At 53.7% G+C, this 56,857-nt stretch carries 57 protein-coding genes and 1 tRNA gene (2 of these 58 running past the window's edge); 37 read left to right on the top strand and 21 right to left on the bottom strand.

Features of this window, described 5'->3' with window-relative positions:
* A protein-coding gene (locus WN53_RS26340; RefSeq protein ID WP_024486108.1) for a DUF1479 domain-containing protein crosses the window boundary here: on the bottom strand, window positions 1-1,162 show its 5' portion. 83 nt of this gene lie to the left of the window's left edge; the window shows 1,162 of its 1,245 coding nt (coding positions 1-1,162); the start codon lies at window positions 1,160-1,162; its stop codon lies beyond the left edge, outside the window.
* A gap of 169 nt (window positions 1,163-1,331) precedes the next feature.
* On the opposite strand from WN53_RS26340, the gene WN53_RS26335 reads away from it, so the two are divergent.
* Window positions 1,332-1,874, top strand: a complete 543-nt coding sequence (locus WN53_RS26335) for a GNAT family N-acetyltransferase (protein ID WP_024486109.1) — start codon at window positions 1,332-1,334, stop codon at window positions 1,872-1,874.
* Between the two features lie 119 nt (window positions 1,875-1,993).
* Window positions 1,994-3,208 carry an alanine transaminase gene (alaC, locus tag WN53_RS26330; protein WP_024486110.1) on the top strand — a complete coding sequence of 405 codons (1,215 nt, stop codon included), beginning with the start codon at window positions 1,994-1,996 and terminating at the stop codon, window positions 3,206-3,208.
* Window positions 3,209-3,496: 288 nt separating this feature from the next.
* Here alaC and WN53_RS26325 read toward each other — a convergent pair whose 3' ends face one another.
* Complete coding sequence (locus WN53_RS26325) at window positions 3,497-4,639, bottom strand: IS481 family transposase (RefSeq protein WP_046808082.1); 1,143 nt, start codon at window positions 4,637-4,639, stop codon at window positions 3,497-3,499.
* A gap of 203 nt (window positions 4,640-4,842) precedes the next feature.
* Here WN53_RS26325 and WN53_RS26320 point away from each other — a divergent pair, with 203 nt between their 5' ends.
* Window positions 4,843-5,367, top strand: a complete 525-nt coding sequence (locus tag WN53_RS26320) for a cytochrome b (RefSeq protein ID WP_024485115.1) — start codon at window positions 4,843-4,845, stop codon at window positions 5,365-5,367.
* Window positions 5,368-5,435: 68 nt separating this feature from the next.
* On the opposite strand, the gene ypdK is transcribed toward WN53_RS26320, so the two are convergent.
* Window positions 5,436-5,510, bottom strand: coding sequence for a membrane protein YpdK (gene ypdK / locus WN53_RS28310; protein WP_099782600.1), 75 nt, complete (start codon window positions 5,508-5,510; stop codon window positions 5,436-5,438).
* Between the two features lie 525 nt (window positions 5,511-6,035).
* Window positions 6,036-6,482 (bottom strand): type II toxin-antitoxin system HicB family antitoxin, encoded by a 447-nt coding sequence (locus tag WN53_RS26315; protein ID WP_024485114.1) that lies wholly within the window; start codon window positions 6,480-6,482, stop codon window positions 6,036-6,038.
* Window positions 6,483-6,695: 213 nt separating this feature from the next.
* Here WN53_RS26315 and WN53_RS26310 point away from each other — a divergent pair, with 213 nt between their 5' ends.
* The 7 genes from WN53_RS26310 (at window position 6,696) to WN53_RS26280 (ending at window position 14,247) form a co-directional block, all read left to right on the top strand.
* Complete coding sequence (locus tag WN53_RS26310) at window positions 6,696-7,598, top strand: transcriptional regulator (RefSeq protein WP_024485113.1); 903 nt, start codon at window positions 6,696-6,698, stop codon at window positions 7,596-7,598.
* Between the two features lie 463 nt (window positions 7,599-8,061).
* Window positions 8,062-8,607, top strand: a complete 546-nt coding sequence (locus tag WN53_RS26305; protein ID WP_024485112.1) for a fimbrial protein — start codon at window positions 8,062-8,064, stop codon at window positions 8,605-8,607.
* A gap of 51 nt (window positions 8,608-8,658) precedes the next feature.
* Complete coding sequence (locus WN53_RS26300; RefSeq protein WP_024485111.1) at window positions 8,659-9,429, top strand: fimbrial biogenesis chaperone; 771 nt, start codon at window positions 8,659-8,661, stop codon at window positions 9,427-9,429.
* Window positions 9,395-11,947 (top strand): fimbria/pilus outer membrane usher protein, encoded by a 2,553-nt coding sequence (locus WN53_RS26295; protein WP_024485110.1) that lies wholly within the window; start codon window positions 9,395-9,397, stop codon window positions 11,945-11,947. The genes WN53_RS26300 and WN53_RS26295 overlap by 35 nt, the downstream gene beginning before the upstream one ends.
* Window positions 11,944-13,071: a fimbrial protein gene (locus WN53_RS26290; protein WP_037412436.1), complete on the top strand. Its 1,128-nt coding sequence runs from the start codon at window positions 11,944-11,946 to the stop codon at window positions 13,069-13,071. The genes WN53_RS26295 and WN53_RS26290 overlap by 4 nt, the downstream gene beginning before the upstream one ends.
* 7 nt (window positions 13,072-13,078) lie before the next feature.
* Entirely contained in the window at window positions 13,079-13,879 is an 801-nt protein-coding gene (locus WN53_RS26285) for a fimbrial biogenesis chaperone (protein ID WP_051346314.1), read from the top strand.
* Between the two features lie 158 nt (window positions 13,880-14,037).
* Window positions 14,038-14,247, top strand: a complete 210-nt coding sequence (locus WN53_RS26280; protein WP_024485107.1) for a hypothetical protein — start codon at window positions 14,038-14,040, stop codon at window positions 14,245-14,247.
* Window positions 14,248-14,418: 171 nt separating this feature from the next.
* Here the strand turns inward: WN53_RS26280 and WN53_RS26275 are convergent, their stop codons facing one another.
* The 11 genes from WN53_RS26275 to WN53_RS26225 form a co-directional block, all read right to left on the bottom strand.
* A complete protein-coding gene (locus WN53_RS26275; protein WP_024485106.1) occupies window positions 14,419-14,958 on the bottom strand; it encodes a DUF2058 domain-containing protein in 540 nt (179 codons plus the stop codon).
* A gap of 313 nt (window positions 14,959-15,271) precedes the next feature.
* Window positions 15,272-15,550: a hypothetical protein gene (locus tag WN53_RS26270; RefSeq protein ID WP_024485105.1), complete on the bottom strand. Its 279-nt coding sequence runs from the start codon at window positions 15,548-15,550 to the stop codon at window positions 15,272-15,274.
* 59 nt (window positions 15,551-15,609) lie between these two features.
* Window positions 15,610-15,861 (bottom strand): hypothetical protein, encoded by a 252-nt coding sequence (locus WN53_RS26265; RefSeq protein WP_024485104.1) that lies wholly within the window; start codon window positions 15,859-15,861, stop codon window positions 15,610-15,612.
* Between the two features lie 88 nt (window positions 15,862-15,949).
* Window positions 15,950-16,024: transfer RNA gene (locus tag WN53_RS26260), tRNA-Arg, on the bottom strand.
* Between the two features lie 237 nt (window positions 16,025-16,261).
* Window positions 16,262-17,314 carry a tyrosine-protein phosphatase gene (locus WN53_RS26255; protein WP_046808390.1) on the bottom strand — a complete coding sequence of 351 codons (1,053 nt, stop codon included), beginning with the start codon at window positions 17,312-17,314 and terminating at the stop codon, window positions 16,262-16,264.
* 11 nt (window positions 17,315-17,325) lie between these two features.
* Window positions 17,326-18,177: a PTS system mannose/fructose/sorbose family transporter subunit IID gene (locus WN53_RS26250; RefSeq protein ID WP_024485102.1), complete on the bottom strand. Its 852-nt coding sequence runs from the start codon at window positions 18,175-18,177 to the stop codon at window positions 17,326-17,328.
* Window positions 18,174-18,962, bottom strand: coding sequence for a PTS mannose/fructose/sorbose/N-acetylgalactosamine transporter subunit IIC (locus tag WN53_RS26245; protein ID WP_024485101.1), 789 nt, complete (start codon window positions 18,960-18,962; stop codon window positions 18,174-18,176). Before WN53_RS26245 ends, WN53_RS26250 begins: the two co-directional genes overlap by 4 nt.
* Before the next feature lie 38 nt (window positions 18,963-19,000).
* Window positions 19,001-19,474 carry a PTS sugar transporter subunit IIB gene (locus tag WN53_RS26240; protein WP_024485100.1) on the bottom strand — a complete coding sequence of 158 codons (474 nt, stop codon included), beginning with the start codon at window positions 19,472-19,474 and terminating at the stop codon, window positions 19,001-19,003.
* A gap of 11 nt (window positions 19,475-19,485) precedes the next feature.
* Window positions 19,486-19,917 (bottom strand): PTS sugar transporter subunit IIA, encoded by a 432-nt coding sequence (locus WN53_RS26235; protein ID WP_024485099.1) that lies wholly within the window; start codon window positions 19,915-19,917, stop codon window positions 19,486-19,488.
* Between the two features lie 297 nt (window positions 19,918-20,214).
* The gene (locus WN53_RS26230; RefSeq protein ID WP_024485098.1) at window positions 20,215-21,066 is read right to left on the bottom strand and encodes a MurR/RpiR family transcriptional regulator; all 852 of its coding nucleotides are present in this window, start codon (window positions 21,064-21,066) and stop codon (window positions 20,215-20,217) included.
* Between the two features lie 95 nt (window positions 21,067-21,161).
* A complete protein-coding gene (locus WN53_RS26225; RefSeq protein WP_024485097.1) occupies window positions 21,162-22,100 on the bottom strand; it encodes a formate/nitrite transporter family protein in 939 nt (312 codons plus the stop codon).
* Window positions 22,101-22,336: 236 nt separating this feature from the next.
* On the opposite strand from WN53_RS26225, the gene ccmA reads away from it, so the two are divergent.
* The 12 genes from ccmA to WN53_RS26165 all read left to right on the top strand — a co-directional run bounded on the left by ccmA (window position 22,337) and on the right by WN53_RS26165 (window position 33,000).
* Window positions 22,337-22,969, top strand: a complete 633-nt coding sequence (ccmA, locus tag WN53_RS26220; protein ID WP_024485096.1) for a cytochrome c biogenesis heme-transporting ATPase CcmA — start codon at window positions 22,337-22,339, stop codon at window positions 22,967-22,969.
* Window positions 22,969-23,628 carry a heme exporter protein CcmB gene (ccmB, locus tag WN53_RS26215; protein ID WP_021806074.1) on the top strand — a complete coding sequence of 220 codons (660 nt, stop codon included), beginning with the start codon at window positions 22,969-22,971 and terminating at the stop codon, window positions 23,626-23,628. The genes ccmA and ccmB overlap by 1 nt, the downstream gene beginning before the upstream one ends.
* Window positions 23,629-23,744: 116 nt before the next feature.
* The gene (locus WN53_RS26210) at window positions 23,745-24,482 is read left to right on the top strand and encodes a heme ABC transporter permease (protein WP_024485095.1); all 738 of its coding nucleotides are present in this window, start codon (window positions 23,745-23,747) and stop codon (window positions 24,480-24,482) included.
* Window positions 24,479-24,730, top strand: a complete 252-nt coding sequence (gene ccmD, locus WN53_RS26205; protein WP_024485094.1) for a heme exporter protein CcmD — start codon at window positions 24,479-24,481, stop codon at window positions 24,728-24,730. Before WN53_RS26210 ends, ccmD begins: the two co-directional genes overlap by 4 nt.
* Window positions 24,727-25,221, top strand: coding sequence for a cytochrome c maturation protein CcmE (gene ccmE, locus WN53_RS26200; RefSeq protein ID WP_024485093.1), 495 nt, complete (start codon window positions 24,727-24,729; stop codon window positions 25,219-25,221). Before ccmD ends, ccmE begins: the two co-directional genes overlap by 4 nt.
* Entirely contained in the window at window positions 25,218-27,188 is a 1,971-nt protein-coding gene (locus WN53_RS26195) for a heme lyase CcmF/NrfE family subunit (protein ID WP_024485092.1), read from the top strand. Before ccmE ends, WN53_RS26195 begins: the two co-directional genes overlap by 4 nt.
* Complete coding sequence (locus tag WN53_RS26190; protein ID WP_021178627.1) at window positions 27,185-27,736, top strand: DsbE family thiol:disulfide interchange protein; 552 nt, start codon at window positions 27,185-27,187, stop codon at window positions 27,734-27,736. Before WN53_RS26195 ends, WN53_RS26190 begins: the two co-directional genes overlap by 4 nt.
* On the top strand, window positions 27,733-28,200 hold the full coding sequence (locus WN53_RS26185) for a cytochrome c-type biogenesis protein (protein ID WP_024485091.1): 468 nt from the start codon (window positions 27,733-27,735) through the stop codon (window positions 28,198-28,200). The genes WN53_RS26190 and WN53_RS26185 overlap by 4 nt, the downstream gene beginning before the upstream one ends.
* Window positions 28,200-29,414 carry a c-type cytochrome biogenesis protein CcmI gene (gene ccmI, locus WN53_RS26180; protein WP_024485090.1) on the top strand — a complete coding sequence of 405 codons (1,215 nt, stop codon included), beginning with the start codon at window positions 28,200-28,202 and terminating at the stop codon, window positions 29,412-29,414. The genes WN53_RS26185 and ccmI overlap by 1 nt, the downstream gene beginning before the upstream one ends.
* 34 nt (window positions 29,415-29,448) lie before the next feature.
* Window positions 29,449-30,210 (top strand): phospholipid-binding lipoprotein MlaA, encoded by a 762-nt coding sequence (gene mlaA, locus WN53_RS26175; protein WP_024485089.1) that lies wholly within the window; start codon window positions 29,449-29,451, stop codon window positions 30,208-30,210.
* A 324-nt stretch (window positions 30,211-30,534) separates the two neighbouring features.
* A complete protein-coding gene (locus tag WN53_RS26170) occupies window positions 30,535-31,161 on the top strand; it encodes an OB-fold-containig protein (RefSeq protein WP_024485088.1) in 627 nt (208 codons plus the stop codon).
* 51 nt (window positions 31,162-31,212) lie between these two features.
* Window positions 31,213-33,000 (top strand): flotillin family protein, encoded by a 1,788-nt coding sequence (locus WN53_RS26165; protein WP_024485087.1) that lies wholly within the window; start codon window positions 31,213-31,215, stop codon window positions 32,998-33,000.
* Between the two features lie 122 nt (window positions 33,001-33,122).
* On the opposite strand, the gene fadL is transcribed toward WN53_RS26165, so the two are convergent.
* The gene (gene fadL, locus WN53_RS26160) at window positions 33,123-34,445 is read right to left on the bottom strand and encodes a long-chain fatty acid transporter FadL (protein ID WP_037412428.1); all 1,323 of its coding nucleotides are present in this window, start codon (window positions 34,443-34,445) and stop codon (window positions 33,123-33,125) included.
* A 407-nt stretch (window positions 34,446-34,852) separates the two neighbouring features.
* On the opposite strand from fadL, the gene WN53_RS26155 reads away from it, so the two are divergent.
* From WN53_RS26155 to sixA, 4 genes are all read left to right on the top strand, one after another.
* Entirely contained in the window at window positions 34,853-35,149 is a 297-nt protein-coding gene (locus WN53_RS26155) for a YfcZ/YiiS family protein (RefSeq protein ID WP_021806065.1), read from the top strand.
* 198 nt (window positions 35,150-35,347) lie between these two features.
* Window positions 35,348-36,661, top strand: coding sequence for an acetyl-CoA C-acyltransferase FadI (gene fadI / locus WN53_RS26150; protein ID WP_024485084.1), 1,314 nt, complete (start codon window positions 35,348-35,350; stop codon window positions 36,659-36,661).
* On the top strand, window positions 36,658-38,826 hold the full coding sequence (fadJ, locus tag WN53_RS26145; protein ID WP_024485083.1) for a fatty acid oxidation complex subunit alpha FadJ: 2,169 nt from the start codon (window positions 36,658-36,660) through the stop codon (window positions 38,824-38,826). Before fadI ends, fadJ begins: the two co-directional genes overlap by 4 nt.
* A 406-nt stretch (window positions 38,827-39,232) precedes the next feature.
* Window positions 39,233-39,715 carry a phosphohistidine phosphatase SixA gene (sixA, locus tag WN53_RS26140; RefSeq protein WP_024485082.1) on the top strand — a complete coding sequence of 161 codons (483 nt, stop codon included), beginning with the start codon at window positions 39,233-39,235 and terminating at the stop codon, window positions 39,713-39,715.
* Window positions 39,716-39,771: 56 nt separating this feature from the next.
* Here sixA and WN53_RS26135 read toward each other — a convergent pair whose 3' ends face one another.
* The 3 genes from WN53_RS26135 to smrB form a co-directional block, all read right to left on the bottom strand.
* Window positions 39,772-41,433, bottom strand: a complete 1,662-nt coding sequence (locus WN53_RS26135) for a ShlB/FhaC/HecB family hemolysin secretion/activation protein (protein ID WP_037412424.1) — start codon at window positions 41,431-41,433, stop codon at window positions 39,772-39,774.
* 162 nt (window positions 41,434-41,595) lie between these two features.
* The gene (locus tag WN53_RS26130) at window positions 41,596-43,611 is read right to left on the bottom strand and encodes a filamentous hemagglutinin N-terminal domain-containing protein (protein ID WP_024485081.1); all 2,016 of its coding nucleotides are present in this window, start codon (window positions 43,609-43,611) and stop codon (window positions 41,596-41,598) included.
* 539 nt (window positions 43,612-44,150) lie between these two features.
* Entirely contained in the window at window positions 44,151-44,681 is a 531-nt protein-coding gene (gene smrB / locus WN53_RS26125; RefSeq protein WP_021806058.1) for an endonuclease SmrB, read from the bottom strand.
* Window positions 44,682-44,863: 182 nt separating this feature from the next.
* On the opposite strand from smrB, the gene prmB reads away from it, so the two are divergent.
* The 7 genes from prmB to hypT all read left to right on the top strand — a co-directional run bounded on the left by prmB (window position 44,864) and on the right by hypT (window position 51,453).
* Window positions 44,864-45,796 (top strand): 50S ribosomal protein L3 N(5)-glutamine methyltransferase, encoded by a 933-nt coding sequence (prmB, locus tag WN53_RS26120; protein WP_024529156.1) that lies wholly within the window; start codon window positions 44,864-44,866, stop codon window positions 45,794-45,796.
* 84 nt (window positions 45,797-45,880) lie between these two features.
* Window positions 45,881-46,966 (top strand): chorismate synthase, encoded by a 1,086-nt coding sequence (gene aroC / locus WN53_RS26115; RefSeq protein WP_021806057.1) that lies wholly within the window; start codon window positions 45,881-45,883, stop codon window positions 46,964-46,966.
* 9 nt (window positions 46,967-46,975) lie between these two features.
* A complete protein-coding gene (mepA, locus tag WN53_RS26110) occupies window positions 46,976-47,803 on the top strand; it encodes a penicillin-insensitive murein endopeptidase (RefSeq protein WP_024486849.1) in 828 nt (275 codons plus the stop codon).
* A 308-nt stretch (window positions 47,804-48,111) separates the two neighbouring features.
* Window positions 48,112-48,792: a nucleoside recognition domain-containing protein gene (locus WN53_RS26105; protein WP_024486848.1), complete on the top strand. Its 681-nt coding sequence runs from the start codon at window positions 48,112-48,114 to the stop codon at window positions 48,790-48,792.
* Between the two features lie 2 nt (window positions 48,793-48,794).
* Complete coding sequence (locus tag WN53_RS26100; RefSeq protein WP_024486847.1) at window positions 48,795-49,259, top strand: YjiG family protein; 465 nt, start codon at window positions 48,795-48,797, stop codon at window positions 49,257-49,259.
* 10 nt (window positions 49,260-49,269) lie between these two features.
* On the top strand, window positions 49,270-50,433 hold the full coding sequence (iadA, locus tag WN53_RS26095) for a beta-aspartyl-peptidase (RefSeq protein ID WP_046808389.1): 1,164 nt from the start codon (window positions 49,270-49,272) through the stop codon (window positions 50,431-50,433).
* A gap of 93 nt (window positions 50,434-50,526) precedes the next feature.
* Window positions 50,527-51,453 (top strand): hypochlorite stress DNA-binding transcriptional regulator HypT, encoded by a 927-nt coding sequence (gene hypT, locus WN53_RS26090; protein WP_024486004.1) that lies wholly within the window; start codon window positions 50,527-50,529, stop codon window positions 51,451-51,453.
* Here hypT and cuyB read toward each other — a convergent pair.
* The gene (gene cuyB / locus WN53_RS26085; protein WP_024486005.1) at window positions 51,439-52,179 is read right to left on the bottom strand and encodes a cysteate racemase; all 741 of its coding nucleotides are present in this window, start codon (window positions 52,177-52,179) and stop codon (window positions 51,439-51,441) included. The genes hypT and cuyB overlap by 15 nt on opposite strands.
* 263 nt (window positions 52,180-52,442) lie before the next feature.
* Here cuyB and WN53_RS26080 point away from each other — a divergent pair, with 263 nt between their 5' ends.
* The 3 genes from WN53_RS26080 (at window position 52,443) to WN53_RS26070 (ending at window position 54,294) form a co-directional block, all read left to right on the top strand.
* Window positions 52,443-53,243 carry a sulfite exporter TauE/SafE family protein gene (locus WN53_RS26080; protein WP_024486006.1) on the top strand — a complete coding sequence of 267 codons (801 nt, stop codon included), beginning with the start codon at window positions 52,443-52,445 and terminating at the stop codon, window positions 53,241-53,243.
* Window positions 53,244-53,434: 191 nt separating this feature from the next.
* Window positions 53,435-53,980 carry an elongation factor P hydroxylase gene (locus WN53_RS26075; protein ID WP_024486007.1) on the top strand — a complete coding sequence of 182 codons (546 nt, stop codon included), beginning with the start codon at window positions 53,435-53,437 and terminating at the stop codon, window positions 53,978-53,980.
* Window positions 53,981-54,012: 32 nt separating this feature from the next.
* The gene (locus WN53_RS26070; protein ID WP_021806053.1) at window positions 54,013-54,294 is read left to right on the top strand and encodes a YfcL family protein; all 282 of its coding nucleotides are present in this window, start codon (window positions 54,013-54,015) and stop codon (window positions 54,292-54,294) included.
* 42 nt (window positions 54,295-54,336) lie between these two features.
* On the opposite strand, the gene mnmC is transcribed toward WN53_RS26070, so the two are convergent.
* Window positions 54,337-56,358 (bottom strand): bifunctional tRNA (5-methylaminomethyl-2-thiouridine)(34)-methyltransferase MnmC2/FAD-dependent 5-carboxymethylaminomethyl-2-thiouridine(34) oxidoreductase MnmC1, encoded by a 2,022-nt coding sequence (gene mnmC / locus WN53_RS26065; protein WP_024486008.1) that lies wholly within the window; start codon window positions 56,356-56,358, stop codon window positions 54,337-54,339.
* 170 nt (window positions 56,359-56,528) lie between these two features.
* On the opposite strand from mnmC, the gene fabB reads away from it, so the two are divergent.
* On the top strand, window positions 56,529-56,857 hold the beginning of the coding sequence (gene fabB / locus WN53_RS26060) for a beta-ketoacyl-ACP synthase I (RefSeq protein WP_021806051.1). Its footprint extends 886 nt past the window's final position; only the first 329 of its 1,215 coding nucleotides appear in the window; the start codon lies at window positions 56,529-56,531; its stop codon lies beyond the right edge, outside the window.

The raw sequence follows: 56,857 nt of genomic DNA, 5'->3' as shown, positions 1-56,857 counted from the left end.
CCGCAGCAAAATCCACCGGGCTTTTGCCGGACAGGAAGCTTGGCAACTGCCGTTGCAGGTAGGCATCGTTCTTCTCACAACCCGGCGCGGCGGCGATGTACATCACGTTGCTGTCGAACTCGCCGTTATGCTCGTTTTCCACCGAATGGATCACGTCACAGTGCCAGAATACCGTATCTCCCGACTCCAGATCGGGAATAGGGGATAACCCACTTAATAAAAGGGGATGCCATTGTTCCGAGATTGACAGCGCCCGGCCCGGGGCGGCTCCGCACAGATCGTCATCCGCCACATCGTCTTGCAGGGCACGCAGCAGGATATAGGCCATGGCATTGGCGATCGGTACCACGTTCAGCGTACCGGCATGGGTGCGTTGCGGTGTCAGCGCTGTCCAGCCCTGGAAGGTGCGGAACATGGAACAAACCGCTGGTGAGGCGATCTCGCGCACTTCGGTGCGGCCATCGGCGGCAAAGGGATCGTATTGCTGCCAGTTGCCGGAGAACACGTGACGATAGACATAGCGGAAATTCTCATCCAGCCAGCGTTCGATGGTGCCGCTATCCACATGCGGGGAAAGGCCCAACGAAGAGGAGTTTGGCGGGCGGCGGCGGGTACGGTCGGCATAGGTAGCAACACGCGTTGGGTCAAAATGCTGTTTGCCGTTGCTTTCGGTTGCCCACAGGCTGTTGAGGAACACCTGTACCGCATGCATGCGCTGATCTTGACGAGCCTCGACCTGAGGCTTCGACCAGTAAATGCCGTAGATCTGTGGCTTACTGGCTGCCAGTTTGCCGAAGTAGTTATCTTCGGCGGCATTTTTTAACCGCTCGACAAAGTTATTGCGTTCGAGATAGTCGCCAATCTCCTGGTTCCAGGCCTCGGCTTTGCTGCGTGGGAATACGCCGCGAATGGCGCACACGCCGCGCTGTTTAATCAGGGCAATTTGTTGTTCGGTAACGCGTTGTTGCAGAATATCCTCGGCGTCCACCTGCGGCACCGGGTCCTGGCCGTTGGCCAGTTCCTGACGGATTTGCTCCACCTGCTGGCGAATATTGTCTTCCAGTTCCAGGAAGACTTCGCGATAGTTGGGTAGAGCCTGGCGTAACTGCTGCTTGACGCTTTTTATTGCGGCAGGAATATCATCGATGAGTAATGAAGCCATGGTGTTCTCCTTGGCCCGCCGGTGGGCGAGGATGTTAGTGGTAGGGTAGCGTTATAAAGTTGCTGTTTTGTTGTAACCTGGTTAATGATTATCTGGGTTTAATAGGGGAAAATAAAGGGATATCTTTCATTCGTAACTTCCTCTTTTTCGTTTTTCGGAGATTTACCTGATGAAATTGGAAACACCTCGCTTGCTGCTGACATCGCTAACGGCGGATGACTGGCCGTTATTCCTACGTCTATTCCAGGATCCCCAGGTGATCCGTTACATTGCCGATCCGCTGCCGGAACACGAGATCCGCGAACGTTTCGAAGCACGCTTGCCCGCATGGGATAAGCATTGCGATCGCTGGCTATGTCTGGTGATGAGAGAAAAAAGCAGCGGTCAAGCGGTGGGAATGACCGGGTTCCGCCCTGAGTGGTCCCCTTGTCAGCAGGCCGAAGTGGGCTTTGGCAGCCTGCCGGAAGGGCAAGGGAAAGGTTATGGCAAAGAGTCTCTGCCCGTGATCTTGGACTTTGCCTTCAATGCTTGCGGTTTTCACAAAGTGTATGCCACGGTGACAGAGGGGAATTTAGCCTCACGGGGTCTGTTGGAGAGCTGCGGTTTTCAACTGGAAGGGACGTTGCGTGACAATTTCCGCCTGGCGGGCCGGTGGTGTAATGACTGGCGGTTGGGGCTGTTGGCGACGGAATTTGCGGCTGCCAACCGGTAAAAAAATTGTTATGCGGGGGGCTCGACAGCCTGACAAGGCTGAGTTATGTTCGATGTTCGGCCATTCTGTGGCCAGCGTCGCTCGGATGGTCCGGGCGCTAACGTCTCTTCGAGGTAACTATGTCTGATAACAACCCGCGCCGTTTCACGCGCATCGAACGCCTGCCCCCTTATGTGTTTAATATCACCTCAGAATTGAAGATGGCCGCGCGCCGTCGCGGGGAAGATATTATCGATTTCAGCATGGGTAACCCGGACGGCCCAACGCCACCGCATATCGTAGAGAAACTCTGCACCGTAGCCCAGCGTGATGATACGCATGGCTACTCAACCTCACGCGGTATTCCGCGCCTACGCCGTGCTATTTCGCACTGGTATCAGGAACGCTATCAGGTCGATATCGATCCCGAGAGCGAAGCCATTGTGACCATCGGCTCGAAAGAGGGCCTGGCACACCTGATGTTGGCAACGCTCGATCACGGGGATACGGTGCTGGTGCCGAATCCAAGTTACCCGATCCATATTTATGGCGCAGTGATCGCCGGTGCGCAGGTGCGTTCCGTGCCGCTGGTGGACGGCGTGGATTTCTTTGGTGAGCTGGAGCGCGCCATTCGTGAAACCATTCCGCGGCCAAAAATGATGATCCTGGGCTTCCCGTCCAACCCGACGGCGCAGTGTGTAGAACTGGATTTCTTTGAACGGGTAGTGGCGCTGGCGAAGCAGTATGACGTGCTGGTGATCCACGATCTGGCCTACGCCGATATCGTCTATGACGGCTGGAAAGCGCCTTCGATCATGCAGGTGTCAGGAGCCAAAGACATTGCGGTAGAATTCTTCACCCTATCGAAAAGCTACAATATGGCCGGCTGGCGTATTGGTTTTATGGTAGGTAACCCTGAGCTGGTTAGCGCATTGGCACGGATCAAAAGCTACCACGACTATGGCACCTTTACGCCGCTGCAGGTGGCTGCTATCGCCGCATTGGAAGGCGATCAGCAGTGCGTGTTGGATATTGCCGAGCAGTATCGCCAGCGCCGTAACGTGCTGGTGAAAGGGCTGCACGAAGCTGGCTGGATGGTGGAAAACCCGAAAGCCTCGATGTATGTGTGGGCAAAAATTCCTGAGCCTTACGCGCATCTGGGGTCGCTGGAGTTCGCCAAGCGTCTGTTGGCGGAGGCTAAAGTGTGCGTATCCCCAGGGATCGGCTTTGGCGATTACGGCGATACCCATGTGCGTTTTGCCTTGATTGAAAACCAGGATCGTATCCGCCAGGCGGTGCGCGGTATCAAGGCAATGTTCCGTGCCGATGGGTTAATCAAGCCAGCGACCAAATAGCATCGCGTTGTTGCCTGAGACCCGGCAATCGCTGTTACCCCTCACCCCGACCCTCTCCCACTGGGAGAGGGAGCTGGCCGGAGCGCTTGGTTGGTCCGTGCAGCTTCGGAAAGTAGGGAGCAAAAACAAGAAAGATAAGGTATTACGCAAACCAACAACTAACTCGATCGCCACCCCAGCCAAGGTGTGCCACCGTATTTTCAAACCCACTCGATCGGTCCCCTCGCCCTACGGGTGTACAGACCGGGGACATGGTAGACAGGTGTTCAAGGACATGGTGAACACTTTTTAACATCCTTTACCCATGATGATCGACCTATTTCTCAGGTCGATCGTCCCCACTTTCGTGCTGTACCACCATACCTCGTAGTAGCCCTCTCTCTCACTTTCCTTCAGTCCGACATATTCACCGATAAAGGCCTTGCCCACTTTCAGGCCCATCCCTTTCAGACTCAGTTTTCCACTGACATCCACTTTCCTGACCAGGACCCCCTCGTCATACTCGGCTGCCGCTGGATTACCATTGTACTGTCGCGATGAAGGCTGATAACGGGACGCCGGTACCGCCATTGACAGGGCTTCATGTGGGCGTTCCAGGTTGTAGGTTTCTAGCCAGGCGTCGAACACCTCCTGCAACTGCGCGGCATGGGTAAACCACCGCCCCTGCAGGAGCTCTGCCTTCAGGCTGCGGTGGAAGCGCTCCAGCTTACCCTGAGTCTGAGGATGATAAGGCCGCGAGTGACCCACCCGGATACCCTGACGCATCAGCCACAGTTCCAGTGCGGTCCAACTGCCCGTCGTGTCGCCCCAGGGCGCACCGTTATCCATGGTCATTCTCTCCGGCAAGCCATAACGTTCGAACACCGCTACCAACTGAGACTGCACGGTGACGCGTCGTTCGTCTGGGCAGTGCGCCAGACAGAGCGAGAAGCGTGAATGGTCATCCAGCAGGGTCAGCGGATGGCAACGCCCTTCGGCGAAGGGGAAGTGGCCTTTAAAGTCCATCTGCCAGAGCTGGTTCGGTGCATCATGTTCAAAGCGTCCAACAGTGGGCGCTGGTGATGGGCCACCCGGTAGCAGGTCATGGCGGCGCATCAGGTTATGCACGGTGCTGGCGGCAGGTAACGTATGCCCCTGCATCTCAAGCCACCGCTTGAGCTTGCGCGCCCCCCACATCGGATGGGCCAGATGCGCAGCGCGGAGGTGTTGGACAACGATATCGGGTGTTCTGGAAGGGGAATGGTGTGGCACTCGAGAACGTTCGTTCAGACCGGCCCGCCCATCAGACTGCCAGCGATGTAACCACTTGTATGCGGTAGCAGGCGCTATGCCGAACTGACGGCATAGCGCACGGATATTAGCGCCTTCTTGCGAGGCGAAAAGCACAAACTCGGTACGTAATGACATGGCAGATCTCTCATTCCACGGCATAAGCAGCTCCACTCAGAAGTACTCATACCTATGTTGTAAGTGTCTACCATGTCCCCGAACAAGTGTTCATGATGTCCCCGGTCTGTACAACGGGAGAGGGTTAGGGTGAGGGGGATCAGTTTCCGCTATTTTTCTTCTACTTAAGGTTCTCTTCAGTTGTTATCCGCTATGCTCTGCTAATACCGAATTTAGTGGGAGTCTCTATGGGCGTTCGCTTTGCAAAATCACAAATACTCCTGCACTGGCTGACGCTGGTGATGGTGATCCTGACTTACAGTGCCATGTTGTTGAAGGACTCGGTGCCGGATGACAGCGCAGCATTGGTGAAGGATCTGCACTTTAACTTTGGCCTGTCGGTATTTGTGCTGATGCTTATCCGCCTTGGGCTACGCCACCGGCATCCTACGCCGCCGATCACTCCGGCCTTGCCGGAATTACAGGCGCTAGGGGCGAAAATGCTCCATTGGGGGCTGTATCTGCTGTTTTTATCGTTGCCGATCTTGGGCTTCTTGACGTTGGCCTATGGTGGCAAACAGTGGATGCTGCTGGGCTGGCAGGTGCCGCAGTGGGTCACGCCCGATGCGGGTATACGCCGCACGCTGAAAATGGTGCACGAAACCTTGGCAAATACGGGATATTTCATCATCGGCATCCATGCCTTGGCCGCGATTTATCATCACTATGTGCGGGGTGATGACACCCTGCGCCGGATGATGCCCGGCAAATAGTTCGCGGTGCAGAAACAACAAAGGGGCGCAGAAGCGCCCCTTTGTCTAAGTACCTGGTCAGATTGCGGTTAGGCAACCATCAGCATGAAGGTGCCTACCCATGCAACCAGCATGAATGAAACGCCCATCAAAAAGTATTTCACGTAACAACTCCTTGTGGAGTCCTCGCAAACCAACGATCCCGATTGTTGTCTGAGTATTTTGTGGCAAATCAGCGGCGGGCGGCGGGTTCTTCAATCAGAAGGAACAACGTCCTGAGCTACGATTTACCGGTCGTTGCGATTCAAGTTCCTTGAGGTTATCCAGGAATCACAACAGGATCGGCGCTAATGTACTCCCAAAATCCTACCCATTTCAATACTGTGTTTTTGATCACACTTTTTGCCGGTTTTTTACCCTGCCAAGGCGTTGAAACGGGCGCAGCATGCAGCACCTCTACGAGGTGTGATGGATGATAAATGCCTGAAGTAACAGTTTGTTACAAAGCATCAGGCCACGGCACTGACGCTGGCGATCAGGATCGCCCAGAAGACCAGACAAGAAAGCAGGATAGCGGCCCAGACATGACGACGGTTGAGTTCCATTTTTAGCCTTCACTTTGCATTCGGTGGTTGTTTAATAACCCTATCGGCGCAAAACGGTAAAAATTTACTCTCTGGGCAAACTATTTATTCTGAGGGCTGGCGGATCACCGCTACCGTGGTATGCACTTCGTAGCCCAGCAGGAACAGGGCTTGCTCAAGTGCCTCAACCTTCGAGGCATAGGCCACATCCAGCAACCGTTCGATCTGTGCGCCGTTAAAACCCATCTGGCGGGCCAGCAGCGCTTTTGAGGTGTTGCTGCTCAACATGTGGTTATGCAGTTCCAGCTTTAATTTCACCAGCACCGGCAAATGCAGTGCGATGTCACCGCTCTGCAATGCGGAGGCCGCAGGCACCGGGCGGCCTTCTTCCATTTCAATGGCGATAGCCGTCAGCAGGCTTTCCTGCGCCTCCAGTTCGACGTCCTCACGTTTGTAGCAGGCGGCCTGCTGCTCGGGGAAGTCGCGTAAGGTAATTTGCCAGGCATCGCTTTCGCTATCGAAGGCGTAATGGGCGGGATAGTGGCAAGGCATCATATTTCCTGCTTGGAGGGAAGTGAGCCGCATTGTGACCGGTTGGCGACAACAATGCCAGAGATTGGCGTCCTTAAAGCACGGGGATAATCACTATGTAGGCCGCCAAGCTGAAAACATGGTTATGCAGTATCTTTTTTGGACGGTGACTGATGTTTTATTAGCAATTTATGTCAGAATTATCCTATAAACTCAATGATAATGCGGATTAACATGAAATACAGATTTAACGATCGTGTGCTGTTTGATGGTGACAGCGGAACGTTGGGTCCAAGCGACTTTTCCGACGAGCCCACTTCTATTTCCAATCCTGCCAAACGTCTTTTGCTATTACTGATCGCCAACTATGGTAAACCCGTGGAACGGGAGGTGATTTTCAAAAAGGTGTGGGACGACTACGGCATGATCTCCAGCAATAACAACCTTAATCAATGCGTGAGCAAGCTGCGCCGGGTGCTTAAGGTGATGGGAATCGATGATGAGGTGATTGCCACCGTGCCGAAGATAGGGTTTATGTTGCGCCGCGAGATCCAGGTTGAAATCAGCGAGGAAGACGATGGGCATTTTACCCCGTTAGTCCCTGCACAGACAGTGGGTGATGAGGCCTATTTGCCAGTAGATAGCGGGCTGGAAGACGAAGCCGAGACTGACGATGATGCTGCTTCAGCTTCCGAGGTGGACGATGAGCTCGATCTGCCGACAAGCGAAGAGATTGCCACTCCTGCCAACAAAAAACGTCTTGGTTGGGGCCTGATCGCTACGGTTGCTGGTTTGGTCTTTGTGCTGGGGATTGCATCTACGATGTACGCCACTAATTCGCTTGCCAGACAGGAGGTGTTTCTTGGCAAGGCGGGGAGTTGCAAGGTGTTTATGTCGACATCCACGCAGTCAGGTGTCCCCAGCCCCAGTCTGAATCAGGACATGTTGTCGTATGTGGAGAAACGAAAAGCCGAATGCCGGGCAGATGAATACCTGCTAGTGGTACGCAGCAACCAGGTTCGTTCTTTTATTTCTGGCGTGAGTCGCCTGTTTTTTGTGCGTTGTACCATCGTACGTGAGCATAAAATAGAGTTTTGCTCAGGGCTAGAGAACGACAATTTGCCGTTGTTGCAGTAAGGCTAAGTAAAAGAATGGGCCTGAACATCGCAACAGTAGTCTGGTTTTTGGGTGGGGTGAGCGACAATGCGCCGAATTGTTTAAATCTTGTATTGATTGAACATAAAAGCAACAAGTTTTTTGTGCTTAACCAAGAGCTCATGCAGAGTTCTGTGCATTAAACAGGCCGTTAAAAACATTAATTTTGGGTTTTAAACCTAAACAATTGCAAGTTAATGGTTAATGATTCTTTTATACCGCTTGCGGGTTAAGATTTTTCTTGTCAACGGGTGGTTGGGATTTTTCTTAAGTGACTGGCTGGTGACGATCACCACGGAACCTGCGGAGTTATCGCAGAACGGTGGAAACAAACAAGTACGGCAGGATGGTAAATAACGGACCGATGACAGTAAAGCTTCTCGGGCGCACCAATCGGCAATGTGCTTGGTTAACTACAGTTATCTTGTAACGGATTAGGATCATTATGAAATTTTACAACACCAAAACTCCCCTGCTGGCCGCTGTTATCGGTTTGACTTTTGCGGGCTCAGCCCTGGCAGCCGATGGCACCATCACCATCAATGGCACCATTACCGACACTACCTGCGATATTTCGGTCAACAACCAGTCTAAAGACGCCACGGTAACGTTGCCGACCATTTCTATCTCTGCGCTGCCAGCCGTTGGGGCAACTGCAGGGGCAACACCTTTCAGCATCGCACTGACCAACTGTGCGGGGGCTACACTTAATACTGCCAGCACTTTCTTTGAAGCGGGTGCTTATGTTGAACAGAGCACCGGTCGCCTGAACAACTCGGCATCGGGCACGGCGACCAACGTCCAGGTTCAACTGTTGAACGCCAATCTAGGCAGCATCATGGCGGGTAATGCACATAGCCAAGGCGATTTGGAAGTTGATATCAGCTCCGGTGGCGGCGTAATGAATTATTACGCGCAATACTATGCGAACGGGACGGTCACGCCAGGTACGGTTAATACCCAAGTGGATTACACCATCATCTACCTGTAAGACATCCAACCGTGGGATGGGGCAGCCTCATCCCTTTCAGAGGACAGCGCCATGTTAAGAACCCTATTTACCGTTTCCGCCTTTAGCTTGGCGCTGACATGGACCGTTGCCGCTGATGCTGGTGTGATCATCAACGCCACACGCATTATTTATAACGAAAACAGCGGTGAGGCGATTACCCAACTGCGTAACCAAGGGACCAGCCCGGTGTTGATCCAGTCCTGGATCGATAACGGGGATGTTAAATCCAAACCCGACACCGTCAAGGTGCCTTTCACCCTGACGCCACCGGTCGCCCGTATCGATCCGGGTAAAGGGCAGGCGTTGCGTATTGCACGTACCGGCGGCGGATTGCCGAGCAACCGTGAATCACTGTTCTGGCTCAATGTGTTGGAGATCCCACCCAAGGCTTCCCAAAAAATAGCCGCGGGCGACAACCTGATGCAGTTCTCTTTCCGCACCCGCATCAAACTGTTCTATCGGCCGGATAACCTGCCAATGACCCCGGCTCAGGCTTACGAAAAGCTGGATCTGAGCTTACGCAAAGGGGCTGCAGGTTATGAAATCGTCGCCAAGAACCCATCGCCTTATTACCTTACTTTCCGCCAGATTGAAATTCGTAGCGCCAAAGGTGCGCCGGTACTGGGCGAACTGGGGAAAACGCAGGAAAGGATGGTGGCACCCTTTGGCGAGTTGGTGATGAAAATTCAAGGAATGAAATCGGCACCGTCAGCAGGCTTAAAAGCGTTTTACAGCCTGATTGATGATTTCGGTGGGGATAACAAAAATGAGCGGACGTTGGCGGGTAGTGGTAAGTCTTGATTGGCGGCCCTCTTTTCTCAACCAGATTTGCATTGTGGGAGCCATTTTACTGGCTCCCTTGGCGTTGGCTGATGCGGATGAAGCCGAGGTTATTGAGTTCAACGATTCTTTTCTGCGTTCGTCCATCGATGTCAGCCAGTTCTCCAGCGGTAACCCGGTTGCTCCCGGCATTCACCGCATCGATCTCTATCTTAACGACCAATGGAAAGGGCGGCAGGACGTCAACTTTTCCCTGGCTTCGCCGCAAAGCAGCATCGCTCAGCCTTGCTACGATCTGAAACTGTTAAGCCTGTTCGACATTGCCTTGGATAAACTGGACAAGGCGGTGTTGTCGCGCTTGCAGCAAGGGGAACAGTGTATTGCGCTGGGTGAACTGGTGCCTGGCGTGGAGGGCAATTTTGATAGCGGTGGCCAACGGTTGGATGTGCGTGCGCCGCAGTCTTTGCTGCAGCATGAAGCTCGTGGTTATGTTAGCCCTGAGCTGTGGGATAACGGCATCACGGCGGCGACCCTGCAATATGACTACAACGCCTACCGTTCCGATCATTCCGACTCATCTGCTCAAACCACCCAATTTCTGGGGTTGCGTGGCGGATTAAACTGGGACGTGTGGCGTCTGCGTTACCGGGCATCGGCCAATTGGAATGATGACGAGGGTTTTCGCTATCAAAGCAATGAAACCTATCTGGAGCGGCCTTTGGTTGGCTGGCGTAGCCGGATGGTGCTGGGGCAATCGACCACCGACGGCCAAGTCTTTGACAGCATTGGGTTCATTGGCGCTCAGATCAGCTCGGACGATCGTATGTACAGCGATTCCCAACGTGGCTTTGCTCCGGTGGTGCGCGGTATCGCCAATACCAATGCGTTGGTGCGTGTCAGCCAGCGTGGCAGCCAGATTTATGAAACCACCGTACCGCCGGGGCCGTTTGTTATTGACGATCTCTATCCTACCGGCAGCGGCGGCGATCTGCTGGTCACGGTGACCGAAGCCGACGGCACCGAACGCAGCTTTACCGTCACCTATGCTTCAATAGCAGAGCTGCTGCGGCCAGGTGTAACCCACTATTCACTGATGGCGGGGAAATATCGCAATAACTCGGTGAGCGAGGAACCTGCCATTGCGGTGGGCACCTTGAGGCATGGTTTCACTAACCTGCTGACGGGGTATACCGGCGTGATCGGTGCCGATGGTTATGCGGCCGCCTCGGGCGGTCTGGCATTCAATACCGATTTTGGTGCGCTGTCGGCGGATATTACCCAGGCACAAACGCAGTTTGAGCACCGCCCTAACGAGCAGGGGCATAGCGTACGGTTCACCTATGCGAAAATTTTGCCGGTAGTGGATACCAACATCACGCTGGCCACCTATCGTTATTCCAGTTCTGGGTATTACAACGTAGATGACGCCATGTTGCTGCGCGATCGCGACAGTAACGATAGCGGCTATGCTGACTATAACAGTTGGAAAAGACGCAATCGTTTGCAGATTAACGCCAGCCAGTCGTTGCCGGAGGGTTTTGGGACTGTCGCGTTGAATGCCAACGTGCAGGATTATTGGGATCATGACCAGACCGACCGCGAATATCAGCTTAGCTACAACAATCACTATAACAAGCTGAATTATGGGGTTAACTTCGCGCGGACGCGTAACCTGGCAACCGGAGACTGGGATAATAAAGCCATGCTGACCCTGTCGATCCCATTGGGCTCCAGTGCGCGTGCTCCTAACCTGACCAGCAGCTATACCCAGCAAAAGGATCGCCAGGGGTTGCAAAACTCGCTGTCCGGTAGCCTGGGAGAGGACCGGCAGTATAACTACAGTGCCTTTACCAACTACGACTATGATAAAAATGGTAGCAACAGCGTTAGCGGTGGCGTCAACGGCTCATGGGCCGCGCCTTATGCCTTCGTTGGGGGCAGCGTTTCCGCAGGCCAGGGTTATCAACAATATGGCGCCAATATGTCCGGTGGCCTGGTTGCCTATAGTGGCGGAGTGGTGTTTACACCGATGCTGGGGGAAACGTCGGCAATCGTTGAGGCAGATAACGCCAAGGGGGCCAGAATTACCAACTACAGCGGTCTGCGCCTGGATAACAGCGGTAAGGCGGTGGTCCCTTACCTCAGCCCTTACCGTCAGAATACCGTGGAGTTGGATCCGAAAGGGCTTTCCAGGGATGTGGAGCTGAAATACACCAGTCAGAAGATCGCGCCTACCGCCGGTGCCGTTGGGTTGTTACGTTATGAGACCGAAAGCGGCTACTCGATCCTGGTGACGACCCGAGACGTTGCTGGTAATCCGTTGCCCTTTGGCGCAAACGTGTCCGATGAACAACAGCGTAGCGTGGGGTATATCGGTCAGGTTGGTGAAGGCTTACTGCGGGTCAACAACCCTAAAGGCCAGTTAGAGGTGAAGTGGGGGGAAGGAACCGGAGAAAGTTGCCGGTTTAACTATCAGTTGCCCGCCGTATCGCCTGGGGATGAATCGGACTATCGCCGCCTGGAGGTAATATGCCAATGAAGCAACTACTGACTTTGACCCTTGTTTTCACGCTGTGGCTTGGCGCTGGATTCCGGCAGCGAGGTAAGCGCTTGCTTCTTGGCTTATTGCTGATATTTGGCTACGGCGGAGCGGCCAGCGCCGAAGGGCTTGCGGTCAGTTGCGCGCGTAACAGTGGTTATTATCAGTTTTTCGATACGGCCACCATTGAGATTGGCAAAGACAGCGCCGTGGGTGACGTGCTGGGGCCTTGGATCAACTCTTACAACTCCACTGCCTGGAACTGCACCCCAAATAGCGCCTACCAGCAGCCGGTGCAGTTTAGCGTACAGGGTTACCCGCCTTACACTACGCGCAATACTATCGTGGTCGATGGGCAAACTTACATGCTGTATAACACCACGGTAAAAACCGGTCTGGGTTATATCGTCCGTTGGCGTTATACCCTGAATGGTAAAACGACCAACTGGCAGCCGTTGACCATTGGCACTGGCGGGCAGCAGACCCATCCCGAGTCTATCACCGTCAACTACAGCGGTAACCGCTTCTATTTAGGGGTTGATGCCCAGGTGCGGTTTGTGAAAACCACCACCGGCCTGACCGCTGGCGCAATTCCCTTGTTCGATCCAATTTATCTGCGGCATTTAGAGACGTATAACGGCATTGCTCTGCCGGGCGATCTCACCTACATGATTGCCCAGTTCAAAAGCGGCGGCACTATCGCCAGTGGCGGCACCTGCACCACTCCGAATGTGAATGTCGATCTGCCGGAGGCCAGCGTCGGTCAGTTCAACGGTGTGGGTTCGGTGGCAGGGCGTAAAGCCTTTGAGCTGGCGTTCAACCAATGCCCGGCTGGCTTGGCCAGCATTGGTTACAGTTTTGCCGCCACGACTCAGGTGCTGGATGCTGCCAATGGCGTAGTGGCACCGAATGCCACCTCAAGCGCTGGCGGTGTCGGGATCCAGTTACTGCGTGGCAACAACCTGCCGGTGACGTTTGGCACTGTTTATCTGCTGGATAACTATAATAGTTCGGCCAAGGCCAACTATCGGGTTCCCATGCAGGCTGGCTTGTTCCAGGTGGGTAATGCGGTAACCGCAGGTACGGCCAACACCGCAATCACTTTTACGCTCAATTATAAGTAGGGTGAAAATGGCAGCTATGTATGGTTTCACGCCACAATATCGCAGGCTTGGCCGTTGGCTATTGATTACGGTGATGGCCTTATTTATCCCACTGAGCCACGCTGAGATATACCTGGGAGCCACGCGCCTGATTGTCAATGGCAAGGATAAGGAAGCGACGCTGCGCGTGACCAACGAGGGCCGCTCTGCGGTGTTGCTGCAAGTCTGGGTGGACAAGGGTGATAGTGAGGCGGAACCGGAGAAAATCGCCACGCCGTTTACCGTAGCGCCGCCGATCTTGCGCCTGGACGGGAAGCGGGCACAGCGTCTGAGAGTGTTGTTTACCGGGGCAGAACACACGCTGCCGAGCGATCGTGAGTCGGTGTTTTGGCTTAACGTGTTGGAGATCCCGCCGAAAGTGGCCGGCAATACGGCCAGCCAGATGCAGATGGCGTTCAGAACCCGGATAAAACTGTTCTATCGGCCACGGTCGTTGCAGACGATGAACACGGCTAACGTTCAGGATCAGTTACGCTTTAGCCTGGCAAAACAGGGCGGTAGCCCTGTGTTGGTGGTCAGCAACCCCACGCCTTTTCACCAGACATTACTAGAAATGGCGGTGGGCCGCGATAAGCAACAGGCCGTCGTTACCCTGGTGCCGGAAAATGGCATGGTAAGCCCAAAAGGGCAGGCTGATTTTGCCTTAACGGCGGCTAAAGGCCCGGTGAATGCTGGCATGAAGGTGTTTTATTCGGTGCTTGACGACTTTGGCTCTGTGGTTACGGCAGAGCAAGTCTTGCAAGCTGAGCAATCGTCCTTGCCGCGCTAGGTATTTCTGCGATCTCTGCCCGCTTTTTAATCACACCGCACGTATGGCGTATATTTTTCAGGCTTTGCGAGTATTCTTAGAGATGCAGCACATTTAACGAGCGATTGTCATCCTGCTTGTGGCACGTCAACTTTACTGTAAACGTTGAGGAGGAGATCATGGAAACTTTGGAAAAGTGCTATGTCTATGCCAAGAACACCAGCAACATGGATTTTCTCGCTTCTACGGTGGCATTCTTGGAGTTTCAGGGGCGTGAAGTCGATGCTAATGGCGTGGCGGGTAATATGTCGCGTGACCAGAGCAACAGCTTTTTTGAACGACTAAATCATTACCGTTCCATCTATAAAAAGCAGGCCCAGCCCGTTTGAATCCACCACAAGGCCCCGTTTTCGGGGCTTTTTCATTTAACTTTTTAATTTAAATACGATTTTGTGTGATTTACTTCGAAAGACGAAAAGATAGGTCGGAATGCCCCTGAGGTTGAGATCAAGGGGCGTTGTTGCTTGTGGGCTGGCGCTATAAGCATCTGGAAAGTTTGTTTACCACATCAGATCGTCAGGCACGACAAAATCGGCATACGGATCGTCTTCATCTTTAGCTTCTTTACTCAGCTCGGCATTTAATACAATGCTGCTCTCATCACGCTGCGCAATTTTATCGGCCACGATCGCGGGTATAATCGCGTATTCGCCATCAGGATTCTTATCGGTAATCAGCCGAGCAATGGCAAGGCGGCCACTAATCAATTGAGATTGAGTCGTCTTATCCACATATATTTTTTTAATTAAATTGTTATCTGTGAAGTTATAACCAATATCGCCATGTGAAATAACGATCCGGTTCATTTCAATGAGCTGCTTTACCTGGGCTTTATATTCTTTAGCTAAGGCGGCCTGCTTTTGCTGCTCATTCAGCTGTTTATCACGTTCAACCTGAGCCTTTTTGTTTTCTTCCACGGCCTCTCTTGCCTCACGAGCCTGAACCCGCGATTTTTTAGCCGTTCTTTCCACTTTCGCCAGTTTTTTACTGTTGACCAATCCAGCTTTAAGCAGCTGCTCTTGTAATGTTAGCTTTGCCATGTTCGTTTCCGAAACCGATTAAATAATGCCTTGGATTATACCCTTAACGTATGAGGTTGTGCTAGGTAGCGGGAGCCTATCACACATCATATTGATAATAAATAGCTTTATACTCTCTGTGACAGCAAGTGATGTCCCTCACTCTAACTATCACCCAAAACGAGAGTGAACCCGACGTGCTACAAATCGGATCCACTACCTGACCGCGGCTCTGAACTCACTCCCTCTCCACAAGCAAGTGTTCATAGGTTCCCGGTATGTGCTGTGGGAGAGGGCACATATTCCTGTGCATCTTTTGCGTTGTTCAACTTGCCTACTTTTTATCGCAGAACTGGCTAGGAACCTTCTTGGTGCTGTGTTCTATCTCGGTAGTAAAGATGACATCTCCGGATTTATAGGTCGGAAAGAACAAAATGTAGTTTTTATCGAAATAGCCCTCGATTTCTGAGAATGATACTACTTTGGCAACATGACCATACCAACTGTAACCGGGATCGGTCGGTGTTATGCAATCTCCCGCTTGGTAGTGCGTAGTAGAAAGTGCGTTAAATGAGAGAAACAAAAAACCCAAGGATGCAATCTTAATTTTCATATTAATATCCATAAGTAAATGCACGTATATTCTAAGCAATAGGATTGGTAATTACCAGTTTAAATAGCGTGAGCAACTGCCTCTTCTTTATTGTCTATTTTTTCATCGATGGAACTATATTGAGCATTTAGCTTCAGTCTGTCGCACATGCGCCATACTTTATCATCCCGATAACCAGCACAAACAGTAGGATTCAGCCAGCCTCGGTCGGGCAGTAGCTTTTCTTTGGGTTTACCCGCTTGAGCGTAAGTGTGTGGACATAATTTCAGAGGGGATTTGATTGTACCAAGGATATGCCCGCAAAAGTTCATCGTAGTCAATCCATGTTGTTTTTCATCGATTGTACGGTAGTGTTTGTTCTGAAGGGGAGGCTGTCCACTAGGGGAAGTTCACATGAAATGGTGTCCCCTGCAGGAATCGAACCTGCAACTAGCCCTTAGGAGGGGCTCGTTATATCCATTTAACTAAGGGGACACAGCGGGCGCAGTATACCCATTTTTACGCTTGGGTTTAAGAGGTTATTGGCCTGATCGTCTGAAATGTAACCGGTTTTCTCTGTTTTTAGCCCATTTCTTGCCGTTAGCCGTCTATCAATGTGAGTTTGCGGCAGAAGCCAGGCGCTTTGGTGAAGGGCGAGCGGCAGGAGCGAGGCATGTTACAGTGCCCCACAGCTGCCGCCGTGGTATCAAGGAGTTGTCTGGTTCTAAGGGGTTAAATTAAAAAGTTTTGCTGCATCTTGCTAAAGTCGGCGTCGGTAAAGCCTAATTCCTGCTTGATGTAACCCGCAACGCTACCAGATTGTTGTTTCATGGTGTTGAACACCTCAACAATAAAGGATTCGCGCGTATCAATCAGCGTATGCAGGTAATCAAGCACATTCTGGTCGTCGGTTATTTTACGGTAGGCGGCCATTTTTACCTCGTTGCGCTCCATCCGGTTGGCCTGGGTTAGCATGTAATCGGCAATAATGTCATCCTCTGAAACCCCCAGCATGGATAAAACCAATAAAGCGCCATAGCCCGTGCGGTCTTTGCCCCCACGGCAGTGCTGAATATGTGGGCTGTTGTCTTTATCTAACAACACCTCAATCATGGCCTTAAACGCTGTTTTAGATTTGTCACTGGTCACGAAGTGTCTGTATTGTTCTAAAACCTGCGCGCCTTGCCCATTGATCAGTTCTGCAGGGATATCACGCATAACGCTTTCGATCAGCATGCGATCTTCGTCACTGGGCTCGGCAGAAAACTGGGCCGCCAGCTCTGCGGTTTGTGCCGCTGCATCCAGGTGATAGGTTCTTTTCTCACCAACAGCGTCGTTGGGGCTTTTGGCAATCTCATTGGCACTGCGGTAATCAATAATGGTCTGAATCTGCAACGATTCGATGTATGCCACGGCCTGCGGGCTGAGGTGGTGTAAATGGTTCGAACGGTACAGCATTCCCCATTTTACTTGTTTGCCACCGGCACCCACGTAGCCGCCAAAATCCCGGAAGTTATTTAATCCGCCAACGGGAAGGGTTCTTTCTGCGGTAAGAAAAGTTTGGCCTCCCTGCTCGATAATAAAATAAACGCGCTGTTCGGCCTTTAACGGATCGTCCAATAAATAGGGGCTAGTGGCATTGTCCGTAATTAAAAAGCGTTCCTGACTGTTGGCATCATTATCTTTTGTCCAGTATAGCGACACCGGGCCTGCATCTGAATTAAAGCTTATCTCGAGCTGGGTCTTGTTTTTTCTGCTGACGGATAACTGAATCTTCGAATTCATCACTATTCCCTTTAACTTAAAATGCCAAACATGGAGCAAATGACGCCGAACACCATCATTGCAATGATGAGTGACACCGTATATTTTCCTTTAAACCTTTTGACCAGGAAGAATATTCCCAAGGAGAACAGTAACGTAAGCAGGTTAGGCGCAACCTTGTCAAACATCTCCTGGACTTTTATCGACTGCTCGCCAACCGCGATCACCAAGGGGGTCGATATCTTGACGGTGGTGGCTATCAGCGATCCTAGCACCATCACGCCCACCACGTTGGCCACGTTTGAGATGCGTTGAATGATGTTGGAGTTTTTCGACTGCTCGATTAAATCCACGCCCTTGTTGTAGCCATAATGGATAAAGAAATATTTCGAGCCGATGTTGACCAGGTTAAAGAGAATAAACATCAGTATCGGGCCGATAAGATTACCCTGTAGGGCAAATGCGGCACCGATACTGCCGCAGATCGGCAGCCAGGTGAATTTCAACAGGCTATCGCCTAAACCGGCCAGCGGGCCCATTAAACCGGCCTTAACAGAAACTACCGCTTCTTTCTCTTCTTCTGTGGTTTTTTCTTCCAGCGCGGCGGTAACGCCCAAAATCAGTGCGCCGGTGTTAATTTGTGAATTGTAGAATTCCAGGTGCCGCTTCATGGCCCGTACGCGCGTTTCTTTATCAGCATCGGCGTACAACTTGTCGAGCACCGGGATCATGCAATGCGCAAAGCCAATAGTTTGCAGCTTCTCATAGTTATATGAGAATGACATGGTCTGAATATTCCAGAAAATACGGTTTAAATCGGCCTTGGTCAGCTTTTTTTCCTGAGTGGTGGGGCTCACACCATGATATGAAATTGTCTCGTTCATAAGTCATACTCTTCTTCAGTGTCCGTTGCGGTCGCTTTGCTCTTTTCTGGTGCCGGAGTATTCATGCCGTTGGTATAAGCCATGTCATAAAGCACGGCAAAGGCCAGGGCGATAAAGGTAATCGGAATAATCGGCAGCTTTAAATAGGTGGTCAGAATAAAGCCCAGCAGGAAGAAGAACCACATCCGGCCCTTTAACAGCATCAGCAATAAGATACACACGCCGATGGCTGGGATCATTTTAGACGCTACGCCCATGCCGGTTAAAATGCTGGCCGGTATGGCTTCTAACACTTTGCTGACCAGGTCCCCACCAAAGTAGATTGCCAAGAAGCAGGGAGCGGCACGGATCAAGAACCACAGCGGCGTCGAGAAATAGTGGACCTTGACCAGGCCTTGATAGTCCCCCGATTGAATGGATTTCTCCGCCCAGACGTTTAAGAAGCTGGCAAAAGAGCGCCAGACGATCAGCAGTTGCTGGCAAAGAATAGAGACCGGAACTGCCAGCGCGATACCCGCGGCAATACCGCCTTTGGAGGCGATACCCAAAGCGACGCCGATGATCGATCCCGCAATGATATCGGGAGCAGAGTAGGCGCCTACGTTACCGATGCCCATCCACATCAGTTCAAGCGTGGCGCTGATCGCCAACCCCTGAACCATATCCCCCATGATGATGCCTGCTACCGTGCCGGTTAACAACGGCCGCCGCAGCATCTGTGGCCCTACGTCATCCATTGAGCAAATACCTGCCCAAATGGCCACCAAGATTGCTTCCATTAACATCGTTGTATCCCCCAGCGATTACGTAAAAAGTTACCTAATCAATCGATCAATGTTTTCAGTTCCACAATGGGATCTTTCGGCACCATTTGTATTTCTACCGCAATATTTTTGGCAATCAGCGATTTAAACGCCTGCTCTTCTTCTGGTGTTACCGCAACGGCCCGCGAAAGGCTCTTTCTACCTTCCTGCATTCTCATGCCACCCACGTTCAGCTTGTCAATTTTCAGCCCACCTTCTACCAGTGCGTGGACATCGACACTGTTGGTAAACAGCAGCATGGTGCGTCTTTTAATTTCTGCCTTTTTCAGTACATCGATAAACTTCTGTACGCCAAATACTTGAACCTTTAATTCAGGCGGTGCTGACATGGTGATCACCGATTGCTGAACGCTATCACCGGCAACCTTGTCATTAATAATCAGGATCTGTTCAATATCATGGTTTTTAACCCATGTGGTGATCACCTGGCCGTGAATAAGGCGGTCATCAATTCTGGCTAAATTAATTGGCATGGTATCTTTCCTTAAAGTTCGGTTGACTGTTCCCGCTCGGCTTGTAAGACCTTCCCAACGTTGAAGCAACTATTTGGAAAAACCTCCTCGATAACGGTTCCAATCTCATTTAATGGCAACTCGCGATTGCTGAAAACTTCAAGCAGGGTCGGAATATTAAAACCGCAGAATAACAACACGTCATCATGGGTTAACAACAGCTCGCAAGACAAATTACACGGCGAGCCACCCATCATATCCACCAGGATCACCACTCCATTGCCCTGGTTAATCGATTTATAGGTGTCAAATAGCGTGACGCGAGCATCACTGATATTGGTGTCTTCCTGAATGGAGACCACCGCAACGTTTTCTTGCTTACCGATCAGCATCTCGGCACAGGTCAGCGCACCTTGGGCAAAGGGGCCGTGGCTCACTAATATGACAGGGATCTCAGCTTGCATCGTCTCTCCTGGATAATCCTTTGTGTAACATTGTTACTTTGTGTGTTTTGTTTTTTAGTAATACTATTACCTTTAAGTTGAAATGGACACCATGAGCAGTGGATTTTCTGCGTTCTGAGAAGCCGATCACCCTTTGGTGGTTAATGCTGCCTGGAAGGCTGTTTTTGGCTTGAGGAGGAGATGGGGATGTGGGGACCAAAGATAAGGAATAGGTAGGGGGAGAAGGTGCGGATTGTATGAGCGGGCGCAGCATGCAGCGCCCCTATGTTTTTAACCCGGCGAGGGTATGTGGCCTGGTTAAGGCTTGTTGTTTTGGTTGTAAAAACGTTCTGCGCGGGTTTGGGTTTGCTTTAATAAACGCTCGTCGTACTGCTGGATAAACAGGTTAGTCACCAACATATTAATCACCGAAAGCTGTGAAATCTTGGAGCGGATAGGGATTAGGCGGGAAACGCTTTCCGTGGAAATGGTGTGCAATAACACATCGGCCAAGCCAGAGATGCGGCTTTGGCCCATTTTGGTGATGGCGATAGAAGGGACACCCAACTGCTGCGCCAGGGTCAGCAACTTGACGCCATCCTGATTTTCACCGGAGTGGGAGATAATGATCAGCAGATCGTGTTTATCCAGGGTATTGACGATGCTAAATTGAATGCTGTAGTCCAGGTGGCAGCTCACGTCTTTCTTTATCTTGATTAACTGGTATTCGAGCTCTTTACCTACCAGTCCGCTACTGCCTGCACCGTAGATCACCACTTTATTGCTATTTCTGATGAGCTCATTGGCTTTGGCCAACTGCTCGCTATTCATCATGGCGTGGGTTTCATCAATAGAGGATTTTTCTATCAGGTGAATTTTACCGTTCACCGTTTCTATTGAGTCATCCAGATTAATGTCTTCCTGCAACACATTATCTTGTTTGCTGGAACCCGACGCGGTGATCAAATCGATTTTAAGATCGCTGAATCCTTGATACCCCAGCTTATGGCAGAGACGTAGAATGGTAGTGGTGCTGACATCGTTAGCTTTTGCCAGCGTCTGGATACTCATATTTTTTAGCGACTGTTTATTCGCAATAATATAGTCGGCTACGCCACGTTCTTTCGCCGATAATCCGTTGCTGACTTCTCTAAGTTTTAAGTCGAACATCTAACACCTTTCGCCGGGTAAGAATGTTATTCGTTGTTTATAATACAATTTCGCACCAACCTTATCAAACGGCGAATCGCTGGCGGCGGCAAGTCTTACTGGCGATCCGTATCTTCTTTCGGTTTTTTCTCCTGCTGAGCCTTTAGCCGTTCGGCCTTGGCCTTGTCACTCATATCGTTGCGGATCTGCGCATGGCTGATCAGGGCGAAGATAAAGCTGCCGCCGATGATATTGCCCGCCAGCGTCGGGATGGCGAACGGGTAGAAGAACTCCTGCCAGGGGAGTGCGCCGCTAAACACCAGGTACAGGATCTCGACGGAACCGACCACGATATGGGTAAGATCGCAAATCGCCACCAGGTAGGTCATCAGCACGATCACCCAGATCTTGGCGGCCCTGGCCGAAGGGAACATCCATACCATCGTGGCGATGATCCAACCCGCCAGGATACCGTTGGCAAACATCTCTCCCGGAGTGTTATGCATGATTTCCTGTGACAAGCTGGTGAAGGCCGCACGGGTATTCTCATCAAAAATAGGCATATAGATAAATGCCAACGCGGCCAGACCGGTGCCGATCAGATTCCCCAACAGCACTATCCCCCATAGGCGGAACAGAATGACGAAGTTCTTCGGCGTCGGTTTATGCATGATGGGCAACACCGCAGTGACGGTGTTTTCCGTAAACAACTGCTGGCGAGCCATGATGACGATGATAAAGCCGAAGGTATAGCCGATGTTCTCGATAAAAAACCGGCTTGGGTCGTCCGGTAGTCGTGCGTGAAAAATCCCTTTCGCCGCCAGGGAAGCCCCCATCGACAAGCCAGCCGCCAAGGCCGACAGTAATAGCGCCAGCCAGTCACGCTCCAGTTCTTTCTCCCCTTCCATGCGGATTTGCTCATGCACGGCAGCGGCGCGCGAGGGCAGTTTTTCCTCATCGACCTCAATGGTGGATTTGCCCCGATCGTGCTCTTCGCTTTCGACCTTGACGCTGCTTTTATCGCTGTTGGCTGGACGATCTGGTTTTACGCTCAATGGTCATTCTCCTATTGGCTGATAACTAAGCGTAGTTGCTGATGGGGCGAAGGAAAGTGCGCCGGAAAAATGATTAAAAAGTAACGTAATTTTAACGTTGCTGATTTTTTCTACGCAATTTTGATCTGATGCGCAATATTACCCCTAATGGAGTACATTCAAGCCCGGCTGCGGGCTTCGAGCGCACTGTGGCTTATGCTATGATTCGCTATCCCAAAGAAAAATATGAGTCCTCCATGCTGGAAGCCAGAAATCTTAGTTGTGTACGAGATGAACGTACTCTGTTTGACAGGTTGAGTTTTTTGGTGAGCCCGGGGGACATTATTCAGGTGGAAGGCCCTAATGGGGCTGGCAAAACCAGCTTGCTGCGCATTTTGGCCGGGTTGGCGCAGCCAGACGCGGGTGAAGTGCTGTGGCAGGGCGAAAATACGCGTCACCGCCGTGAGCAATATCATCTGGATCTGCTGTTTCTGGGGCACCAGCCGGGGATTAAATCCATGCTGACCCCGTTTGAGAATTTGCAGTTTTACCAGGCCGTTAGCCAGTCATCAGATCGTCAGGCCATCTGGCAGGCGCTGGAGCAGGTAGGCTTGGTAGGGTACGAGGATGTACCGGTGGCGCAGCTTTCCGCCGGGCAGCAGCGGCGTGTGGCGCTGGCACGGCTCTGGCTCAGCAAATGCCCGCTGTGGATCCTGGATGAACCTTTGACGGCCATAGACAAACAGGGCGTGGTGGAACTCACCGCGCTGTTTGGGCAACATGCTCAACAGGGCGGAATGGTGTTGCTCACGACGCATCAAGATTTAACCGGTACATCGCAGGCGGTCAGGAAAATTCGCCTGACACAGACCAGCGCGGAGATCGCCTGATGTTCTTTATCATACTGCGGCGGGAACTGAAAATTGCCTTTCGTAAAGGCTCCGAGATCGTCAACCCGCTGTGGTTCTTCCTGATCGTGATCACGCTGTTTCCGTTGGGCGTTGGGCCAGAACCGCAATTGCTGGCGCGAATTGCGCCGGGGATTATCTGGGTAGCGGCGCTGTTAGCCTCGTTGCTTTCGCTGGAGCGATTGTTCCGTGATGACTACCTGGATGGCTCATTGGAACAGCTACTGTTATTGCCAACCCAGCTACCAATGACGGTGTTAGGCAAAGTGTGTGCTCACTGGGTAGTGACCGGGTTGCCGTTGCTGATCCTGTCGCCGCTGGTGGCGCTGCTGCTGTCGCTGGATGTGAATACCTGGATGGCGATGGCGCTGACCCTGCTGCTGGGCACCCCAACGCTGAGCTTGATTGGCGCTATCGGGGTGGCGTTGACGGTGGGGCTACGCAAAGGCGGCGTGCTGCTGAGTTTGCTGGTGCTGCCGCTGTATATTCCGGTACTGATTTTCGCTACCGCGGCGATAGATGCCGCCTCGATGGGGATGCCGATCGACGGTTATCTGGCCATCCTGGGGGCGATGCTGGCGGGCAGCATCACGCTGGCGCCTTTTGCCACCGCAGCTGCGTTGCGTGTAAGCGTACACTAGCTGGAAATTTAATCGCGGATGAATGCCTCTAAGAGCTTTTCCGTGCGCAAGACTTTCGCCGTTCTGCCATCAGGGAGCGGCTACCGAATGATTTCTTACCGTGAGCAATGACGACAATGTGGAAATGGTTACATCAATTTGCCAGGCCGGAACGGCTGTACCATGTCTGTGGCCGCTTTGTCCCCTGGTTGGGGATAGCGGGCGCCATCTGTCTGCTGGTCGGCTGGGTGTGGGGCTTTGGTTTCGCACCTAAAGATTATCAACAGGGTGACAGCTTCCGTATCATGTACATTCATGTTCCGGCGGCCATCTGGTCGATGGGCATTTATGGCTCAATGGCGATAGCGGCGTTTATCGGCCTGGTCTGGCAGATGAAAATGTCCGATACCGTGGTCGCGGCCATGGCTCCGGTCGGCGCGGTGTTCACCTTTATTGCACTGGTCACCGGATCTGCCTGGGGCAAACCGATGTGGGGCACCTGGTGGGTGTGGGACGCACGCCTAACCTCGGAGCTGGTGTTGCTGTTCCTTTATATGGGCATCATTGCGTTGTATAACGCTTTCGACGATCGCCGCCTGGCCGGGCGAGCCGCCGGTATTCTGGTGCTGGTGGGGGTGATCAACATTCCGATTATTCACTTCTCGGTCGAATGGTGGAATACCCTCCACCAGGGCTCAACCAATATGCAGCAGAGCATTGCGCCAAGCATGCGTTATCCGCTGCGTTGGGCGATCTTCGGTTACCTGTTGTTCTTTATTACGCTGACCTTGATGCGCCTGCGCAACCTGATCCTTTTCCAGGAACGTCAGCGCCCTTGGGTCGCCGAATTGGTTAACAAGGAGCGTCAGTCATGAATGCTGCATTCAGTTCCTGGCAGGCGTTCTTCGCCATGGGCGGTTACGCGTTTTACGTTTGGTTGGCCGTGGCCGTAACCCTGCTTTCCCTGCTGGGGCTTTTGGCCCACACCCTGTGGCAGCGCAAGCAGCTACTGGCCGAAGTCAGCCGCCAAGCGTCACGTGAACGGCGAATCCGCCAGTCACAACAGTCAAAGCAAGCAGCGGCCACACCGCAGTCTGTTAACTCGCGGGAGAAATCACAGTGAATCCACGTCGTAAAAGCCGCCTCTATCTGGTCGTTGTCGTACTGATTGGCGTCGCGCTTACCGCCACGCTGATGCTGTATGCCTTGCGCTCCAATATCGACCTGTTCTATACCCCGAGCGAGATCCTGCAAGGCAAGGGCGAAAAGCATGAAAAGCCGGAGGTGGGCCAGCGCCTGCGTATCGGTGGCATGGTGATGCCTGGCTCGGTCAAACGCGATCAGCAAAGCCTGCAGGTGAGCTTCAAGGTCTATGACGCCCGCGGGGCCATCGAAGTAACCTACAACGGGATTTTGCCGGATCTGTTCCGTGAGGGGCAGGGCGTAGTGGCACAAGGCGTGTTGGGGGAAGGTAACGTGGTCAATGCGCGCGAAGTATTGGCCAAACACGATGAAAAATATACGCCACCAGAAGTTGCGGATGCCATGAAAGAGAATCATAAAAGCCCGGCCGCTACCTATAGCAATTCGCCGGACGAGGGCAACAAGTCATGATGCCGGAACTCGGAAGTTTTCTGCTGTGCTTGGCGTTGGCGATTTCGTTGCTGCTGAGCATTTATCCGCAATGGGGAGCGGCGCGCCAGGATACGCGCATGATGGCGGTAGCCCGCCCGTTAACCTATGGCATGTTTATCACCATCGCCTTGGCATTTGCCTGCCTGGTGTATGCGTTTATTACCAATGACTTTACCGTCTCCTATGTAGCAGCCAACTCCAACACCAAGCTACCGGTGTATTACCGCATTGCGGCAACGTGGGGAGCGCACGAAGGTTCCCTGCTGCTGTGGGTGTTGCTGCTGAGTTGCTGGTCACTGGCTGTTGCCATATACAGCCGTGCAATGCCGCAGGATGCTGTGGCGCGAGTGTTGTCGGTGATGGGGATGATCACCGCCGGGTTCTTGCTGTTCATCATTATGACCTCCAACCCGTTTACCCGCACCTTGCCGAGTTTCCCGATCGACGGGGGCGACCTTAACCCGCTGTTGCAGGATATCGGGCTGATCTTCCACCCGCCGTTGCTGTATATGGGCTACGTGGGGTTCTCGGTGGCCTTTGCCTTCGCCATTGCCTCACTGATGGCCGGGCGGCTCGATACGGCCTGGGCTCGTTGGTCGCGTCCGTGGACCACGGCGGCCTGGGTCTTCCTGACCATGGGCATCGTGTTGGGGTCAGCGTGGGCTTACTATGAGCTGGGCTGGGGCGGCTGGTGGTTCTGGGATCCGGTCGAAAACGCCTCCTTTATGCCATGGCTGGCCGGTACGGCCTTGATGCACTCGCTGGCGGTCACTGAAAAACGCGGGACCTTCAAAGCCTGGACGGTGCTGCTGGCGATCACGGCCTTCTCCCTGTGTCTGTTGGGCACCTTCCTGGTGCGTTCCGGCGTACTGGTTTCCGTTCACTCCTTTGCCTCCGATCCGGCGCGCGGGATGTTTATCCTCGCCTATCTGGTGATCGTGATTGGCGGCTCGCTGTTGCTGTATGCCGTGAAGGGCGGGCAGGTGCGTAGCCGGGTGCAGCATGAAACCTTCTCGCGGGAAACCTTCCTGCTGGGCAACAACGTCTTGCTGATCGCCGCCATGCTGGTGGTGCTGTTGGGGACCTTGTTGCCGTTGGTGCATAAACAGTTGGGGCTGGGCAGTATTTCCATCGGCGAACCTTTCTTCAACACCATGTTTACCTGGCTGATGGCACCGCTGGCGCTGCTGCTGGGCATCGGGCCGTTGGTGCGCTGGCGTCGCGATGAACCCACTAAGCTCTGGCGTCGCCTGGGTGTGGCGTTGGTGATCACGCTGGTGCTGTCGATCCTGCTGCCTTGGCTGCTGCAAGACAGTATCGTCGGCATGACGGTGGTTGGGTTGATCATGGCCATCTGGGTGATCCTGTTGACCCTGATGGAGCTGCACGAGCGAGCCACCCATCGCCACGGTTTCTGGCAGGGGCTCAGGCATCTCTCCCGTAGCCATTGGGGCATGGTGTTAGGCCATCTGGGCGTGGCGGTCACGGTGATCGGGATCGCTTTCAGCCAAAACTACAGCGTTGAGCGTGATGTGCGCATGAAGGCCGGTGATAGCGTGGAAATTCACGACTATCGCTTCATCTTCCGCGACGTTCACGATATCCGCGGTTCAAACTATACCGGCGGTGTCGGGATTATCGATGTTACCCGCAACGGTAAGGCAGAAGCCACCTTGCGTGCGGAAAAACGCTATTACAGCGTGGCGCGCAGCATGATGACTGAGGCCGCCATCGACGGTGGACTGACGCGCGATCTGTACGCCGCGTTGGGTGAAGAGCTGGACGATGGTTCCTGGGCAGTGCGGCTTTATTACAAACCTTTTGTCCGCTGGATCTGGTTCGGTGGGGTGTTTATGGCGATTGGCGGCGTGTTGTGTATTCTCGATCCGCGCTATCGCATGAGCAAAAAACTCAAACGTGAAGCCAAACAAGGGGGGCAGGCATGAACCGCAAACTGTTATTTATTCCGTTAATCCTGTTCCTGCTGTTAGTGGTGGCTTTGTTGGTGCAGCTGACGCGTAACGCCGGCGGGGAAGATCCCACCATGCTGGAGTCTGCGCTGATTGGTAAACCGGTGCCGACCTTCAAGTTGGAATCCCTGGAACATCCAGGTAAAACCTTCGATCAGGCGGTGCTGCGCACGGGCAAACCGATATTGCTGAACGTGTGGGCGACATGGTGCCCCACCTGTCGGGCGGAGCACGAGTATCTGAATACTCTGGCGGCCAAAGGCATCCGCGTAGTCGGGCTAAACTATAAAGACGATCGTCAGAAGGCGGTGGTTTGGCTCAATCAGTTGGGTAACCCTTATGCGCTGAGCCTGTACGACGGTGACGGCATGCTGGGGCTGGATCTCGGCGTGTATGGCGCACCTGAGACCTTCCTGATCGACGGTGAAGGCATTATCCGCTACCGTCACGCCGGGGACATGAACGAGCGTGTCTGGCAGCAGGAAGTGTTACCGCTGTATCGTAAATATGGGGGCGACGCATGAGGCTGATAACCTTACTGGTGGCGGCATTGCTAAGCTGGAGTGCAGCTGCGGCCATCGATACCTACAAATTCAATTCGGTAGAGCAGGAACAGCAATACCGTGAGTTGACCGAACAGCTGCGCTGCCCTAAATGCCAGAACAACAGCATTGCCGATTCCAACGCCATCATCGCGGCAGATATGCGCACCAAGGTGTATGAGCTGATGATGCAGGGGCAAGACAAGCAGCAGGTCATCGACTATATGGTGGCGCGCTACGGTAATTTTGTGACCTATGAACCCCCGCTGACGCCAGCAACCTTGATCTTGTGGGTCGGGCCGCTGTTGTTTGTGCTGATTGGTGGGGCGGTGGTGATACTGCGTACCCGTCAACGACGGGCGGGCGTAGTCAACGAGGAATTCTCCGAGCAGGAGCAGCAGCGTCTTGCGGCGTTGTTGAAAGAGACTGACAGGAAGAAACCCTAATGGCTTTTTGGCTGATAATTATAGTGCTGTTGGTCGGTGCGAGCGCGTTGCTGGTCGTACCCGCGATGCGCCAAGGCAAAGAAAGTACGGCGGCCAGCCGCGATACGCTCAACAAGGCGTTCTACCAGGATCGCCTTGACGAGCTGGCGCAAGATGAAGATCAAGGGGTGGTTGCGGAACGCCCTGAACTGGTCAAAGAGCTGCAACAGAACTTGCTGAACGATATCCCTGGGCAACCGGATGAGCAGCCTGCACGGCCCATCAATCGTTGGGCTTTAGTGCCTGGCGTGATGGTGCTGGTGGTGGTATCAGTTGGCTTTTATCTGAAAACCGGCGGTTTGGCTCAGGTTATGGCTTGGCATCAGGTAGAATCCCAAATGCCGGAACTACGCGCGCGGGTGGCCAATGAACGAGCCCAACCGCTGAGCATGGAAGAGATTGCCCGTCTTGGCCTGGGTTTACGCACCTCGTTGCAGCAAGATGATAGAAATCTGAACGACTGGATGATGCTTGGCCGTGTCGGGATGGCGTTGAATAATGCCACCACCGCGACGCAGGCCTTTGCTCATGCTTACAGCCTGGATCCGAGCAATATGGAAGTGCGCCTGGGCTATGCCGAAGTGCTGACGCGCTCTGGCGATCCGGAAGACAACAAGCAGGCCACCGCGATGCTGCGTACCATGGTGGCAGAAGATCACACCAACGTGCGCGTCCTGAGCCTGCTGGCGTTCAACTCCTTTGAGCAGGGCGATTACCAACAGGCGATTGGTGCCTGGCAGGTAATGTTGAAACTGTTACCCGCCGATGACCAGCGTGTTGCAGTGATAAAGCGCAGCATTGAACAAGCAAAAGTTCAGGTGGGCGCAGAAACTGTTAAACTCTCCGTCACTGTCACGCTGTCGCCAGAGGCGGCAAAAGCATTACCACAACAAGGAACGCTGATCGTTTCGGTTACCGATGGAACCAACCCGGTGCCGGTAGCGGTTAAGCAATTGCCACTGAGTCGTTTCCCGCTATCATTCACATTGGATGACAGCAACGCCATGATGCCTGAGCGTCTGCTTTCGGCTCAGCAGAAGGTGAAGGTGCACGTCAGGCTGTCACAGGATGGTCTGGCAACGCCGCAGGCGGGCGACTGGTTTGGCGATAGTACGCTGCAAGCCTATAGCGGCAAGGAACAGGTCAGCGTTCAGATAGATAAACAGGTTCCCTGATAAAAAGAATCCAAGGGTTTTCATGGAGATAAATATGAACTTTCGCCTGACTGGGCTGGCTTTCGCAACGGTGTTATTGGTAGGCTGTGCCAGCTCGCCTGGTGACGATCCGCAAGGGCGTTCCGACCCTCTTGAAGGGTTTAACCGGGCGATGTTTAACTTCAACTATAACGTGATGGATCCCTACGTGCTGCGCCCGGTTGCGGTGGTATGGCGCGATTACGTCCCGACGCCTGCGCGTAATGGCTTGAGCAACTTTACTTCCAACCTGGAAGAGCCAGCCAGCATGGTGAACGAATTTCTGCGTGGTAATCCTTATCAGGGCATGAAGCACTTCAACCGTTTCTTCCTCAACACCCTGTTGGGGATGGGCGGGCTGATCGACGTGGCCGGTATGGCCAACCCGAAACTGGCGCGTGAAGAACCACGCCGCTTCGGTGGCACCTTGGGGAACTACGGCGTCGGTTACGGCCCGTATGTCCACTTACCGGTCTACGGCAGCTTCACCATTCGTGAAGACGGTGGCGACTGGGCGGATAGCGTTTATCCGGTGCTGAGCTATCTCACCTTCTGGATGTCGGCAGGTAAATGGGTAGTGGAAGGGGTTGAAACCCGTGCTCAACTGCTGGATTCCGATGGGTTGCTGCGCAACTCTTCCGATCCCTATGCGATGATGCGTGACGCCTATTTCCAACGCCATGACTTCCTGGCGAATGGCGGAGTGCTCAAGCCGCAGGAAAACCCGAATGCCAAGGCGATCCAGGGCGATCTGGACGAGATCGACTCTGCCAACTAAGGATTAGTTTTTTCAACTTATCCTGTGGTGAATAGCGTTTGAAAAAGGATCCTGGAGTCTAGGGATCCTTTTTTTATGCAAATGATAATCATTTTTACTAAGGATTTTCTGGGATGGCGGGGCAGCAAATGCTAAAATCTGCGCCAGGCGACTGCCGCTGGTTACATGGAAGGCAGAGCCCGTGGCTTGGTAACCGACTGGTGTGGAACAAGGATCGTTTATAGCGGATTACAGCATCACCCTTTACCGCGTTTTGTACCCTCTTTCCTACCGGTTTTCTGCTGCCGCGATATTTTCGCTGTGATGCGCACGGAGAACGCCAATATGGACCTACTTTCTTCAGGCAATGCCCCTTTCTTGATCGCTCTGCTCCTGCTGCTGTTTATCGGCGTGCTGGAAACGCTGGCGGTGTTTCTCGGTGCTTCCTTTTCCAGCCATTTCGATGCCGCTATAGACTCCCATCCGGATATTACCCTGGGTGAGAACGTTTTCGCCCATGGTCTGAGCTGGCTGCATATCGGGCGCCTGCCGCTGCTGGTCATCATCGTGCTGTTTCTCGGCGGTTTTTCACTGAGTGGCCTGATACTGCAATGGTTGGCAGGCGGTGAACTACCGGTGTGGCTGGCGGTGATCGTTGCCTTTATTGTCGCAGTATTCAGCGTGCGCTGGTGTGGCCGTGGCATTGCTCGCTACTTGCCTCGTGACGAGAGCAGTGCGGTTTCTACGGACAGCTTTGTCGGCCGGATGGCAATTATGACCAGCGCAACGGCCACGGCTGGTTCCCCGGCAGAAGCCAGGTTGACTGACGAGCATGGGCGTACCCATTACATTTTGATCGAGCCGGATGAGGAGGATGTCGCCTTTGTGCGTGGAGCCAAGGTGCTGGTTACGGCGCGCATCTCCGGATCCCGCTTCAGCGGCAGCGCCAACCCTTGGCCGGACCTGCTGTGAGCACGGTTTTAACGGAATTATTTTGATAATACTTATGGAGAGGTAGCCCTGGTGATAATTAGTGATGGTCTTACGTTTTGGGGTTCGATTGCGGGTGGCATCTTTGTTGTCCTGCTGATCATCGGACTGATTTTTTCACGCCTGTATCGCCGCGCTTCGGCGGAACAGTCGTTGGTGCGTACCGGTCTGGGCGGTCTCAAGGTCGTGCTGAGCGGTGGCGCCATCTCCCTGCCGGTGTTTCATGAGATTGTTGAAATCAACATGAAGACCCTGAAGCTGGAGGTCAGCCGTGCCATGCACGACAGCCTGATCACCAAGGACAGAATGCGCGTGGACGTGGTGGTGGCATTTTTCGTCCGCGTGCAACCGACCATTGAAGGGATTTCCACTGCAGCACAGACTTTGGGCCAGCGTACGCTGTCACCGGAAGATCTTCGCCAACTGGTGGAAGACAAGTTTGTCGATGCCTTACGTTCCACCGCAGCGCAGATGACCATGCAAGACCTGCAAGACACGCGCGAAAACTTCGTGCAGGGCGTGCAGAGCACGGTATCTGAAGATCTGGCGAAAAACGGCCTGGAGCTGGAAAGCGTATCGCTGACCAACTTTAACCAGACCTCGAAAGAGTATTTCGACCCTAACAACGCCTTCGATGCTGAAGGTCTGACCAAGCTGACGCAGGAAACCGAACGCCGTCGCCGCGAGCGTAACGAAGTTGAGCAAGACGTGGAAGTCGCAGTACGCGAGAAAAACCGCGATGCCATGTCACGCAAGCTGGAGATCGAGCAGCAGGAAGCCTTCATGTCGCTTGAGCAGGAGCAGCAGGTCAAAACCCGCAGCGCCGAGCAAAGCTCCCGGATCGCCACCTTCGAAGCGGAACGCCGCCGCGAGGCCGAGCAGAGCCGCATCTCCGCCGAGCGCCAGATTCAGGAGGCGGAAATCGAGCGTGAGCAGGCGGTACGGACCCGTAAGGTAGAGGCGGAGCGTGAAATCCGCGTCAAAGAGATCGAGCAGAATAAAGTCACGGAAATGGCTGCCATCGAGCAGAAAAAAGTGACGGAAATTGCCGAACAGGATAAGGCCATCGCCATTGCTGCCAAGTCTGAGCAACAGTCCCAGGCCCAGGCGCGCGCCAATGACGCGTTGACCGAGGCGGTGAAAGCGGAGCAAAACGTGGAAACCACGCGCCAGACCGCCGAAGCCGATCGTGCTAAACAGGTTGCTCTGATCGAAGCCCGTCAAGGGGCGGAAACCGAGGCGATGCAACTGACGCTGAAAGCCCGTGCGGAGAAAGAGGCGGCTGAACTGCAGGCCGCTGCCATCATTGAGCTGGCCGAAGCCGCGCGTAAGAAAGGCTTGGCAGAGGCGGAAACCCAGCGCGCGTTGAACGAAGCGGTCAACATGCTTTCCAGCGATCAGACTAGCCTGAAGTTCAAACTGGCGTTGCTGCAGGCACTGCCGGCGATTATCGAGAAGTCCGTTGAGCCGATGAAGGCTATCGACGGCATCAAGATCCTGCAGGTTGATGGGTTGAACCGTTCTGGCGGTGCTGCAGGTGCGACGGCGGCTTCGGTCGGTGGCGGCAACCTGGCCGAGCAGGCGATGTCTGCCGCGCTCGCTTACCGCACGCACGCCCCGGTTATCGATTCCCTGCTCCAGGAAATCGGTATCAGCGGCGGTTCATTGCAGGCGTTGACCGCGGCTTTACCGCAGGCGCAGCCAGTTGCTCCGTTGGCAGAGCCTGACGCTGTAGTCGTACAGGAAGAAATTGCGGAACAAAAACCGGAGTCGTACGCACCGTCAACTGAGCACAGCATCACGACGGTAAGCCTTTCCTGACTGATGGCAATAGAGTTAAATTTGTAGGGGCGTCACATTGCTGCGCCCGTTTAGAGCATCAGCAGAAAAAACAAACGGCGGGATTATCCCGCCGTTTTTACGTCTCTGTTTAGGAAAACAGATTAGAAACGGTAGTTGAAGCCAGCACCGTACAGCCAGGCTGAACCCTTCGATTCGAAGGTATATGGGCCTTCCTTGATGGTGACTTTCTGGCCGTGCATGTAGGACACACCCACGTCGACGGAAGCGTCTTTATTGAACGCGTAAGTGGTACCTGCGCTGATCCAGGCGCGATCCTGATCCGGGATCGAGATAGAGCGGTTTTGTGCTGGGACCGGGCTATCGTCGAAGGCGATACCGCCACGGAAGGTCCAGTTATCGTCGTAGAAGTAGGTAGTACCCAGCGCGATACGGTAAGCGTCACGGAAGCCTTCATGCTTCTGGAACAGCGTGTTGCCGTTGCTGTCGGTCGCTTTCAGCTCCTGGAACTGGCTCCAGCTGGTGTAGGCCATGCTGTAGTGGATCGCCCACTGTGGTGCCACTTTGTTATACCCGGAAATTTCCCACATTTCTGGCAGATTCAGGGTCAGAGAACCTGGGACGTTGTTGCCGTCGGTTCCCATTGGCAGGCCGAGTTTGCCGAGCAGAGGATTAAAGGCAGAAGGCAGGCTGCTTCTGTAGTCACCGTCAAAGTCGATTTTCACTTCAGAACGGTAGGTAAAGCCGTAGCGGTTGTTTTCATCCACTTCATACAGCACGCCCGCGTTCCAACCATAGCCCCATTTATTGCCTTCCAGATGAGAAATCTGGGTATCAGCAGGGATTTGAGCTACCTGGCCAGCCAGCGCCGGAGGCAGTTGTCCTGAACCTGCGATCAGCAGTGGTAAATCACCGGCGTAGCGATCGATTTTGGCTTTGGCATACACCGCATCAAAGCCCAGACCGAAGCTGAAGTGTTGGTTCAGACGGTAAGCGGCGCTCAGGTTGATATTGGCGGTAGTCAGGTCTGTAGTCCCGCCGACGGAGCCAGCGGTGTAGCCTTCGTTGTATTCGGTGGCCAGGCCATAGTTGCTGGTCACGGAAGCGCCGACGGCCCATTGGTCATTCAGCGGTTGAATGTAGTGCAGGTTGGGTACCCAGGCGGTCGGGGCAATGTTCTTCGCATCCAGGCTGCGGCCTGAAGGTGAGGTGCCGGTAATGTTAACGTCTGGGTCAATAAAAACGGCGCCCGCAGAGAGAGAAGGGCGGTCAAACATCATCATGGTTGCTGGGTTACGACTTGCCGAGGCAGCGGTATCCGCCATTGCGCCTTCGCCAGAATAGGCTCGCCCTAAACCAGCCGCCGAAAACTCGTTCAGCTGGAATCCTGCGGCATATACGTTTGAAGAAATAATTGCCACTGCAGCTGCGAGAGCTGATTTAGTGAATAGGTTTTTCTGGCTCATGACCAAAACCTCATTTTATGTGTTTATTATTTAAACAATGTTACACAAAGTAACATGGAGCGCGCGATTGTAGGGTCCGTTATCAATCTGACAAATCAGACCAGTGGCTGAATTATAGGTCCGACCTGTTAAGATGTTGCAAGTTTGTTTTTGAAATATTTCCAAATTGATATCAGAAAAGAGATCCACATAACAAAAAACGACCGATACATAACAAAACTCTTATGTTTTTTTACCAAGTGGCGATTTAGTTATGTGATTTCCGTCACTTAAAATGCTTACAAAAAGTAAGGCTAGTGATTGGCAAGCCCGAGGAGTAAAATAAACACAGAATTTTGTTTATTTGCGCCAGATCATAAATGGCTATTTGGGCGAGCTTAACCGCGGCCCGTGAGGAGATTTCAACTATGTCAGATGCAATCAATAAATGTAATGCTCAGGAAACTGCGGCCTGCTGCTGTGTCGATGTCGGAACCGTGATGGATAACACCGATTGCACCGCTTCCTACAGCCGAGTGTTTGCCAATCAGCAAGATGCAGAGCAAACCCTGGCAGCACTGACTGAAAAGGCGCGCGGCGTGGAGTCCGATCCTTGTGACATCAGCAGTAGCATTAAACCGGTTGACGGCGGCGTGCAATTGGATGTGGATTTCACCTTCTCTTGCCAGGCAGAAACCATGATCTTCCAGCTCGGCCTGCGTTAATCCCGACCCGATCCCGTAGGGGCGTAATATGCGCCCCTGCTGGTATCCGCACCGCTTTACCCCCTACCAGAAAGTTGCTCCCGCTCTCAGTTTTCACTTCTGCCGGTTTGCCAAATGTAAACATTTGGTTAACAATGACCTCATCAGGTCAGACCTCTTTTTGTCCGTTGTATTGACGGCCTCTCTTCAGGAGCGTTTATGAGTAAGGCATTGCCGCTGGTTACCCGTCTCGGCGACCGTATCGCCATCGTTCAAGGGCTGCGTACCCCTTTCGCCAAGCAGGCTACCGCTTATCACGGTATACCTGCGGTCGATCTTGGCAAGACTGCGGTGAGCGAGCTGCTGGCGCGTAGCGGCATCGATCCCGCCCTGATCGAACAACTGGTATTTGGCCAGGTGGTGCAAATGCCTGAAGCGCCGAACATTGCGCGGGAAATTGTGCTTGGCACCGGCATGAGCGTGCACACCGATGCCTATAGCGTTTCACGTGCCTGTGCCACTAGCTTCCAGGCGATTGCCAACGTGGCGGAAAGTATCATGGCTGGCAGCATCAGTGTTGGCATTGCCGGTGGGGCGGATTCTTCCTCCGTGCTGCCGATTGGCGTTAGCAAGGCGCTGGCTCGCACATTGGTAGACGTCAACAAGGCCCGCACGCTGTCACAGCGCCTGAAGCTGTTCAGTAAGCTTAAGTTCCGCGATCTGATGCCGGTGCCACCCGCCGTGGCGGAATACTCTACCGGTCTGCGCATGGGGGATACCGCCGAGCAAATGGCGAAAACCCACGGCATTACTCGCGAGCAGCAGGATGCCTTGGCACACCGCTCGCATCAACTGGCCGCCAAAGCCTGGGAGCAGGGGTTGTTGCGCGATGAAGTGATGACCGCCTATGTGCCGCCATATAAAACCCCGCTGGCCGAAGATAACAACGTCCGCAAAGATTCCAGCCTGGAGTCTTATGCCCGCTTAAAACCGGCATTCGATCGCCGCCACGGTACCGTCACGGCCGCCAACAGTACGCCACTGACCGATGGTGCGGCAGCGGTGCTGATGATGAGCGAGTCCCGTGCTAAAGAACTCGGCCTGGAGCCTCTAGGCTACCTGCGCAGCTTCGCCTTTGCCGCCATTGATGTGTGGGAAGATATGCTGCTCGGTCCTTCCTATGCCACCCCGTTGGCGCTGGATCGTGCTGGTATTACCCTGGCCGACTTGACCCTGATCGATATGCACGAAGCCTTTGCGGCGCAAACGCTGGCCAACCTGAAAATGTTCGCCAGCACCGAGTTTGCCCAGCAGAAACTGGGGCGTGAGCAGGCGATCGGTGAGGTGGATATGGAAAAATTCAACGTGTTGGGTGGCTCCATCGCCTATGGCCACCCGTTCGCCGCGACCGGCGCGCGCATGATCACCCAGACGCTGCACGAGCTTAAACGGCGCGGTGGGGGTTTGGGGCTGGCCACTGCCTGCGCGGCCGGGGGCTTGGGAGCGGCGATGATCGTGGAGGTGGACAAATGAGTTTCGAGAACGCATTGCACGAACAGCGTGCCAAGCCTTCGGCATTTCATCTGACCTTACGCCCGGACAATATTGGTGTGATCATCATCGATGTGCCGGGGGAGAAGGTCAATACGCTGAAGGCGGAGTTTGTTGATCAGATCAACGACGTGCTAATCAAAGCACAGCAGCTTGCCACCCTGGAAGGCTTGGTGATCCTGTCCGGCAAGCCAGATTCCTTTATTGCCGGTGCAGATATCACCATGATTGCCGCGTGCCATACGGCTCAAGAGGCACAGACGCTGGCGCAGAAGGGGCAGAGCACGCTGGCACAGATTGCCGCGTTCCCAGTGCCGGTGGTTGCCGCCATTCACGGTGCTTGCCTTGGGGGCGGGCTGGAGTTGGCACTGGCCTGCCATAGCCGCGTCTGCTCGCTGGATGACAAAACGGCGCTCGGCCTGCCGGAAGTCCAGTTAGGCTTGTTGCCTGGCTCTGGTGGTACTCAGCGCTTACCTCGCCTGATTGGTGCCAGCAAAGCGTTGGATATGATGCTGACGGGCAGACACGTTCGCGCGCGTCAGGCGCTGCGTATGGGCCTGGTGGACGAGGCCGTACCGCAATCCATTCTGCTGCAAACCGCTATTGAGCGTGTAAAACAGGGGTGGAAATCACGCCGTGCGCTACCGTGGCAGGAACGCCTGCTCAACGGTCCGTTGGGCAGAAGCCTGCTGTTCAGCATCGTGCGTAAGAAGACCCTGGAGAAAACCCACGGTAACTACCCGGCAGCGGAACGTATTATTCAGGTGGTGCGCACCGGTCTGGATCAGGGCAGTGCCAGCGGCTATGAAGCGGAGGCCCGCGCCTTCGGTGAACTGGCAATGTCGCCACAGTCTGCCGCATTACGCAGCCTGTTCTTTGCCTCTACGGCGTTGAAAAAAGAGCGTGGCGGTGATGCTCAGCCCCATGTATTACAGCGAGTCGGCGTACTTGGCGGTGGTTTGATGGGCGGCGGTATCGCCTGCGTCACGGCGACCCGTGGTGGGCTACCGGTGCGCATTAAAGATGTGAATGAGCAGGGTATCAACCATGCGTTGAAATACACCTGGGATCTGTTGGGCAAGCGGGTACGTAGCAAACGCATGCGTCCGGCAGAGCGTCAGAAACAGATGATGCTGATTTCAGGTAGCACCGATTACAGCGGTTTTGAGCGGGTGGACATCGTGGTGGAGGCGGTATTTGAAGATATCGCGCTCAAGCAACAGATGGTGGCCGATATTGAACAGTATGCCGCGCCGCATACCGTATTCGCCTCCAACACCTCATCATTGCCGATCGGCCAAATCGCGGCGCAGGCAGCCAGGCCGCAGCAGGTTATTGGTCTGCACTACTTTAGCCCGGTGGATAAAATGCCGTTGGTGGAAGTGATCCCGCATGCCACTACCAGCGAACAAACCATTGCCACCACCGTTGCTCTGGCCCACAAGCAGGGTAAAACGGCGATAGTGGTCGCCGATCGCGCCGGTTTTTACGTCAACCGTATTCTCGCCCCTTATATTAATGAGGCGGCGCGCTGTCTGCTGGAAGGTGAGCCGATCGAATCGGTGGATAAGGCTTTGGTCGATTTTGGTTTCCCGGTGGGCCCCATCATGCTGTTGGATGAAGTGGGTATCGACGTCGGCACCAAGATTATCCCGATCCTGACGGCGGAACTGGGGCCACGCTTTGCCGCTCCGGCGGCGTTCGACGCAGTGCTGAAAGACGGCCGCAAAGGGCGCAAGAATGGCCGTGGTTTTTATCTGTATCCAGCCGAGGGCAGCAGGTCACGCCAGAAACGCAAGAGCGCAGACAGCAGCATCTATCCGCTGCTGGGTATCACCGCCAAGGCGCATATTCAACATGCGGTGATCGCCCAACGCTGCGTGATGATGATGCTCAACGAGGCGGCGCGTTGCCTGGATGAGGGCGTGATCCGCAGCGCACGTGACGGTGATATCGGTGCGGTGTTTGGCATTGGTTTCCCGCCGTTCCTTGGTGGCCCGTTCCGCTATATGGATGAGCTGGGCGCAGAGAAGGTGGTAAAAACCCTGCGCTATCTGCAACAGCAATACGGTGAATATTTTGCTCCTTGTGAACGCCTGCAGCGCATGGCTGAGCAGGGGGAACGCTTCTATCCGCAAGGCAGTTAACCAGCATAGCGGCCCGGTTTGCGCTACAGTTTGATCAGGGCCGCATTGTGATCGCCATCACTCCTTGCAATTAGGGCAATCCCGGATGCTGTACAGGGAGATTGTGGAGGGGTAACGTAGCGTTTTGGTGGGTGGCTCACTCAGCGCTACCAAAAATTTCATAGCAACAAGGTTAAAATTTAACCCGTTGAATTGGTTGTTATGTCAGCGATGAATTTGTGTAAGGGCGCAAATGTTGTAAAAAACAGCGTTTTCTTTACGCGAACTTTCAGGCAAAATGCCCGGCCGCCATAGAGAGACGGCGCGTTATCGTTTGAAGCAGGCCTGTGTTCTTGAGTGCAACTCGGCGATACAGCACGCTCGGCGTTTCTGTATAGCGTTATTTTGTCAACAACAGCGGTGCAATATGCAAGTTTTGATTATGCGTCACGGAGAGGCGGCACTCGATGCAGCCAGCGATGCGGTAAGACCTCTTACCGTTTGTGGCCGTGATGAGTCACGTCAGATGGCGGCCTGGTTGAATACCAAGTCTGTGGATATTGAACGAGTGCTGGTCAGCCCCTATTTGCGGGCCGAGCAGACGCTGGAAACGGTACGCGAAGCGTTAACGCTGCCGGAAGGTGAAGAAGTGCTGCCGGAGTTGACTCCAGGGGGCGATGCTGGGCTGGTGAGCTGCTATCTGCAGGCGCTGGCGAAAGAGGGCATCGGTGCGGTGCTGGTGGTTTCCCATCTACCGCTGGTGGGTTATCTGGTGGCCGAGCTGTGCCCTGGGGAATGCCCGCCAATGTTTGCTACCTCCGCCATCGCTAATGTCGAGCTGTCCGAGGATGGCAGCATTGGCAAGTTTGAATGGCAGGTTGGCCCGTCACAGGTGATGGCCAAAGTCTAAGCTGGTTCCCACCCTCAAAGGGCGATGATAAACATCGCCCTTTGTCATTAACGCCATCAAAATTGCCATTGCAACGTAAAGCCGAGGTTGACCGGGCTGGTGGCGAAATTATCGGGCTTGGACAGCGGCACCCCAACGAAGGCGTCATAACCGACCGCTTTTACCCTCCCGCGAATACCGGCAACGCTACCAAGCAAGTGACCATCGGCAAAGTCGTTACTACCGTCACCTTTCACCCGGCCATAATCCATACCCAAGTATAATTGCTGCCCCAATTTTGGCAGGTTCAGGTTCAGGTCATTGCGCAGGTAGTAGCCCTTATTGGCCATCATATTCATTTCACCGTCAAAACCACGTACGGTCCAGCGGTTACCGATACTGAATTGATCCTGAGTGGTCAGGCGGTCCGGACTATATTGCTGGCGAAAGCGGGATTGATAACTCATTGAGAGATCTTGTACCGTAAATGGCGTATAGGTGCTGATATCCAGGTTGACGATACGGCTTGACGGAGCGCTGTCCACCGGTCTTTCGGCACCAAACCAGGCGGTATCACGCTGATAGCTCAACATGGCATCGACAATGGACTGGCCGATGTAGTGGCGGTGATTGAGCTCAACGCTCCAGTTGGCCATATTACGCTTTTGCAACTGCAGTTCCGTATCGTTCAGGTAAAAATGCGAGTTACGCTTGAGGACTTGAAAGCTGAGCGTGTTTTTTTGGCTCGCGTTGCGATACAACAGGCGATTCACTTTTAAGCTAAGGTTGCGATACTTGCCGCGGTAGGAAAAGTCGGTATAGATGCCATGGATATTTTGTACATATTCGCTGCGGCTGGCGTATAAATCCAATGACCAGAAGCCGTAGGGCACCGAGTAGTACAACGAGCCGTTATTAGAATGACGGCTCGATTGGAACTGCAAGTCACGACCAGCAGAAACGTAGAACAGATCGTTCATCGAGGTCGGGTTATCAATATATAAAGCCAGGCCGCTTTGATAGCGGCCAGTTTGTTTACTGCCTGAATCATCCAGCCAACCGCCTAAACGCCAGAATGAGGGTTGTTCACGGGTTATTTCCAGGTTGGATTCACCCGGCTTACTGCCTGGGTGGAGTGAAATATTGGCAACGACATCAGGAATGCGCTGCATGTTTTCCAACCCCTGCTCAATAGCGCGCAGATCCAGCAGATCCCCTTGGCTGCCAGGGAAGGTGGTATGCAAGTTGACGTACTTATCGCTGTCGTCCGTTAGCCTGACGTTGCCAATGGTGCCGGGCAGGATATCCAGAGTGAGAAGCCCCTCTGCCAGGTTTTGCTGAGGGATCATTACCCTGGTAGTGATATAGCCATGCCCAATCAGGTTATTTTGTATGGCGGTTGCGAGCGCTTTCACCCCTTGGATCCCAAGGCAACGCCCCTGCGCCTGTTCTGTCAGTTTGCGCAAGGGTATCCAATGGGGGATCTTGTCGTCTTTGTTCAGTTCAACCCGTTGTAGGGTGAAGCAGGGTTGTTCTTCAGGAAAATCAATGCGGGTACTTAGACCACCGTTGTCAGAGGAGCGAACGTCTTTACCTACGGTTTCCAATTGGTTGTAGCGTGCTTTTTCCTGTTCCTGCTGGTGGCTCATTTGCTGCTCAATAAATTGGCCATTTTCAGCTGCCTGAACCAGTGGAGTGAGAATAAGCAATAGCCAAGCATTGGGAGAGCGAAAACGCATGTTAACTTCCTTATTAATATGATTTTTCTTAAATCAGACGCGGTGCGGATATAGGTAAAAAAAGAAAAACAGCTGATGGCCATTGTTAACATGGCTATCAGCTTGTTATTACCTATCTCGCGATGCTAATAGATGTGATAGGGGTTCAGCATGAGCACTGGATTAGCGCTTGCTATGGATTTCTACAGTATTGTCTGAGATCAGTTTGCCGTAATTACTGAATTTCCCATCAGTACTGACCTTGATCTTGTTTTTGCCAGCCAAGGTCCCTTGATTATAGAAGCTGCCATCGACCTGCTGACCACCGGAAAGCGGGCCGCGCTTCATGTTGATCTCTAAAGTATCACCGGCCTCAATGTTTCCAGCGGTGCTGGCCGATGAGCCATTATCTAAACGTGAGGCATTAACCACCAGATTTTCGGCAGCAATCATATTGCCATTGTGATTGCCAATGCTGGCCGCACTCAGCGTGATGTTTTTATCGCTCCGAATATGCCCATGCTTATTGGCTATGAGGTAGTTAGAGGTAATGGTGATATCACCATGAGAAGCGATGACACCATACTCATTATTGAGTGAGGAGCTTAAGTTTAGATTCATGTCACCACCGCTGAATACTCCGTATTCTTGGAGCGGATTGTTATAAGCACTATTAACCAGACGGGCGGCTTCGATATTCAAGGCTTCTTGAGCCATGATTTTACCTGAGTTGTTTTTAATCTCTGACGCTTTTATAGCGATGTTGCCTTCTGCCAGAATTTCACCCTGGGTGTTATTCAGCTCAGAGGATACGTTAATAATCACATCATCCCTGGTCTGGACGAGACCGTATTGACTGCTCATCTTGTAGGCATTCAGAGTCACGCAGCAGTTGGCCTCAATAATCCCCCTGTCGTTGAAGAGGGTGTTAGCGGTATTAATCGTCACGCCACCGGCATCTGATACAATTCTCCCCACGTAGTTATTCACACCATACTTGGCATCCAGGGTGACATCGTCCACGGCACTGATGATACCGCTGCTGTTCTTGATTGAGGAGCCTTTGGTGCTAATAGTGATACCCTTTCCTGCGCTAAGTTCACCATTATCATTATCGACCCCTACATTTGAAGATAAGGCTGCGGAACTGTCGATGTTGATATTGCCATCGGCCACCATGGTCCCCCTGATGTTTTTCACGTAAGAGCTTTTAATGTCAATATCATTGCCAGCTTCAAGATAACCACCCGGGCTGTTTATTACGTATGTGCTGTTGTTACTTGGGGTTAATACCACCCTGATATCTTTTTGGGCAGAAATAGTCCCCTTATTGGTGAGTGAACCATTCATGTTCATGACCACATCACCAACAGAAGCGGCGAGGGTGCCAGCGTTGTTCACACCCACGCCATTCCCGGTACCGATCAGCGTAATTTTGTTGGCGTACATGCCGCCCAGGTTGGAAACGTCAAGACCTATGCCAGACTGACGAGCGGCAGAGAGCAGGGTGGCTTTGGTGTTGTCGCTATTAACGCGGTTTTGGCCATAAGTGACCCGTAGATCCTGAGCCTGCACGTCGGCGTTAATGGCAACGGTGTGGGCAATTAAATCGGTATAGTTGGCGCTGGAACTCTGCAAGCCATCGCCAGTAATGGTAATTTTACCTTTGTTGACAACGTAATCGAGGACGCGGCCATTAGCCACCGTGGCCTTGCCCGTGGTCAAGGTTGCACGATTGGCGTTGATGAAACCGCAGCCGTTACAGGTAATCCCCGATGGGTTGGCAATAATAACCTGTGCATTCTGGCCTGCTACCTCAATCATACCGTTGAGTTGGCTGGCTTTAGCGGAGTTGACTTCATTGAGGATAACGTTAGCGGCACCTTTGGCCATATTCTTGTTGCCGTTAATGGCACCCGCCACTTGGGTCGTTGAATTTTGTGCGCTGTTATTTAGCACCACTCCACCACGGTCTACGTCAAACTGGTTATAGATATTGTGAGAAACGCCCCCTCTGCCGGGCTTATTAATGTCGATGACCGTACCGCCTTTGATGGAGCTGGCTCCGAGCGATGGGCCACCAGGGGCGGAGACGATAGCGGCTTGGGCAACGGTTACTCCCTGTAAGGCCAGCAGGCTAAAGAAACAAATTGGCGAAAGTTTGGCAAAAAACGGCTTCTGTTTGTTTTTTAGGGTCATAATATTACTTCCTATAATATTTGAGATGCAAAGGCTATCAATATTGATAGACGAGTTGGTGGGGAAAGGCTTTGCAGCCAACTTTATTTCTGTCAACCATGAGGGAGCACCCTCAAAATTGTGCAGGAGATATATGCTATTATTTTATTAACTCAAGGTGCTATATTTGCCATGCGGCTATTTGCAGCGGTTATTAACTGCGCATAACAATTCATACGCTTTATCTGCGTATAACAAAATGCGCATTCTACTTACAATATTCCCCTTGTCTACTTTTTGGTGTTAATACAGGATCTTTCTTGTAAATTTTAAATCACATCAATGATTTTTGTTTCAAGTATATTTAAAACAAATGTTTTATTTGAAACTCCAGCTTAAAAGGGGGGGGGTATTTAAGTGAGTATGGTATTTGGCAGGGAGCTTAAGTTTTTGCCAGGATGGGTAGGGGCTAGTTCGTCAAGGTCGTTCTCAACTCATTGCCCCTTTATTGGAACCGTCACTGCGGATTATTTGGCACCGCTAAGTGCCTTTTTATGTCGCTATTCTGCCAGTTCGATCAACAGCAGTATTGCTGCATTACCGCCCCATTCTTTGGGAGCCTGGTGAAAAGCCAGCACGTCCGGATGTTGCGCCAACCACAGCGGCGTTTGCTGCTTGAGGATGTGTTTGCCGTGGCCATGCATCACGCAGGCACAATGCACGTGCTCACGCTTGCAGGCGGCGATCATCGCCCCCAGTTCCTGCTTGGCCTGCATCTGCGTCAAGCCATGCAAATCCAGGAACAGATCCGGCACGTAATCCCCGCGGCGCAGTTTCTTCAACTCATAGTGGCTGTAGCCGGGACGCACATAGCGCGTTGGGCCTTCATCTTCCAACTGCGGCTGAAACTCATCGGAAAAGTAAAAGCTGGCATCCACCTGCTCTTGCAACAGGCGCTGCGGCGCGATCTGCTTGGTTTTCATTTTAGGTTTTGGGTGGACGATGGTGTCCTGCGGTAGCTTCTTTGCTCCAGCTACCGACTCTCTAAAGAGCAATAATTCATCTTTGCTCAGAGGGGGCTTATTCTTCATTATTCGCTCGTCGCCTATCATTTATCGCGCTAGTTTACCTGCTCGAAGGTTTCTGTCGACGCAAAACTGGCACTGAATGCCAACCAGAATGCTGCTACGCTGCTATTGCTGCTGATTTGTCGCAGGCTTCATGGCAAACTACGGGGCTAAATCATGAATCATCGTGCCTGCCGGAGGGCAAATTGGACAAAATTTTCGTCGAAGAAGCAGTGAATGAGCTGCACACCATTCAGGATATGCTGCGCTGGGCCGTAAGCCGTTTTAACGCCGCCAATATCTACTATGGCCACGGAACCGATAACCCGTGGGACGAAGCCGTGCAATTGGTCTTGCCCAGCCTGTTCCTGCCGTTGGATATTCCTGAAGATATGCGCACTGCGCGTTTGACCTCCAGCGAGCGTCACCGCATCGTTGAGCGAGTGATCCGCCGTGTCAACGAGCGCATCCCGGTTGCTTACCTGACCAATAAAGCCTGGTTCTGCGATCTGGAGTTCTATGTCGATGAGCGCGTGTTGGTACCGCGTTCACCGATTGGTGAGCTGATCAACGATCGCTTCAGCGCGCTGATCCCCCATCCGCCGCGTCATATCCTGGATATGTGTACCGGCAGTGGCTGTATCGCTATCGCCTGCGGCTATGCCTTCCCGGAAGCGGAAGTGGACGCGGTAGATATCTCCACCGACGTGCTGGCCGTGACCGAGCGTAATATTCAGGCGCACGGCGTGGAACATCAGGTGATCCCGATCCGCTCCGATCTGTTCCGTGACGTCCCCGCGATCCAATACGATCTGATCGTCACCAACCCGCCGTATGTCGATGCGGAAGATATGTCCGACCTGCCGCAAGAGTTCCGCTTTGAGCCGGAACTGGGCCTGGCCGCAGGCAGCGACGGCCTGAAGCTGGTACGCCGCATTCTGGCCTGTGCGCCAGACTTCCTGAGCGATGACGGCGTGCTGATTTGTGAAGTAGGCAACAGCATGGTACATCTGATGGAACAATATCCGGATATTCCGTTCACCTGGCTGGAGTTTGATAACGGCGGGGACGGCGTATTCATGCTGACCAAACAGCAGCTGATTGACTGCAAAGATCATTTCAGCCTCTACCGCAGCTAACCAACAACCTGGGCCCGCCACAGTGCGGGCCTGTATGCCCCGTTTGCACGCGAACGGGATGACAACCAACGGTAAGGAGCCGTGATGGCAGGGAACAGTATTGGGCAGTTTTTCCGCGTCACCACATTTGGTGAATCTCACGGTGTGGCGCTGGGATGTATCGTAGACGGTGTGCCGCCCGGCATTCCGCTGACAGAAGCCGATTTGCAGCACGATCTCGATCGCCGCCGCCCCGGCACTTCGCGCTATACCACCCAGCGCCGCGAGCCGGATCAGGTGCGCATCCTCTCCGGGGTTTTTGAAGGCGTCACTACCGGCACCAGCATCGGCCTGATGATCGAAAACACCGATCAGCGCTCGCAAGACTACGGCGCGATCAAAGACGTGTTCCGCCCTGGCCATGCAGATTACACCTACGAACAGAAATACGGCGTGCGTGATTATCGCGGTGGTGGCCGTTCTTCGGCGCGTGAAACCGCAATGCGCGTTGCCGCCGGTGCTATCGCCAAAAAATATCTGGCGCAGAAGTTTGGCGTACAGGTGCGCGGTTATCTGGCGCAGATTGGCGACGTGAGCTGCGAGCTGAAAGATTGGGATCAGGTAGAGCAGAACCCGTTCTTCTGCCCGGATCCGGACAAGCTGGAAGCTCTGGACGAACTGATGCGCGCGCTGAAAAAAGAGGGCGACTCCATCGGTGCCAAAGTGACCGTGGTGGCGGAAAACGTCCCGGTTGGGCTGGGCGAGCCGGTGTTCGATCGCCTGGATGCCGACTTGGCACATGCGCTGATGAGCATCAATGCGGTCAAAGGTGTAGAAATTGGCGACGGTTTTGCCGTGGTCACCAAGCGTGGCAGTGAAAACCGCGATGAAATCACCCCTGAAGGTTTCCAGAGCAACCATGCTGGCGGCATTCTTGGTGGTATCAGCAGCGGTCAGCCGGTGATTGCCCATCTGGCGCTGAAGCCGACCTCTAGCATCATGGTGCCGGGCCGTACGATCAACCGTCAGGGTGAAGCGGTAGAAATGGTCACCCGTGGCCGCCACGATCCGTGCGTCGGGATCCGTGCGGTGCCGATCGCCGAAGCGATGATGGCGATCGTGCTGATGGATCACCTGCTGCGCCAGCGTGCGCAAAACGGTGATGTGATTTCCGACGTACCACGCTGGTAAGGGATTACGATGAAAAAATGGCTGCTGGGCTTCGCTGCGTTGATCGCTTCCAGCTCTGCCTTGGCGTTAACGCCGTGGCAAAAGATTGACCACCCGGTCAGTGGCACTGCGCAGGCCGTTGGCGGTTTCGCCAATGGTTGTATCATCGGGGCGCACCCGTTGCCGCTTAACTCACCGGATTATCAGGTGATGCGTCCCGATCAGCGGCGCTATTTTGGCCACCCTGACCTGCTGGCGTTTATTCAACGCCTGAGCAGCCAGGCCAACCAGAAAACACTGGGCACGGTGTTGATCGGCGATATGGCAATGCCGGCCGGTGGGCGCTTCAGCAGCGGCCATGCCAGCCACCAATCCGGTTTGGACGTGGACATCTGGTTGCAGTTGCCGCACCAACGTTGGAGCGCTCAGCAACTGTTGAAACCGCAGCCGATCGATCTGGTCTCTGGTGACGGTAAGCAAGTGGTGGATCGCCAGTGGCAGCCGCAGATCGAATCCTTGATCAAGATGGCGGCGCAGGACAGCGAAGTGACGCGGATCTTCGTTAACCCGGCGATCAAACAGCGTCTGTGCCAGGATGCCGGTGCCGATCGCGCTTGGTTGCATAAGGTCCGCCCTTGGTTTGGGCATCGTGCACATATGCACGTACGCTTGCGTTGCCCGGCGGGTAGCCTGGAGTGTCTGGATCAGGATGCGCCGCCGGTGGGCGATGGCTGTGGTGCCGAGTTGGCCAGCTGGTTCAAACCGCATCAGCCAAATGCCAATCCGGTCAAGAAGGAGCCGCCACCGCTGCCACCAACCTGTCAGGCGCTGTTGGATAGCCACTTCGCCAACCGCTGATAGCGTAGGGGCGCTGCATGCTGCGCCCCTAAGATCGAACAGCTATTCAGCAATATTGCCGCTTTGTCATCAACGCCTCTTAATGAGGCGTTTTCGTTTTTAACTCCCCATATTTAAGCATCGCTTCAGTTATGCATAAAACGCATAGCGAATGACATTCTTGCATTTTTCCCGTTAATCCTCCCCGTGCTATGGTCAAAAACCTTACTGACAGGGCAGGTATTTTACTTCGAATAAAAACGACGCCTGGGCAGAAAGCTATTTTCTGCACCATGATAAAAACTTTTATTTAAGACGGGATAATAACTATGGCGCAGCAGGATACTGCATTAGCTGAAGCAGTGGGTGAACCCAAGGTCACTTGGACGGGCTATCTCTCCTTTTTTCTGACGATTTTGTTTTTCTCTGGGGTATTTGCCGGTAGCGAAGGCTGGTGGCGGGTATTTGATTTTACCGTATTAAACGGTTCTTTTGGCCACGTGAATAGCGTTGCTGGCCAAGCCAACCTGACGTTTCGCGGCACGGGGGGTAGCGGAGCCAAAGATGGTTTTCTGTTTGCACTGGAACTGACGCCTTCGGTGATCTTATCGTTGGGGATCATCGCGGTAACCGATGGCCTGGGGGGACTGCGAGCGGCACAACAGCTGATGACGCCGATCCTGCGGCCACTGCTGGGCATCCCCGGCATTTGTTCCCTGGCTCTGATTGCCAACCTGCAAAATACCGATGCGGCGGCAGGGATGACCAAAGAGTTGGGCCAGGAAGGGAAAATTACCGAGGGGGAAAAGGTGATATTTGCCGCTTATCAAACCAGCGGTAGCGCCATTATTACCAACTATTTTTCATCGGGAGTGGCGGTATTTGCCTTTCTTGGAACTTCGGTGATCTTACCTTTGGTGGTTATTCTGCTCTTCAAATTTGTCGGGGCCAATATGCTGCGGGTCTTTATTTCCGTTTCTGAACGTCGCACTGTTAATAAGGATAATTAATCATGGCAACTCAAGTCAGAAAAAATGTCATGGATCTGTTTATTGACGGTGCACGACGTGGATTCACTATTGCCACCACTAACCTGCTGCCTAACGTGGTTATGGCGTTTGTGATAATTCAGGCGCTCAAGATCACCGGCCTGTTGGATCTGGTGGGGCAGGTTTGCGAGCCGGTGATGGCCGTTTGGGGATTGCCAGGCGTTGCTGCTACGGTGTTGCTTGCTTCGTTGATGAGCATGGGGGGCGCGGTGGGGGTGGCGGCCAGCCTGGCGACGGCGGGAACGCTAAGTGGCCATGATGTTACCGTCCTGCTGCCTGCGATCTATCTGATGGGAAACCCGGTACAAAACGTCGGGCGCTGCCTGGGCACGGCGGAAGTGAATGCCAAATACTATCCCCATATCATCGGGGTCTGCATCCTCAACGCGTTGCTGTCGATTTGGGTAATGCAATTGTTGGTTAGATAAGGAATTGACGATGAATTTTTCAGCAGCGGAATTTAAGCTTTTGCGCGGTGCGCACCTTTATGCCCCGGCAGATCTGGGCGTTCAGGACGTATTGATTGCCAGAGGCAAGATCATTGCCATCGCGTCTGAGATAGCCAGCGATGTCGTACCGGATTGTGAAGTGATCGAGCTGCATGGCCAACTGCTTTGCCCTGGTTTGATCGACCAGCATATCCACCTGATTGGCGGCGGCGGTGAAGCCGGACCGACAACGCGTACGCCAGAGGTTGCTCTTTCACGCCTGGTTGAGGCGGGCATTACTACCGCGATTGGCCTGCTAGGCACCGATGCGGTTACCCGGCATCCGGAAAGCCTGCTGGCCAAGACTCGGGCCTTGAATGAAGAAGGGATCACCGCCTATATGCTGACCGGTGCTTATCGGCTCCCGTCGCCCACCATTACCGGCAGCGTCGAACGTGATGTTGCCTTGATCGACCGGGTGATTGGGGTGAAATGTGCCGTATCCGATCACCGTTCATCAGCCCCGAATGAAGGCATATTGGCCAATATGGCGGCGCAGGCACGCGTGGGTGGATTGCTGGGCGGCAAAGCCGGTGTCAGCGTATTCCATATGGGTAGCAGCAACAAGCTGCTGGAGCCGCTGTACCGGATCCTGGAAAACGGCGACGTACCGATTGGCAAACTGCTGCCCACCCATGTGAACCGCAGCGAAGCGCTATTTGAGGCTGCATTGGCCTTTGCGCGACAGGGTGGCCATATCGATATCACCAGCGGCATTATGGAGCCTATTGCCCCCGCTCAGGCCATCGATATGGCCCGCAAGGCAGGGGTGCCAATGTCGCAGCTGACGGTCAGCTCAGACGGTAACGGTAGCCAGCCGGTATTTGATGCCAAAGGTAACCTGAGTGGTATTGGTGTCGCAGGCTTTGCCAGCCTGCTGGAAACCTTGGCCACGCTGGTCAAGCGCTATGACTATTCGTTGGCAGAGGCGCTGGAGCCGTTTACCTGCAGCGTGGCGGCTTTCCTCAGCCTGGGGGATAAGGGGGAAATTGCCGTTGGCAAGGATGCGGACTTAATGGTGTTGACCCCTGAATTGACCCTGGAACGCGTTTATGCCCGTGGACATAGCATGGTGGTTGACGGCAAGGCCTGTGTAAAAGGTACTTTCGAATAGCTTTTCTGGCTGGGAGATAGCGGATCGTTAGCGCAGATTTGATGGTGGTTATTTTGCCTGCCTAGGTAGAATAACCCCATTAATGATGAGGTAATGAGATTCGCCATGCGTATTGTGCAGAATATAGAAACCAAATGGCTGTATGACTTTCTGACGCTAGAGGAATGCCGCAACTTTTCGCAGGCGGCGGTGCGGCGTAATGTCTCGCAACCGGCCTTTAGCCGCCGCATCATCGCGTTGGAACAGGCCGCCGGTGTCAAGCTGTTCAACCGTGCAGTCTCGCCGTTGCAGTTGACCGAACAGGGCAAAGTTTTCCACTCTCAGGTCAGGAATCTGTTGCAGCAACTGGAAAGCAATCTTACCGAACTGCGCGGCGGCAGCGATTTTATTCAGCATAAAATCAAGATTGCTGCCGCGCATTCACTTTCTCTGGGGTTGCTGCCTGCGTTGGTGCGCCAGATGTCGGATCATTTTACCTACGCGGTTGAAGCGATAGATGTGGATAGCGCGGTTCACAAATTGCGCGAAGGGCAGAGTGATTTTATCCTGTCATACCATGATGAAAATCTGTTGCAGCTGCCATTCGCCCATATACGGCTGTTCGAATCCTCGCTGTTTCCGGTGTGTGCTTGCGATGCACAGGGGCAGGCGCGTTATTCCCTGCAACAATCAAATTTCCCGCTGCTCAATTACAGCCAGGCATCCTATATGGGGCGTTTGGTCAACCGGACGCTGGCCAAATCTACCAGCCTGAGTTTCTCCACGGTGTTTGTTTCTTCGATGAGTGAACTGCTTAAGCAGGTAGCGCTGGACGGCTCGGGCGTTGCCTGGCTCCCGGCCTATGCGATAGCTCAGGAGTTGGAACAAGGGCGGCTGATCTGCCTGGATGATCACGAGTTGGTGATCCCGATTTATGCTTATGCCTATCGGATGGACACCCGCATGAGCCAAACTGCCGAACGCTTCTGGCGCGATCTGCGCCAGGTCTTTGAGTGGGAGCCAGCATCAGTCAATGGTTGACGTGGCCAGGTAAACCGCCGGTGGGGTAATCTCGCTTTGCTTGCCTTCATACCAGCGAATGGCTGCCCTAACCAGCGCAGCGGTGGAATCGATAAAACGGCAGTCAAACCGTGCGGTCTGACGGCCAATCACCAAGGGAATTTCAGTACATCCCATAATCAAGGTATCGGCCCCGGAAGCTATCAGGTAAGCAATCTGTGGAAATAACAGTGCCTGCGCCTTTGCTTCATCCCCACCTTTTAACGCATAAATTGCCTGCATAACGGCTTGTTGCCGCTCTCTATGCGGTGTCAGTAACGTTAAACCCCGCTGCTCAATCTTTTGCTGATATAGGCCAGTGGCCAGAGTGGCATCCGTGGCCAACAGGCCTACCGCCCTGCAGCCGCTCGGCAATTCACTCAGGGTGGCATCCAGAATGCTGATCATCTCGACGCTGGCGGCGGCATGCAGACGATCATACCAGTAGTGAGCCGTATTGCAGGGGATGACGATGCATTCGGCCCCGGCGTGCTCCAGCAGGTGCAAGTAGCGCTCCAGATAGTCATAAGGGGAAGGGCCACCGCTCAGCAGACAGGCGCTGCGATCGGGAATATCCGGGATCGAGCAGGCAATTACCGGAATATGTTGCTGATCGCGATGAGCATGGCGGAAATGGACAAATTTGCTGAGCATGTCGGCGGTGGCGGCGGGGCCCATGCCTCCTAATATGCCAATGGTGTGTTCCATCGTATTTTGCTCTCTTCACTTCGGGCTGCGGGTTCAATACCTCCAAGCTATCAATATGAAGTTAAAAGAAAAATGCCGTTTTCCTAGCGTCGATGCTTAAAATGCATAGTGGGCTCCTGGCGGGCAGGACGTTTATTTTTTTTGGTTTAAGGCGTACTGTGTGCGGCAAAGAAAAATCGATAGATCCGTGAGTACCAACCACCTAGGCAAATCCGCTAGCAATTGGTATCAGGTATGGCTCCACTTTTGCAGGCAGACGACTTATGGATGGGCTGGTGTTAGGTCCCGAATTGCTCGGGATACTGTTTTTGGTAGCAATGTTCGCCGGGTTTATCGATTCGATCGCCGGTGGCGGTGGGCTGTTGACCGTACCGGCTCTGCTGGCCGTTGGCGTCCCTCCCACGCAGGCGTTGGCGACCAATAAATTGCAGTCGGTTGGGGGATCGTTTTCCGCCAGCCTGTACTTTGTTCGCCGTCGGGCCGTCGATCTTAATACCCAGAAGCTGACCATCTTCCTGACGCTGGTGGGGTCAGTGATCGGGGCGATCCTGGTGCAGCATATGCGTGCCGATATACTGCGCCAGATGCTGCCGCTGTTGGTGATCGGCATCGGCGTCTATTTCTTGCTGACGCCAAGGTTGGGGGAAAGCGATCGCCAGCGTCGGCTGGGGGCGTTACCCTTTGGCCTGGTAGCTGGGGGTTGCGTAGGGTTCTACGACGGTTTCTTCGGGCCAGGAGCCGGTTCGTTCTATGCCTTGGCCTATGTGACGCTGTGCGGTTTTAACCTGGCCAAGGCGACCGCTCATGCCAAGGTGCTGAACTTCACCTCCAATCTGGGCAGCCTGGTGCTGTTTATTATCGGCGGCCAAGTGATCTGGAGCATTGGTCTGGTGATGCTGGTAGGGCAGGTGTTCGGAGCCCGTCTTGGCGCGCACATGGTGCTGACCAAGGGTCAGAAGCTGATCCGGCCGATGATCGTGATAGTATCTTTGATCATGAGCTGCAAATTGCTGTACGACAATCACGGGACGGAAATCCAACAGTGGTTGGCTTTGCATTTTTAGTGTGCCAATGATGCGTCTTAGTGAGATAATAACCTTCTTTAATCTATGGTTATACTCAATGAATTTCAAGTTACCGCTAGGCGGCCAGCTTGCTCATCCCCAGGAGCTTACTTTAGTAAGTGACAGGGGTGTGCAAGTGCAGCCAACAACGCTGTGGCTTGAAAGGCGAAGAGTATTTTTGAGTGTTCTTTATGCCAAACACACACCAGTATCCGCAACTGATTGAAATCTTTAATCAGTGTTTTAGCGATGAGTTCAATACCCGCCTGGTTAAAGGCGACGATGAGCCTATCTATCTGCCTGCCGATGATGATCTGCCTTATAACCGCATCGTCTTTGCACACGGCTACTATGCCAGCGGCATGCATGAAATCTCCCATTGGTGCATCGCCGGAGCCGAACGCCGCAAGCTGGTGGACTTCGGTTACTGGTATTGCCCGGATGGGCGCGATGCCCAGACGCAGAGTGAATTCGAAGCGGTCGAGATTAATCCGCAGGCTTTGGAGTGGATGTTCTGCGTGGCGGCCGGTTTCCCGTTCAACGTCAGCTGCGACAATCTCAGTGGAGATTGCGAGCCAGATCGCATAGGTTTCCAGCGTAAAGTCCGTACCCGGGTGCTGGAATTGTTGGAGCGGGGAATACCCACACGACCTGCGCGCTTTATTCAGGCGCTGCAATCGTTTTACAATACGCCTCCGCTGGCGGCCGAGCATTTTCCTTACCCGGAAGATCTCTGAGGCCAGAGTCTGTTTGTTAACGAGGAAATTTGATGATCGCAGAATTTGAAGCGCGCATTCTGGCGCTGATTGATGACATGGTAGAGCACGCCAGCGATGATGAACTGTTTGCCGGTGGCTACCTGCGCGGTCATCTGACTTTGGCGGTGGCGGAATCGGAAGAACATGCCGAACACAGCGCCGAGCAGCTCAAGGTGCGGGTGCAGAGCAGCCTGGACAAGGCCATCAAGGCCGGGGAACTTTCCCCGCCGGATCAGGTGTTGGTGCTGGGCATGTGGGAAAACCTGTATCAGACAGCGTTGCCGACTGAGTAATTGCTTTAAAGGGGACAGCATCACGCTGGCCCCTCAAATGAACTATACCTCGCGTCCCTTCAGTAGCTTCCTGACCCACATGCGGTTTGGGTTTAACGCTGCCAACATCTCGCTATCCCCCGGTAAGGGTTCCCCAAACAGCTGAGCCGCTAAAATCTCCGCGGCCAACGGCGCGGAGCACAGGCCGCGTGAGCCTAAGGCTCCGATCATAAACAACCCCGGATACATTGGCGCATTGGCAATTGCTTCGCCGCGCTGGCGCTGCTGCTGCAAATCGCCATACAGCGCCAGAGTGGCTTGATAGTCCGGCACGGCACCGACCATCGGCATATGGTCTCGCGTAGCGCTGCGCACGCCACAGCGTGCCTGCTGGCCACTGATATCCACCTCTTGCGTCCAGTTCTGTTCTGGCAGACAGCGCAGCAGGCGATCGCGGTTCTCTTCTTGCTCTGCCTGGCTATATTCAGTGTTTGATTCACCGCGCTGGTAGCTGGCACCAATGCAGTGCTGCTGATTGCCAGGATTCACCGGCGTCAGATAACCGTCGTAACACAGCACCTGCTTTAACTCACTCAAGATTGGCGTAGTGGGAATATGTGAAACCTGGCCACGTACCGCATATGCCGGTAGAGCGGCGCTAGGTTCCAGAGTGGTGAGTTGGTGCCCGTTAGCCAGGATCACCGTCGCATGTTGGTGAGTTTCACCCCCAGCAAAATGCAGCAGCCAACCTTCATCATTGCGGTTCAGATCGGAAAGCGTATGCAGATAGTGGCAAACCAATCCCTGCCGTTCGGCCAGGGCAATCGCGGCACGCGTCAGGTCAGCAGGGCACAGCCATCCCCCGAGTGAATAGTGAATGCCACCAAACCCCGTATCGATCCCACACAGGGCGCTAAGCGTGGCGCGATCGGCCGGTTGTGCCAGAGTGTGCGGCCAGGTAACGGCCAGGATCTTGGCGATCTTCCCCGCGCTTTTCTCGTCATAGGCCAATTGGCTGACGCCACACCACTGGTGATCGAACTCAACCTGTTGTTGCAGCAGGGCGTCATACTGGTGGCGGGCAAAGGGGAAGGCGGCGGAGAAGAAGTTTTCCAACGCATCGCCCCGGCCATTCAGCAATGGGTACAGCGCCCCCTGGCGATTGCCGGATGCGCCCTCTGCGGGCTGTGCATCGGCGCAATATAAGGTCACCCTGGCCCCACGGCGCAATAAGGCCAACGCGGTGAGTGCGCTGGCTACGCCGCCGCCAATAATGGCGACGTCGTCGGTATTCTCCGCTGCCGGGCGCAGGAACCACGGGCTTGGATTGACGCTTGTCGGGGTGTCGGCGGGTAGCTGACCTGTGAGCATCTCGCGTTTCTGGCCAAAGCCTTTGCATTTGCTGACCTCAAACCCGGCCTGTTGCAACCCACGGCGAACAAATCCTGCGGCAGTGAAGGTGGCAAAGCTACCGCCTGGGCGGGCAAAACGCGCCATGGTGGCAAACAGCGGTTCGCTCCACATATCGGGGTTTTTGGACGGCGCAAAGCCATCCAGGAACCAGGCGTCAATTTGATCGTTCATGCTGGCGTCAAAGTGCGGCAGCAGGGTATTGACGTCACCGAACCATAAATCGAGCGTGATCTGTCCTTCGGCAAGCAGCAGGCGGTGGCAGCCTGGCAGCGGCAAAGGCCACTGGGCGCGAAGTTCATCGGCAAAGGGGGCCAGTTCTGGCCATTGGGCATGGGCTGCCGCCAGGTCGTCCAACTGCAATGGGTATTTCTCAAAGCTGATAAAATGCAGGCGCTGCAAACTTGCTGCGGGTGCCTCCTGCCGAAAACGGGCAAAGGCCTGCCACAGGGTCAGAAAATTCAGCCCGGTACCGAAGCCGGTTTCTGCCACAATAAACAGTGAGCGTGGGTGATCGCTGAAGCGTTGTGGCAACCGGTTGCCCCCCAGAAAGACGTAGCGGGTTTCCTCCAGCCCATCCTGGTTGGAAAAATAGACGTCATCAAACTGTTTCGAAACAGGTGTACCTTGTTCATTCCAGCTTAACGCTGCGGTTTGGATGGGGGCATTGCTCACGGTAGGTTGCTCGTAACTCAAGGGATAGAGCGATTTTAACGGGGGTAGCCCCGAGGTGCAAACTGGGTAAAGATAATGCAAAATTATTCTGATCGGACTTGTTCGGCGTACATCTGTACGCTAAAGTGCGTTGCAAAATCCCGAATGTAAATTGTGGAAGAGGTACTTGAATGAAACGTGCAGTGATTACTGGCCTGGGAATCGTCTCCAGCATTGGTAACAACCAGCAGGAGGTCCTGGCAAGTCTGCAGGAAGGCCGCTCTGGGATCACCTTCTCTCAGGAGCTGAAAGATTCCGGCATGCGTAGTCACGTATGGGGTGATGTTAAACTCGACACTACCGGTCTGATTGACCGTAAAGTGATGCGCTTTATGAGCGACGCGTCGGTTTACGCCTATCTCTCCATGGAACAAGCGATTCAAGATTCCGGCCTGGCAGCCGATCAGGTTTCCAACGATCGCACCGGTCTGGTGGTCGGTTCCGGTGGTGGTTCTCCACG

The sequence above is a fragment of the Serratia fonticola genome (assembly GCF_001006005.1).
Lineage (GTDB): Bacteria > Pseudomonadota > Gammaproteobacteria > Enterobacterales > Enterobacteriaceae > Chania > Chania fonticola.
This window is presented reverse-complemented; position numbering and strand designations above follow the sequence as displayed.

Coding starts and splice junctions, on each gene's coding strand:
- WN53_RS26275 (WP_024485106.1), bottom strand. CDS start 14,958: ATGGCAAAGCTAACATTACAAGAGCAGCTGCTTAAAGCTGGATTGGTC.
- WN53_RS26280 (WP_024485107.1), top strand. CDS start 14,038: ATGGAAACTTTGGAAAAGTGCTATGTCTATGCCAAGAACACCAGCAAC.
- mlaA (WP_024485089.1), top strand. CDS start 29,449: ATGAACTTTCGCCTGACTGGGCTGGCTTTCGCAACGGTGTTATTGGTA.
- WN53_RS26335 (WP_024486109.1), top strand. CDS start 1,332: ATGAAATTGGAAACACCTCGCTTGCTGCTGACATCGCTAACGGCGGAT.
- WN53_RS26310 (WP_024485113.1), top strand. CDS start 6,696: ATGAAATACAGATTTAACGATCGTGTGCTGTTTGATGGTGACAGCGGA.
- fadL (WP_037412428.1), bottom strand. CDS start 34,445: ATGAGCCAGAAAAACCTATTCACTAAATCAGCTCTCGCAGCTGCAGTG.
- WN53_RS26195 (WP_024485092.1), top strand. CDS start 25,218: ATGATGCCGGAACTCGGAAGTTTTCTGCTGTGCTTGGCGTTGGCGATT.
- WN53_RS26325 (WP_046808082.1), bottom strand. CDS start 4,639: ATGCCGTGGAATGAGAGATCTGCCATGTCATTACGTACCGAGTTTGTG.
- iadA (WP_046808389.1), top strand. CDS start 49,270: ATGAATTTTTCAGCAGCGGAATTTAAGCTTTTGCGCGGTGCGCACCTT.
- WN53_RS26250 (WP_024485102.1), bottom strand. CDS start 18,177: ATGAACGAGACAATTTCATATCATGGTGTGAGCCCCACCACTCAGGAA.
- WN53_RS26285 (WP_051346314.1), top strand. CDS start 13,079: ATGGCAGCTATGTATGGTTTCACGCCACAATATCGCAGGCTTGGCCGT.
- WN53_RS26235 (WP_024485099.1), bottom strand. CDS start 19,917: ATGCAAGCTGAGATCCCTGTCATATTAGTGAGCCACGGCCCCTTTGCC.
- ccmA (WP_024485096.1), top strand. CDS start 22,337: ATGCTGGAAGCCAGAAATCTTAGTTGTGTACGAGATGAACGTACTCTG.
- fadI (WP_024485084.1), top strand. CDS start 35,348: ATGAGTAAGGCATTGCCGCTGGTTACCCGTCTCGGCGACCGTATCGCC.
- WN53_RS26105 (WP_024486848.1), top strand. CDS start 48,112: ATGGCGCAGCAGGATACTGCATTAGCTGAAGCAGTGGGTGAACCCAAG.
- WN53_RS26130 (WP_024485081.1), bottom strand. CDS start 43,611: ATGACCCTAAAAAACAAACAGAAGCCGTTTTTTGCCAAACTTTCGCCA.
- WN53_RS26320 (WP_024485115.1), top strand. CDS start 4,843: ATGGGCGTTCGCTTTGCAAAATCACAAATACTCCTGCACTGGCTGACG.
- cuyB (WP_024486005.1), bottom strand. CDS start 52,179: ATGGAACACACCATTGGCATATTAGGAGGCATGGGCCCCGCCGCCACC.
- WN53_RS26075 (WP_024486007.1), top strand. CDS start 53,435: ATGCCAAACACACACCAGTATCCGCAACTGATTGAAATCTTTAATCAG.
- WN53_RS26170 (WP_024485088.1), top strand. CDS start 30,535: ATGGACCTACTTTCTTCAGGCAATGCCCCTTTCTTGATCGCTCTGCTC.
- WN53_RS26230 (WP_024485098.1), bottom strand. CDS start 21,066: ATGTTCGACTTAAAACTTAGAGAAGTCAGCAACGGATTATCGGCGAAA.
- WN53_RS26240 (WP_024485100.1), bottom strand. CDS start 19,474: ATGCCAATTAATTTAGCCAGAATTGATGACCGCCTTATTCACGGCCAG.
- WN53_RS26245 (WP_024485101.1), bottom strand. CDS start 18,962: ATGTTAATGGAAGCAATCTTGGTGGCCATTTGGGCAGGTATTTGCTCA.
- WN53_RS26135 (WP_037412424.1), bottom strand. CDS start 41,433: ATGCGTTTTCGCTCTCCCAATGCTTGGCTATTGCTTATTCTCACTCCA.
- WN53_RS26100 (WP_024486847.1), top strand. CDS start 48,795: ATGGCAACTCAAGTCAGAAAAAATGTCATGGATCTGTTTATTGACGGT.
- WN53_RS26315 (WP_024485114.1), bottom strand. CDS start 6,482: ATGCCTTGCCACTATCCCGCCCATTACGCCTTCGATAGCGAAAGCGAT.
- ccmB (WP_021806074.1), top strand. CDS start 22,969: ATGTTCTTTATCATACTGCGGCGGGAACTGAAAATTGCCTTTCGTAAA.
- WN53_RS26255 (WP_046808390.1), bottom strand. CDS start 17,314: ATGAATTCGAAGATTCAGTTATCCGTCAGCAGAAAAAACAAGACCCAG.
- WN53_RS26185 (WP_024485091.1), top strand. CDS start 27,733: ATGAGGCTGATAACCTTACTGGTGGCGGCATTGCTAAGCTGGAGTGCA.
- WN53_RS26290 (WP_037412436.1), top strand. CDS start 11,944: ATGAAGCAACTACTGACTTTGACCCTTGTTTTCACGCTGTGGCTTGGC.
- WN53_RS26295 (WP_024485110.1), top strand. CDS start 9,395: ATGAGCGGACGTTGGCGGGTAGTGGTAAGTCTTGATTGGCGGCCCTCT.
- ccmD (WP_024485094.1), top strand. CDS start 24,479: ATGAATGCTGCATTCAGTTCCTGGCAGGCGTTCTTCGCCATGGGCGGT.
- WN53_RS26265 (WP_024485104.1), bottom strand. CDS start 15,861: ATGAACTTTTGCGGGCATATCCTTGGTACAATCAAATCCCCTCTGAAA.
- sixA (WP_024485082.1), top strand. CDS start 39,233: ATGCAAGTTTTGATTATGCGTCACGGAGAGGCGGCACTCGATGCAGCC.
- smrB (WP_021806058.1), bottom strand. CDS start 44,681: ATGAAGAATAAGCCCCCTCTGAGCAAAGATGAATTATTGCTCTTTAGA.
- WN53_RS26300 (WP_024485111.1), top strand. CDS start 8,659: ATGTTAAGAACCCTATTTACCGTTTCCGCCTTTAGCTTGGCGCTGACA.
- mepA (WP_024486849.1), top strand. CDS start 46,976: ATGAAAAAATGGCTGCTGGGCTTCGCTGCGTTGATCGCTTCCAGCTCT.
- ccmI (WP_024485090.1), top strand. CDS start 28,200: ATGGCTTTTTGGCTGATAATTATAGTGCTGTTGGTCGGTGCGAGCGCG.
- WN53_RS26305 (WP_024485112.1), top strand. CDS start 8,062: ATGAAATTTTACAACACCAAAACTCCCCTGCTGGCCGCTGTTATCGGT.
- aroC (WP_021806057.1), top strand. CDS start 45,881: ATGGCAGGGAACAGTATTGGGCAGTTTTTCCGCGTCACCACATTTGGT.
- WN53_RS26080 (WP_024486006.1), top strand. CDS start 52,443: ATGGATGGGCTGGTGTTAGGTCCCGAATTGCTCGGGATACTGTTTTTG.
- WN53_RS26070 (WP_021806053.1), top strand. CDS start 54,013: ATGATCGCAGAATTTGAAGCGCGCATTCTGGCGCTGATTGATGACATG.
- WN53_RS26270 (WP_024485105.1), bottom strand. CDS start 15,550: ATGAAAATTAAGATTGCATCCTTGGGTTTTTTGTTTCTCTCATTTAAC.
- WN53_RS26155 (WP_021806065.1), top strand. CDS start 34,853: ATGTCAGATGCAATCAATAAATGTAATGCTCAGGAAACTGCGGCCTGC.
- alaC (WP_024486110.1), top strand. CDS start 1,994: ATGTCTGATAACAACCCGCGCCGTTTCACGCGCATCGAACGCCTGCCC.
- WN53_RS26190 (WP_021178627.1), top strand. CDS start 27,185: ATGAACCGCAAACTGTTATTTATTCCGTTAATCCTGTTCCTGCTGTTA.
- hypT (WP_024486004.1), top strand. CDS start 50,527: ATGAGATTCGCCATGCGTATTGTGCAGAATATAGAAACCAAATGGCTG.
- fadJ (WP_024485083.1), top strand. CDS start 36,658: ATGAGTTTCGAGAACGCATTGCACGAACAGCGTGCCAAGCCTTCGGCA.
- WN53_RS26210 (WP_024485095.1), top strand. CDS start 23,745: ATGTGGAAATGGTTACATCAATTTGCCAGGCCGGAACGGCTGTACCAT.